This window comes from Inconstantimicrobium porci, from assembly GCF_009696465.1.
GTDB lineage: Bacteria > Bacillota > Clostridia > Clostridiales > Clostridiaceae > Inconstantimicrobium > Inconstantimicrobium porci.
Genome location: NZ_VULX01000014.1, coordinates 1 through 57671, shown reverse-complemented (window position 1 = coordinate 57671; position 57671 = coordinate 1). Strand labels below are relative to the sequence as shown.

The window sequence follows — 57671 nt, the reverse complement described above, 5'->3', positions numbered from 1 at the left end:
TCCAAATATGCATAAGCTTTATTTTTTATTTCTTATAACTTGATATTAAATTATGAATTTCTTAATCATATCATTAAGCTTCTGTGCAAGTTCTGCCTGACTTTGTGCAGTAATTGCAACCTGTTCAATTGCTTTAGATGTATCGTTTATATTTTCTTTTATAGAATTCACCTCTGCGCTTGACTTCTGAGCAGCCTCAGATCTACTTTGTAGCGCATCATTAACCTGTCCTATTGTTGCTGTAATTTCTTCTGACATAATACTTACAAACATTGACATTCTTTTAGCAAGTTCCATTATATTATTCAGTGGTTTCATAATTGCTCTTCCAACCATCAGACCACATACTATGACAAAAAACAAACATATAACTATATATGCAACTATAGATATAGAAAATATAGTTAAATTTATATTATAATTTTTCTATAAAATAAAAAAGATCGTCACCTTCGCAACAATCTCTTTAACTGTTTATTTTACTAAATTAAGTGCAAGTGTATTTACAGCAAATAAAATAGCTGATACTACTGTTAATTTTACAAGCATTGATTCTTTTGTTCTACTCTTATTCTTTGAATAAAATGTTTCTGTCTTTCCTTGAATAAGACCACTTAACGCATCTGCCTTTGAAGGCTGCATTAATATAAAAGTAACAATTAATATACCCAAAACTGCTTCAACAACTAATAAAGTTATTTTAAGACCTGACATTTAAGCCACCTCCTATATATTCTCAAACTAAATTATTATAATTTCATTTTAAAATCACACATATTATAATAACATAAATATTTTTATAATAAAAGGAAATTTGGATATAAAAAAAGGCCTTTCGGCCTTTTTTACTTTATATTGAAGAAAGCTTTTCTTCCTCTATACTCTGCAACATCTTCTAGTTCTTCTTCTATTCTTATAAGTTGATTGTATTTAGCCACTCTTTCTGATCTTGCTGGTGCGCCAGTCTTAATCTGTCCTGCATTAACGGCTACGACAAGATCTGCTATTGTAGTGTCTTCAGTTTCACCGCTTCTATGTGAAACAACTGCTGTATATCCTGCTCTGTTTGCCATTTCTATAGCATTAAGAGTTTCAGTAAGAGTTCCTATCTGGTTAAGTTTAATTAATATAGCATTAGCAACACCTTTATTAATTCCGTTTTCAAGTCTCTCTGTATTAGTAACAAATAAATCATCACCAACAAGCTGAACCTTGCTTCCAAGCTTTTGAGTTAAAAGTTTCCAACCATCCCAGTCTTCTTCTGCAAGACCATCTTCTATTGATATTATTGGATATTTTGTTACCCAGTTTTCGTATAAGTCAACAAGCTGTGCTGCATCAAGTGTTTTTCCTTCATGTTGAAGAACATATTTACCATCTTTATAGAATTCAGATGAAGCTGCATCAATTGCTATAAACATATCTTTTCCTGCTTCATATCCTGCTTTTTGTATTGCTTCGACAATTATCTGAAGAGCCTCCTCATTAGATCCTAAGTTCGGTGCAAAGCCACCTTCGTCTCCAACACCTGTAGCATAATTCTTTTCATTTAATAATTTCTTTAAAGTGTGATATACTTCTGCACACATCTGAAGTGCTGCGCTGAAGCTCTGTGCGCCTACAGGCATAATCATGAATTCCTGAAGATCCACTGAGTTATCAGCATGTTCTCCACCATTTAAGATATTCATCATTGGTACTGGAAGAACCTTCGCATTTACTCCACCTATATATTGATAAAGGGGAAGACCTAAATAATTTGCAGCAGCTTGTGCTACAGCTAATGAAACACCAAGTATTGCATTAGCACCAAGTTTTCCTTTATTAGGAGTTCCGTCAAGAGCTATTAATTCTTTATCTATCATAGTTTGGTCAAAAACATTCATCCCTATAAGTTCTGTTGATATTGTCTCATTAACGTTATTAACAGCCTTTTCAACAGACTTTCCCATATACTTAGATTTATCTCCATCTCTAAGTTCAACAGCTTCATACATTCCTGTAGAAGCTCCTGATGGCACTGCTGCCCTTCCACATGTTCCATCCTCAAGTACTACTTCCACCTCAACAGTTGGAAAACATCTTGAATCAAGAATCTGTCTTGCAACTACATCTACAATTTCTACATATTGTTTCATTTTTATTCCTCCCTAATTAAATCTTTACTGAATTAAGTTTCTGCATTATTGAACTTATTTATTCACATTTTTTACTCTATAGAAAGTTTCTTATCTTTTATAAATATAATGCATCAATGTATGTGTAACATTATTCCATACTATTACATATTATTTATTAAGTGCATAATATTGAAGTAAAGATAAGGAGGATGTCTCAATATGTCTTATAAATGTTCAAATGATAATAACGTAGAAAGTGTAATATCTGATTTAACAAATGGTGGCTGTAACTGCCCAGTATATAACTGTCCACCTAAACCTAATACTTGCTGCAATGGTAACGGCTTAAAAAATGTTCGTTTCAATCCTAACAATATTCAGCCTATATTAACTTATGCTGATACAGTATTTGATGTTAAGAATGGCGAATCTACATCTATCGGAGTTCCATTTAGAATTCCATTAGGTGGTCCTGGTGCAAGAGATTTTGATACAGTTATACACTATACTGCATGCGACCAATGCTGCAATATGTGTAATTTTGTTCCTGGCCCAGATGCAGAATTCAATGTATGCTCTGCTGAAGCAAGAATTTTAAGTGTAGAGCCTGCTAAACAGCTAAGCTCTAATGATATAAAAGTAAATTGTGACAGTCTATTTGCTGATCAGTCTTTAGACAAAGAATCTGCAAATTTCTATGAATTATATTTAGGTACTTTTGATCCATCAGTTGACAATGCTGTATGTCCAACAACTCAAGGAAGAAATGCTAGCATTTCAATTAAACCATATAAATTAAAATATATAATTCAGTATACAATCTGCGGTACAGTTACTGACGAAGGCCAGACTTATAAATTCTTTATCCAGACAAGAAATAAGAGACCTTTCGTAACTGAGGATTCTGTATTAAATTTCGTAAGACAGATATGTATTCCAAAACAGGCATCAATTTTTGCTCCTTATGTAAATCTACTATTTAACTATGAAGTTGAACTAGTAGACTGCGTAAGAATCAAAGAGGTTCGCAGAGGACCAAAACCTGGCTGCAATTATTTACAGATGGATGAAGAAAACGGTAACTATGGCGAATGTGGAGATGCTCATGAAAACTTTGGAGAAATCCACTATGAAAATGATGTTGATGATATAGACGACATCAATGCTCTAAATCTAGGAGGTCATGAAGAATTCGGTTTATCAGATGATGACTTAGAGGGCGGCAGAAGAAGACGTGAAGGAAGATTTGAAATTGTTGGTACAGCAATACTTGAGCCAACACTTCATGCTGAAGCTGTAAGGCCTGAAAAAGTTGTTACTATTGCAAATGTTATACCTGATCCTAACTATCCAACTACTATAGCACATTCAGGTAGAAACTGCAGAAAGCAGAAAATGAATTGTTGCTGCAGAAGATAATAACAAAAACTAATAGTATTCTAATATAATTCTCTAAGATAATAAAAGAGGAAGTATTCCTTTAGCACTGCTAAAGGATATACTTCCTCTTATTTAATATAAACAATGAAATTAATAATTATTTCATTAAGTTCTTTCCAGTCATTTCAGCTGGTACTTCAAGTCCCATAGCTGTAAGCATTGTTGGAGCTATATCAGAAAGTCTTCCGCCTTCTGCTAAAGCTTTACCCTCTGCATTTTTTGATACCCATACAAATGGTACTGGATCAGTTGTATGTGCTGTGAATGGATTTCCTGTTGAGAAATCAATCATTATTTCTGCATTTCCGTGGTCAGCAGTTACAAATAATGTACCTTCTTTTTCTAATATCTTTTCAGCTACTCTTCCAAGGCAAGTATCTACTGCTTCAACTGCCTTCTTAGCCGCATCGAATACTCCTGTATGTCCAACCATGTCTGGGTTAGCATAGTTAACGATAATCATATCATACTTGTCTTCATCTATCTTAGCAAGAAGCTTATCAGTTAATTCAAAAGCACTCATTTCTGGTTTTAAGTCATAAGTTGCAACCTTTGGAGACTGAACTATTTCTCTGTCTTCTCCTGCATTTGGCTTTTCTACTCCGCCATTGAAGAAGAATGTAACGTGAGCATATTTTTCAGTTTCTGCTATTCTAAGCTGGTTTAATCCCTTAGATGCAACATATTCACCTAATGTATTAGTGTAGCTTTCAGGTCTGTAAGCTATATCAATTCCAGTAAAGTCTTTGTTATACTGAGTCATACATACAAATGATATGTTTAATTTTTCTCTGCAAAATCCATCAAATGAATCTTGAGTCATTGCATTTGTAAGTTCTCTAGCTCTATCTGGTCTAAAGTTAAAGAATACAACTGAGTCGTTGTTCTTTACTGTTGCAGTTGGGTGACCATTTTCTAATATTACACATGGTAATACAAATTCATCAGTCTTGTTATCGTGATATGAGTTTTCTATAGCTTCTACTGCAGAAGTTGCAGTTTCACCCTTACCATTTACTATTGCATCATATGCAAGCTGAACTCTTTCCCATCTGTTATCTCTGTCCATTGCATAATATCTTCCTGATATTGTAGCAATCTTACCACATCCAATTTCCTTCATGTAGTTTTCTAGTTCTTCTATGAAAGATTTTCCTGATGATGGTGCAACGTCTCTACCATCCATGAAAGCATGAACGTAAACATTCTTAACGCCCTTCTTCTTAGCCATATCTAATAAACCTTTTAAGTGATCTATGTGAGAATGCACTCCACCATTTGATAATAATCCCATAAAGTGTACATCAGAGTTATTCTTTACTGCATTATCCATAGCATTGCATAATGCTTCATTTTCAAGAATAGTTCCTTCTTCAACTGCTTTAGTGATTCTAGTTAATTCCTGATATATTATTCTTCCTGCACCTATATTTAAATGACCAACTTCTGAGTTACCCATCTGTCCGTTTGGAAGACCAACATCCATTCCTGATGCCTGTATCTGAGTATGTGGATATTTAGCAATTAATTTATCAAAATTTGGTTTTGAAGCTGCTGCAACTGCATTTCCATCAGATGCATCTGCGATTCCAAATCCATCTAGTATCATTAACATTACTGGTTTCTTTGCCATGTATATACCTCCAAATATTTTATTCAATAATAAACAGCTCAAGAATGTGTGCTGTTTATTAAATATTATCTTATCAAATTTCTACTTTTTATTACAAATTCATTATACTATAATCGCACTTAAAGTGTCAAAGAACTATTATAATGATATTATTCCTCTTTTGTAAAAAACTTATTTATAAGCTTAGATACTTATTTTACTATTGTCGCTTATAGACTAATTGTTTGTCACAAATAAATAGGGAGCAATACAAATGATGTCTCACTTTGTACAGCTCCCTGTATTTTTTACTCTATATTTTAGTAGTTAACTATAGCAGCAAAATCAGATGCAACTAAGCTAGCTCCACCAACTAAAGCTCCATCGATGTCTGACATAGCCATCTGGTCTTTAATTGTGTTTGGTTTAACTGATCCACCGTACTGGATTCTAACCTTATCAGCAACTTCTTGTCCGTACATTCCAGCAACAACTTTTCTTATTGCAGAGATTGTTTCGTTTGCTTGTTCTTTAGTAGCTGTTTTACCAGTTCCGATAGCCCAGATTGGTTCGTAAGCTATTACAACTTTTTCAGCTTCTTCTTTAGTTAATCCAGCGATATCAACTTTGATCTGGCAAGCTATAAAGTCATCAGTAACTCCAGCTTCTCTTTGTTCTAAAGTTTCACCACAGCATACTATTGGAGTTATGTTGTGAGCAAATGCAGCTTTAACCTTCTTGTTTATAGCTTCATCTGTTTCGTTGAAGTAAGTTCTTCTTTCACTATGTCCTAATACAACATAGTCAACTCCGATTTCTTCAAGCATCTTTGGAGATATTTCTCCAGTGAAAGCTCCTTTTTCTTCGAAGTGCATGTTCTGAGCTCCAACTTTGATGTTAGTTCCTTCAACAGCCTTCTTTACAGCATCAAGACATACAAATGTTGGACATACAACTACATCACATTTAGCATCCTTAACTAATGGCTTTAATTCTTCTACTAATTTAACTGCTTCGCTAACAGTATTGTTCATTTTGTAGTTTCCAGCGATTATTGGTGTTCTCATAGTTTTTTCTCCTTCTATATAAATAATATTATTTATCGTTTAATGCAGCAATTCCTGGTAATTCTTTTCCTTCTAAGAATTCAAGTGATGCTCCACCACCAGTTGAGATATGAGTCATCTTATCTCCGAATCCTAAAGTATTAACAGCAGCAGCTGAATCTCCTCCACCGATTACTGTAGTCGCATCTTTAGCATCTGCTAAAACTTTAGCAACAGCTACAGTACCTTTGTTGAAGTTTTCAAATTCACAAACTCCCATAGGTCCGTTCCAGATAACTGTCTTAGCATCTCTAACAGCGTCAGCATATAACTTTTCAGTCTTAGGTCCGATATCAAGTCCCATGAATCCATCCTGAATATTCTGATCTTCTGTAACAACAGCTTCAACATCTTTAAATTCAGGTGCAACTCTATGGTCAACTGGTAATAAGAACTTAACGCCCTTCTTAGCAGCCTTTTCCATCATTTCTTTAGCATATTCCATCTTATCATCTTCGCATAGAGATGTTCCAATTGTATATCCCTGAGCTTTTAAGAATGTGTAAGCCATTCCTCCACCGATGATTAATGTATCAACTTTTTCTAGTAAGTTGTTTATAACGTTAATCTTATCTGAAACCTTTGATCCACCTAATATAGCAACGAAAGGTCTAACTGGATTATCAACAGCGTTTCCTAAGAATTTTAATTCCTTCTGGATTAAGTATCCACAAGCAGCAACTGGTAAGAATTCAGTAACTCCAACTGTTGAACAGTGAGCTCTGTGAGCAGTACCGAAAGCGTCGTTTACGAATACTTCAGCAAGTGAAGCTAATTCTTTAGAGAATTCAACACCGTTCTTAGTTTCTTCTTTTCTGTATCTTGTGTTCTGTAATAAAACAACGTCTCCGTCTTTCATTGCAGCAACAGCAGCCTTAGCATTTTCTCCAACAACGTTGTCATCAGCAGCAAATACTACTTCTTTTCCTAACATTTCGCTTAGCTTTGCAGCAACTGGTGCTAAAGATAATTCTGGCTTTGGTTCTCCCTTTGGTTTACCCATGTGTGAGCAAAGGATAACTTTAGCTCCGTTATCAACTAAGTATTTGATTGTTGGAAGCGCTCCGTTTAATCTGTTAACATCTGTTATAACGCCATCTTTTAGAGGAACATTAAAGTCACATCTAACTAATACTTTTTTTCCTTTAACTTCTATATCTTCAACTGTCTTTTTATTATAGCTCATTCTATTCACCTCATAATTTTTTCATAATTTTAAAATGAGCCCGGTCTTATAAGTATGCCTTAGAGACCGGACCCATTATAGGATCTTATAAGAATGCTTTGTTAAGCAATTAATCCTTATTGAATATCAAATTATGCTAATTCAGCAAAGTATTTGATTGTTCTAACCATCTGGCTAGTGTATGAGTTTTCGTTATCGTACCAAGAAACTACTTTAACCATAGTTGTGCCATCGCCCATATCCATAGTCTTAGTCTGAGTAGCATCGAATAATGAACCGTAAGTGATTCCTACGATATCAGAAGAAACTAATTCTTCTTCAGTGTATCCGAATGATGCAGACTGAGCAGCCTTCATAGCAGCGTTAACGTCAGCTTCAGTTACTTTTCCTTCAACGATAGCAACTAACTGAGTTAATGAACCAGTTGGAACTGGAACTCTCTGTGCGCATCCATCAAGGATTCCGTTTAATTCTGGGATAACTAATCCGATTGCTTTAGCAGCACCAGTTGAGTTTGGTACTATGTTAACAGCTGCAGCTCTAGCTCTTCTTAAATCACCTTTTCTCTGAGGTCCATCAAGAGTCATCTGATCTCCAGTGTAAGCGTGGATTGTAGTCATGTATCCCTTCTTAATCTTAGCTAATTTGTTTAATGTATCAGCCATTGGAGCTAAGCAGTTTGTAGTACAAGAAGCTGCTGATATAACAGTATCTTCCTTAGTTAATGTATTTTCGTTTACGCTGTAAACTATTGTAGGAAGGTCGTTTCCAGCTGGTGCTGATATAACAACTTTCTTAGCACCTGCAGCTATATGAGCTGATGCTTTTTCTTTTGAAGTGTAGAATCCAGTACATTCTAAAACTACGTCTACATCTAATTGTCCCCATGGAAGATCCTTTGCATCTTTTTCTGCATATATCTTTATAGTTTTTCCATCAACTGTTATTGAGTCTTCTCCAGCTGTTACTGTATCAGCTAAAGCATATCTTCCTTGAGCTGAATCATACTTTAATAAGTGAGCTAACATCTTAGGGCTAGTTAAGTCGTTGATTGCAACTACTTCATAACCTTCTGCTCCGAACATTTGTCTGAATGCAAGACGTCCAATACGTCCAAAACCATTAATTGCTACTTTTACCATTTTGTAATTCCTCCTAAAAAGACTAATTTATTATATAAAATATTATTTAAATATTTTTATATCATTATTTAACTGTTATTCTGCTTAATATGCTCAACAAGTCTTAATGCTGCACCTTCATCTGTAACTAGTACACCATTCTTATTGCCAAACTTTGTTGATAAAATTGCCTCAACTTTATTTTTACCAGCCGCAACTGCAATATGTAAGTTAAGATTATTTATATCATTAATATTTATTCCCAATGTTGGAGTTATCCACACCACATTGGAATCTTTATCAAAATAACATCCAAATGCTTCACCCACAGCACCTAATTCATTCAACTGCTGTAGTTGCTTTTGTGACAATCCTCTTTTCATGCCCATCTGCTGTGCTCTACCTATACCATAAATCAGTATATTAGCTTTATGAATACATTCGATAATCTCCTGTATCTCTTTCTGCTGCACAAGAGTTTCTAAAATCTCATCACTGAGATTTTCTGGTACATGAAGCATTTTATATGTACCATTTAGTTTTTCTGCAAGTTTTGCTGATAATGTATTTGCCTGTGTTTCCACTTTCTTACCCATACCGCCTCTTGCTGGTACCACTAGTACATCTTTTATGCTGTTTACTTTGGGGAAATTATCAATAACAGACTTTACTGTACTTCCACCTGTAACTGCTATAATATCGCCAGAATGAATATGTGACTTTGCAAAGTTTGCAGCAGCTTTTCCTATTTCTTTCATGATACTAGGATCTTCTTCTACATCACCAGACACTACGATTACATTCTTAAGATTAAGAAATTCTTTTATTATCTCTTCTACTTCAGACAATCCTTTAATTTCATGAATATATCCTTTAAGTTTCTCAAGAACTTCTCTTCCTTCGTCTGTAACGCTCATTCCCGGAGAACTTATTGCTATAAGTCCCTGATCATTCAGGAAGCTTATCTCTGTTCTGACAATTCTCTCACTGAGATTTAGATAACCAGCCAATGTTCTTCGACCTATTGGTTCATTATAATATATTGTTCGTAATACATTATATCTTTTTTCTAATAAGTCTACAAGTTCAGGAATTATTTTTTTCTGTAATTTTAACATTTCCTGCACTTTCAACACTCCTTTTGGTCATTTAACGTCCCGCTTGTTTTTTTTCTGTCCCACAAATATTATTATAAAACACTAATGATGATTTTTAAAGCCTTTTTAGTAACTTTTTTTATTTCTTTTTAAATTCTTCTTCTTCTGCTGGAAGATTCTATACCTAATTCCTCTCTGTACTTGGCAACCGTCCTCCTAGATATCTCAATATTGTAATCATTTAGCATGAAACAGATTACCTGATCTGATAACGGCTTCTTTTTGTTTTCCTTTTCAATAATACTTTTTATTTTATCTTTAACTGTATCAGTACTTATTTCTGTATTTCCTATATTTAATGAAGAAGTAAAAAGTTTTCTTATTAATATGATTCCATTAGGAGTATATATATATTTTCCCTTAACAGCTCTACTGATAGTTGAATCGCTTAAGCCAAGATCTTCAGCTACCTGTTTTATGCTCATAGGCTTCAGCTTTTCTTTACCATACTTAAAATATCTCTTCTGATTTTCAAGTATGTATTTTAGTATTCTAACTAAGGTTTCTTCTCTTTTGTCAATACCATTTAGTATATTGCGTGCCCTCTCGGTTTTTTTATCAATATATTCTTTAACCTCTTTCTCACATGCAAATTTCAGAAGCTTTCTATATTCCTTATTTATTTTTATCTTAGGAATTATTCCTTTTGTCATTTTTATCTTAAAGTCATCGTTTTCTTCATAGATTTCAGCTTCAGGTATTACATATTTTGTTTCTTCACCTGTATAAAAACCTCTTGACGGCTTAGGCTCAAGGTTTCTTATTATTTCACTACATCTCCTTGCCTTAGCAACACTTATACCTGCCTTTTTAGCTACAGCCCAATACCTGGCATATGCAATATCATCAAGACATTCTTCTACAACTATCTTCATTTCCTTCGTAAACATATTTTTTTCTTTAAGCTGTATAGCAAGACACTCTGTTAAGTTCCTGCTTCCAATACCGCACGGATCCATGGACTGAATTATATTAACTGCTGATTCTACATCTTCCCTACTACAGCACAGTTCTTCTGCGCCTTGAGCACTAGAGATTGGTAGATACCCACGTTCATCAATACATTCTATTAAATAGACGCATATTTTTCTCTGACTTTCGTCCAGTTTCATTTCTCCCAGCTGTTGCTGTAGATGGTTTCTCAGCGTCTTTTTTTCAGATATGAAGTAGAATGGTGTAATACATTCAGTTTCTTCTTTATAATCTTTGTCTTTAAAGCTATAAAGATTTTTTTCTACATACTCTTTTATCTTATAACTCTCATCATATCCAATAGTATACTCATCACCGCTGCAATCAAGTAGAGGATTTTCTGAAAGTTCCTTTTTTATAAACTCATAAAGATCAACTGAATTCATTTCAAGTATTTTAATGGACATTGACAATGATTGAGTCAGAATCAACTTTTGTTCCTGCGTCAAGTTCTGATTTAACTGCACTATATTACAACTCCTTTGCTCACAACTTCCTTCACTAATAACCATTTTTATTATAACATTAATCTAAAATCTACTTAAAACACTTTTTATTGTATTAACCTGTAAATCTTTTTGTTTTCAACGATTTACTGCATTAAAATTTCACCTTTTTAAATGCAATTTTCTAGACATTAAAAAAGAGTGGCTATACCACTCTATTTTCTCTTGATTTTCTACTTTTATAACAAACTCATTTTAATGACTGCAGATATTCTATAGCTGACAATGCTGCTATATTCCCTTCACCTGCTGCTTTAATATACTGATAGGGTTTTCCTACAGCATCACCTGCTGCAAAACACCCTTTTATGTTAGTTTGCATTAATCTGTCCACCGCAATATGATTTTCATTCATTTTCAGCCCTGGTACTAGCTGAATAGGAGATATTCTATCTCTAAGTATAAATACATAGTCAGTCTTAATAGACTCATTCTTCAATTGTACTTTTGCAGCTTTATATCCGCCCTCAATACTTATAACTTTATCTTTAATTACATGTATTTTAGAATTAACTTTCACATCTGCTTTATACACTGGAACATAAAATACTTCAGATGATATTCCAAGTAAAAATTCAGCTTCTGTTTCATATTTACTGCTGTACGATATTATTGTTGATACTTTATTTTTGCAAAGCTGCGCATCGCATGTAACACAGTAACTTACACCTCTTCCTAAGTGTTCCTTTTCTCCATCAATTGCTCCTTCAAAGCTTATTCCTGTTGCAAGAATTACTGTTTTAGCTTCATATGTTCCTTTATCAGATACTATTATGAAATAACTACCCATAGCAAATACAGTATTAACCTTCTCTTCTGTAACAACTATATTCATTAGCGATAGCTGTTTATCTATTTCATTTTTAAACTCTACACCGCTTTTCCCTGACAAACCTAAATAATTATTTATTTTTACTGCTTTAATAAGTTTATCACTGTAGTTCTTATTTCCAAATATAATGAATTTCTTCTTTCGAACACATGCATTAAGTGATGCAGACAGACCAGCAGGTCCGCTGCCCACTATTGCTATGTCGTATCTTTGTACCATAGTACCTCCTAAATAAATCATAAGTTATTTACAGCTGAGATTCTATATTTTTCTTTATTTCATCTTTTGGTAAAAAACCTATTATGGCTTTCTTATTTTCTCCATTCTTAAATACCATAGTTGTCGGGATTGACATAATTTTAAGTTCATCTGCAAGTTCAGGATTTTCATCAACATCAATTTTTATAAACTTTGCTTTTCCATCTAGTTCTTTTGATAATTCGTCCATTACAGAAGATAACATTCTGCATGGGCCACACCATGTTGCAAAAAAATCCACTACTACAATGCCTTTTTTTACTTCGCTCTTGAATTCTTTAACATCAACTGTTTTGACCATTGAACTGCCTCCTAATTATTTATTTTAAATATCAAAATCATAGAATTTTTTTCTTAATGTTCATTATATGCAGAGGCAATATCAAATGTTACTATTTATATTTTTTTATACAACTAGATATCAAGACGTTAAAAAAAGGTTTCTCACCAGAACTTCTGATGAAAAACCTTTTGTAATTTCTTATTTTTATTAACGAGAACCTTTTTCGTAAGGAACTCCATCTTCTTTTGGTGCTGCTGAACGTCCTACGAATAATATTAAAATTATTATTGTAAGTACATATGGAAGCATTGCAAGTATTTCTGAAGGTATTGCAAACTTTCCTCCACCAAGTACTACTGTAAGCGCTTGAGCAAACCCAAAAAGTAAACATGATCCGTATGCACCATGAGGTGTCCATTTACCAAATATAACTGCTGCCAATGCTATGAATCCCTGTCCACTTATTGCTGTTGGTGTGAACTGTGGAATAATAGCTAGTGTCATTGCTGCGCCACCAAATCCGGCTAATATTCCTGATATTATTACACATGTATAACGAGTCTTCTCAACACTTATTCCAAGTGTATCTGCAGCTGCAGGATGTTCTCCTACTGAACGTATACGAAGTCCCCATTTAGTTTTATAAAGAACAAACCACATTATAACTGTAGCAGCAAGTGCTAATATAACTGTTGCATCTACACTATTAAATATTTTAGGTATTTTATGTGATACAGGTTTTGTCATTGTTGCCTGCTCAAAAAGCAGTCTACATAAGAATAATGCAAGACCTGATCCTAAAAAGTTTATTGCGATACCTGATATTGTCTGGTCAGCTTTAAAGGTTATTGATGCTATAGCATGAAGTAAAGCTATAAGTCCACCAGCAATACCTGCTGCCATAAAACCTATCCATGCATTATTAGTAAAGTATCCTACTGAAGCACCTACGAATGCTCCCATAGTCATCATTCCTTCGATTCCGATATTTATAACTCCTGAACGTTCTGATATTACACCGCCAAGCGCTCCAAATATCAATGGTGCTGAATACATTAAAGTAATTCCTATTAATAATCCAATACTACTTAGCATTCTGTTCACCCCTCTTTTCAAGCTTATCAGCAAGTTTTGGAACAATTGCTGTTAGTGCTACAAAGAATACTATTGTTCCAATCATAATGTTGATTATTTCTGATGGTGCTCCAACTGTAAACTGAACTGATTGTCCACCATATAAAAGTCCTCCGAAAAGAAGTCCTGCAAATATACAGCCTATTGGTGAACTTCCTGCTATAAGCGCTACTGACATACCATTGAACCCAGCATTTTCAAATGCTGCAAGTGTTGAAATCTTATGTGGTTCTATTCCAGTTATAATAAGTGCACCTGCAAGACCTGATATAGCTCCTGCTATAACCATTGAAAGAATTATATTCTTATTAACATTTATACCTGCAAATTCTGCTGCATCTTTGTTAAATCCAACTGCTCTTAATTCATATCCCTTTGATGATTTATATAGTAATACCCATATTAATATTGCTACTATTATTGCAATAATTATACCTATATTAACATCTGTTTTAACAAACATTTCGTAAAGCCATGGCTGGCTTGAAAGAGCCTGCTGTCCCTCAGCTGTTTTCTTCCACTCTCCAAGTATTGTTGTAAAACCTGATGGATTTATGGCAACTGTACTTGTTGAATCTGGTTGATGGAATGCTTTCATATTTACTACAAAGTTACATAAATAAAGTGCAATCCAATTAAGCATTATACTTGTTATAACTTCATGTATTCCGAATTTTGCTTTAAGCAATCCTACTATTGCACCCCATAAAGCTCCAGCAATCACTCCAGCAAGGATTACTACTGGTATCTGTAAAACTGGTGGAAGATTTAATTTTATACCCACAATAACTGATGCTATTGTTCCTACTATATACTGTCCTTCTGCACCAATATTAAAAAGTCCAGTTTTAAATGCAAAGGCCACACTTACCGCTGTAAGTATTAATGGTGTAGCCTTAATTATTGTATTTGATATATATTTAGGCTTTGAAAACACACCTTTAAATAAAGCTGAAAAACATGCTATAGGACTATATCCTGTAAGCGCCAGTACAATTGATGCAACCATAAATCCGCAAAGTATTGCTATTACTGTTGCTGTAAAAGGCTTCTTAAGAATTTTGGCTAACTTTTTCATTCTTCTTACCTCCTGCCATTAACAAACCTACTGTATTTTCATCTACTTCGCCTTGTTTAAATGTGTTAACTATGTTTCCATCATAGATTACGGCTATTGTATCAGATACATTCATTACTTCATCAAGTTCAAGAGAAATTAAAAGTACTGCCTTACCTTTATCTCTTTCTTTAACAAGTGCCTTATGAACATATTCTATTGCTCCTACATCAAGTCCTCTCGTAGGCTGTACTGCTATAAGTAAATCAGGATCATTATAAACTTCCCTGGCAATTATAACCTTCTGCTGATTACCGCCTGATAAACCTCTAACTTTTTCATTCTCACAACCATCTGGCCTTATATCATACTGTTTAATCATTTCAGTAGTATGTTCTATAATTTTAGGCATATTAAGTATTCCTTTTTTGCAAAATGGTTCTTTCTTATAATTTTCGATAACCATATTTTCAGCAACTGTAAAATCTAATACGAGACCTCTCTTCTGTCTATCTTCATGTATTGTTGATATTTTATGTTTTATTACATTTTCAGGAGTTGTATTCTGTATTTCTACTCCATTTATCTTAATGGTACCGCTTTCTGACTTTGTAAGACAAGTTATAGCCTCAACTAACTCTTTTTGTCCATTTCCATCTATTCCTGCTATACCAACGATTTCGCCTCTATGAACTTTAAGTGATAAATTCTTTACTGCATCAAGTTTTCTTTCATCTTTAACATTTAAGTTATCAATCTCAAATACAACATCTTTCGGTTTAGCTGGTGTCTTATCTACAACCAACTTAACAGCATGTCCAACCATCTTTGTTGCAAGTTCTTCCTCTGTAATATCACTTACTTTAACAGTATCAATATATTGTCCTCTACGAATTATTGTACAAACATCTGATGATTTTTTTATTTCTTTTAACTTATGTGTAATAATAATTATTGTTTTTCCATCTGCAATAAGATTATGCATAATGTCTATAAGATCATTAATTTCCTGTGGTGTAAGCACAGCTGTAGGCTCATCAAGTATAAGAAGTTCAGCACCTCTATAAAGAGCCTTAAGTATTTCAACACGTTGTTGCATTCCAACAGAAATATCTTCAATTTTCGCGTCTGGATCCACTTCAAGTCCATACTTTTTAACTATATTAACTACTTCTTCACGTGCCTTTTTCATGTTTAAGACACCAAATTTATTAGCAATTTCACTGCCAAGGACGATATTCTGTGTTACTGTAAAGTTGTCAACAAGCATAAAATGCTGATGAACCATACCAATCCCGTTTTCTATAGCAACATTAGGATTCTTTATGTCTACTTTTTTACCATTAAGACTAATGTCTCCGCTGTCAGCTCTGTAAAGTCCGTATAGGACATTCATTAATGTACTCTTACCGGCACCATTTTCTCCTAGAAGCGCATGAATTGTACCTTTCTTAACATCTAAATTTATATTATCCAGTGCGCAAAATGAACCAAATGTTTTAGTGATCCCATGCATCTGAACTGCATACTCAGGACTAATATTCACAATAAATCCTCCTTATTAATTAGGGAAATACTCAAAAAATATTGAAGTATTTCCCTAAAATCAAACTTTATTTAATTAACAAATAAATTATTTAAGATCCTTAACAAATTTTTCGTATGAATCCTTGCTAGCTGGTGGTGTTATTTTTCCTGCTTTGATTTCATCCTGAATCTTCATAGTATCATCATATACTTTTTTATCTAGGTTGTCATTCTTTTCAGGAATTCCAACAGCACCTTCTTTTAATCCATAAGTGAATGTTTGTCCACCTATTTTCTTACCACTCATAGCATCTTTAGAAAGATTTTCAACTGCAACATTAACATTCTTTAATGCAGAAGTTAATACATTCTTTGGAGCTAAGTATGCCTGGTCTCTATCAACACCGATTGCAAACTTGTTAGCTTCTTTAGCAGCTTCAATAACTCCTACTCCAGTACCACCTGCAGCGTGGAATACTATATCACATCCCTTTGAGAACATTGAGTTTGCTATAGCTTTACCCTTTGCTGCATCATTGTAACTCTGAGCATACTGAGATTGAACTTCTATAGTCTTTCCTAATTCTTTAGCTGCATATTGTGCACCAGCTTTATATCCATATTCAAATTCATCTATAACAGCACTAGTCTGTCCACCTACAAATCCAACTTTTCCTGTCTTTGTAGTTTTACCAGCAATATATCCTACCATGAATGATGATTCTTCAGCTTTAAACATTACACCAGTAACATTACTTAGTGTATCCTTTCCATATGAATTATCTATAATAGCATAATTAACGTCAGGATTTTTCTTAGCCGCATTTGTTAAAGCATCAGCCATAGCATAACCTACACCCCATATTAACTTACATCCACTATCTGCTGCTTTATCAAGGTTAGTAGCATAATCAGATTCTTGTTTAGATTCTAAATAACTTACCTTTACATTTTTATCTTTAACATCTTTGCTTAACTGTTGTAGTCCTTCCCAAGATGACTGGTTAAATGACTGGTCATTAACTCCACCTGTATCAGTTACCATTGATACATTATAATTTTCTTTAGTTGCACTGTCGCCACTCTTTGCAGAATTGTTTGATGAACCACAGCCCATAAACATTGTTGTAGCAACCGCAATAGCTGAAATTGCAGCCATTAGTCTCTTCTTTTTCATTAAAGATTCCTCCTAAGCCCATTTTAAATTTTTATCACTGCTAAATAATAGCAGGTATAAACCTATATAATATTCGTAAACACATTTATTAGCATTTACAGCTTAATTTTATATAATTTTCTGAACAATTTCAATGTTTTTTTCTATTTTTTCGTTTTTTTTTGAAAAACATGCATTTTAAAGTCCAAAAATATATATTATTTAATTAAATATGTTATATCATTTTACTTTTAAAGAATACATTTTTTTAATTTCATTAAATTATACGTTTTATATTTTCTATTCACGGGTTATTGTTCGCATATTCAACTATTACCTGTAATATAATATGTATTTTGGGTTAGCTTTATGTCTATTTTAAAATAATATAAAAGGAATGTCCTTAAAATATATTTCAAAGACATTCCTTTTATATTATTTGTTATCGATAAAGAAAAGACCTGCCGCCTTAGGACCTGAATGTATTCCAACAGTACAGCCAACTTCTGTATCAATATATTCTATTTTGTTTTCGTTAAAATATTTCATAAGACCTTCACGTATATCCTTATTTTCAACATGAAACAGTACAATTGGTGTACCTTCCTTATGCCCATATTTCTCAAAATCTTCTATAATACGCTTAACAGCTTTTTTTGTTCCTCTAACCTTATCCTTAACAGCCATCATTCCATCTTTTACTTCAAGAATAAGTTTAATATTAAGTACACTTCCTATAACACCAACAGTTTTAGATATTCTTCCTCCTCTTACAAGGTTCTCTAAACTTTCAAATGCCAATGAACTCTGGATATGACCTTTTATTTCATCAAGTTTATCCTTGATTTCATTTATAGTAAGACCCTGTCTGCTAAGCTCCGCTGCCTGAATCACAAGTATTCCCAGTCCAGATGTTACAGTCTGAGAATCAACAACAACAATATTATCTGTTTCAAGCATATCTTTCGCTATACATGCTGACTGATATGTTCCGCTCATATTTGAAGATAGATGTATCGATACTATCTTATATCCTTCATCAAGAAATTTTTTATAGCACTCTGCAAATCTATTAGGAGTCACCTGTGCAGTTGTTGGAAGAACATTTTCTTCATTAATTCTTTTTATAAGCTGCTGAAGGTTAATATCCACACCATCTAAATAGCTTTCTTCTCCGAAGTTAATTAATAGAGGCAACACTTCCACATCATACTTTTCAAATATTTCCTTAGGTAAATCTGCTGTGCTATCTGTAATTATCTTTATTTTTTCCATGTTAATTACCCCCTATTTCATCCCTGGAAAACCAATTTGTCTAAGCGCTTCATATGCAACTATTGCAACAGTATTTGATAAATTAAGTGAACGCGTACTAGTTTCAAGCATTGGTGTTCTAATACCTTGGATATCATTATGAACATTGTCAGGAACACCACATGACTCTCTTCCAAACATTATAAAATCTCCCTGCTTAAATTTAACATCGCTATAAATTTCTTTTGCATGTGTTGATGCCAGAAACATCCTCTTATCCTTATTTATCTCCATAAATTCTTCATAACTTTCATATATCTCTAACTTTAAGTCTTTCCAATAATCAAGACCTGCTCTTTTTAAATGCTTCTCATCAAGACTAAATCCTAAAGGCTTAATAAGATGTAGTGTTGAATTTGTAAGCACACAAGTTCTTGCTATATTACCTGTATTCTGTGGTATCTCTGGTTGATATAAAACTATATTAAGATTCACTATAGTGTCCTCCAAATTACTAATTAATATTAATCATATTGTTTAATTATTATAATATTTAATATACACTACCTTTTACATTTAGTCAAAATAGCTTAAATCTAAAACAGGAAAAATTGCTTAACATAAAATTCAAATTCAATTTCATCTACTATTCTCCTCTTTATAGCGAGCAGAAGTAAATAGCCCTCTGAATTACCACAGCCCTCATAATCTGTCTTTATGCATACATTAGGTATTGTTATTATAAGTTTGTTAAGTATCTAATATAACTTTTAATATATCATCAACTACTTCTTCTTTCCCTGTAATTACTTTAGAAATATTTTTCTTAAGGCTTTCAATTTTTGTCATTTTCCCTTCCCCTAAATTGATAATATAACCCAATATAATGATTATATATTATTTTTTAAAATTTTACTATATATATCCATTATTTATTATTTTTTATAAACTTGTAAATAGTATACAACTATCTTTAAATTAAAAAAGCCGATACAAAATGTATAACACTCTTTTGTATCAGCTTTTTTCGTATAATTATATTTATTGTTTTGCTTCAGTATTGTTGTTTTGTGTGGGCTTTTGTTGCGCAGCCTCTGGCTCCTGCTTTTTCTTAGCTTCTTCTTCTGCCTTTTTCTTAGCTTCTTCTTCTGCCTTTTTCTTAGCCTCTTCTTCCTGCTTTGCCTTTTGTACAGCATCATTGTTTACCGTAGGCTGCACCGCTTTCTGAGTACCCACTCTCTTTACTCCATCTACTTTTGAATAAGTGTCTTTTGCTACAAATTCCTTAGCAATCTGGCTACCATTTTGATAAGTTATTCTGTAGGAATTTACCACTACACCATCTATAGCTTTCTCATCCCAAACTACCTGGCCTTCCTTTAATGTGGAATCCTTAACAGTTTTAGCTCCTGCTGGTATATTCTTAACTTTTTCTGCTACAAGATCATAAGTTTTTCCACCCATACCGGCCTTGTTGCCATAGACATTAAATATAACCTGATTTGATGTAGTATATCCTTGAATATATATAGGAAAATCATATGTATTCTTAAACTTGTAATCAAGATATCCCCATGAAACAGTAGCATCAAGTCCGTAATCTGAATATGTAGCTTTTAATGAATGATTATGTCTTTCTGTTGACTTTATTCCAGCACCCATAATCGCTCTATATAAAGTTGTAGATACCTGGCAGACGCCACCACCTACATCCTGTTCAACTTTATTATTAATATAGACAGCCCCATTTCTAAAGCCTCTCTCTACAGTTCTTTCACCAACAGTATCGTTATATGAAAAAGTATCTCCAGGCATTACTACTGTTCCATTTATAAAACCAGTTGCTATTTCAAGATTCTTGCTTCTATCAACATTTGATGGATCAAACTGTGTTGAAAATCCAGAAATCTTTCCATCTATTTTAGCAAGATCTGCTTTTTTTACCTTAGGTTCAGTAACCTTAGTAGGTATCTCTATAGTAACTGATGTATCTTTTTCAGAAGTAATACTATCTTTAATAAGTTTGTCAAGCTTGTCTATGTCAACTGCTATACCTGTCTTATCATCAGTAACTGATATGCTGCCACCATTTAAAGCTATTGTCGCATTCTTTACAGATACATTTAAATCTTTTGAAATTTTATTTTCAAATGATTTTATTGGCTCAGTATTATAATCAAACTTTAATGTTAAATCTTTTGCCACTCCCTTTTTGATAAGCTTATGTTTTTCAAACACGCCTTTGTCTTTTCCATATTTAAAAGCTTCTTCAACTGTATCATCAACATTGAACTTTGGACTCAAGTCTGAATACTTTAATTGGTACGATTTATCACCTTTTTTAGCTGTGATTACTTTTCTATTTATAGCTTCTTCATAAGATAGTAACTCTTCTTTTGCTTGCTCTTTAGTTTTTCCAGATAAATCTATTCCTGCCACCTTAACACCAGAATAAATTCTGTTTTCCCAATCAGCAACACTATGCTTAACTGATAATGTATATCCTACTCCACATGCAGCTGAAACGGCTAAAACCGAACATGCTATAACTGCATATCTCTGCATCTTTAAGTTTTTTTTAGATTTTTTCTTCATCGACTTTCTCTCCTCAAAATTCATCACCATTTATTATACTATATATATTTTCCTATATGTATATAAAATTAGTTTTTTTACTCTTTTTTTATTATAACTTTTATATTTTTACACTATGTTACATTTTAACTACAATCTATTTCATAAGTTCTAATATTTTACTCAATAGCTATTCGACTCAGAACAATAAATTAGACTTTCACACCTTGAATGCAATTTTCTAAACTATAAATAAGGAATCAGTATCAACGTGAACTGATTCCTTCCTAAAGCTTATTTTCTTAATTCTACTCTCAACTTTCTTAATAATAACGCTACTCATTATAGAATTAACTTACAGTGTAACTTTTGCTCTTGTCTTTGATACTTCGCCATCAAAATCAAATGCTTCAATTGTAACATTTATAGGTTTATTCTTTTGCAAAGTGAGTTTGCTATTTTTAATTACAAAACTTGTAGCATCTCTGTCAACAGTACCTACCCAGTAATTATTTACGAATATATTATATCCAAGAAGATCTTTGTCGCTATTCTTGTCCCATTTAACATAAATATTATTGTTATCCATTGTTGCCTGAAGACCTCTTACAACCCTTGGCTGAATAAGGAAATCTATACTATCAGGTCCCCAATTCAAATCTACAGCTGAAGAAATACCCCTTATTCGTCCTTTTTCTGTATACTGCCACATCTTCCATCGCTTCCATCCCCCTATATCAGGCGGAACAGCTGGATTTACAGGCACATCTCTATACATTGCAATCCATAGAGGCATATTACTTAGTGGATAACCTTTACCTGGCACATTAAAATTGTTATATAACTCAATAAAGAAAAGCCCTGTATAAAGCATCAATCTTCTTCTAGTCTTTGATTCAAATCTTTTTCTAAATCTGTCAACCCAGTTAATTAAAGCTGTAGTTGAGATTGATTTATCAGTAGGTGCTTCAACATCAACTACTGGGAAAAGTTCTCCATAATCCTTTACTCCAAATCCCTGCTGAAGTGCATCTATAAAGCCATCGCACTGCTGATCAGCTGTAGTCAGATCATATGATGGCACTGCATAATGATAAGCTCCGCATGGTATTCCATAATCCCTACATGATTTTGCGTATTGAATAAACTTTCTATCTATTCTAAACCTCCCTGTAGCTGATCCAGATGCTCTTAAGTATATAAAATCTACTGTATATGCAAGAACACTAAAATCTGCATTCTGTGTATATTCATTAATGTCCGGTCCGAACGTACTTTGTGGATTGTTATTCTGCATATTGTCCTCCAACATAAAAATACTCATATTAATATAATATAAATATGAATACTTTATGTTACAATCTGCTATTTAATTTTATTTAGTTCAATTATGAAAATAATCTTATCATTAATATACTCAGCCCATATCTTTCCTTTATGAAGTTCAACTATATGCTTACTTATCGCAAGCCCTAATCCACTTCCTGTTGCCTTTACTGAGTTTCTTGAATCATCAACCCTATAAAATCTATCAAAAAGCCTATCTATTTTTTCTTTAGGTATAAACTCACTTCTATTAGCAAAGGTTATCAGCACTTTTTTATCTTTATCTCTTATTCCTATCTCAAAATCACATGGTTTTGAAGCATACTTCACAGCATTTGAGAACATATTTTCAAACACTCTAAGCATTTTATCTACATCTATATTAACAAAGATATTCTTATCAATGTTTCTTACAACATTCAAGTTGTTTTCTACAAAAACAGGAATGTATTCTTCTATAAGCTGAGATATAAATTCATTTATATCTATCTTCTGTTTTTTCAGTGTTATCATATTATTACTTAATTTTGTATATTCAAAAAGATCTTCCATCAATACTTTTATTTTCTGTGACTTTACAAACGCAATATTAATATATTCCTCCATCTGATTCATATCTGTATATTTTCTTTCCTTAATAAGTCCAAGATACCCCATAACAGATGTAAGCGGAGTTCTTAAGTCATGAGATACATTAGTTATCAGATCATTTTTTGTTTTTTCTGCTCTTCTTTCCTGCTGCATCCTTCGCTCAATTTCTCTCGCCATGTTGTTTATATTCTTAGCAATCTTGCTTATTTCGTCGTTTCCAAGTTCATTTATTCTATAATTCAGATTACCATCTGCAATTGTACTCAGCCCTATCGATATATCATTTAAATATTTCATTTTGTCCCTTGTAAGCTTCAAAAATGACATGGCAAAAACGATGACAGCAATCATTACAGAAAACATGCTGATACCGCTGTTATAATATTCATCCTTATTTGTAACTTCCGCATCAGCAAAATAAAATACTATTGCAGGCTGGTTATTAAACTTTATGTTTGAAAATGATACAAGCTCCTCTTTAGAGAAATTTGCAAAATATCTTCTTGATATCTTATCTTCATCACAAGTCTTTTCAGATATCTTCATCATTTTGCTGATATCTATTTGGGGCTCTGGTATATTTCCATACTTATAAAGAACATTACCATCAAAATCAGTAACTGCAATTCTCCTGTTCCCAACAAGATCCATATTCATAATAATGCTATTCATATCATTGCTTTTTATCGAAGAAAACTTATTCTTTGTGTATGAACTGTATGAATTCTCAAACGATTTCTTCATATTTGCAATTGCAGTTCTATCTACTATCGTGACAGTTCTGTACTGGTTATGCCCAAATATTGTATTGGATATCATGAAGGTAACTCCTGCAAAAAACAGACATATACCAAACACAACAATTATTGCAAATCTAATATTTTTGTCCATATTTCTTTTTGTCATTTTCACAACAAGTCTTATTGGTGCCATTATACGTTTATTCCATAACCTTTTAACCAGCGACTGCTGTGCTATTTTATTTTTCAATTTTATATCCAACTCCCCAGACTGTCTTTATATATTTAGGCATTCTAGAATTCTCACCAAGTTTTTCACGTATCTTTCTTATATGAACCATAACTGTATTATCTGATTCCATAAAATCTTCTTTCCATACACTTTCATATATGTTTTCTATAGAAAAGACCTTCCCCCTGTTTTCTGCAAGCAGTAATAAAATATCAAATTCTGTAGGAGTAAGCTTCTTTTCCTCATCACCTACAAACACCTGATGATTTACAACATTTATTTTTAAGTCATCTATAGTAATAATCTCATCATTCTTAACTTCTGCAGCAGGAGTCATATTGTTTAATCTTGTGTATCTTCTAAGTTGTGACTTTACTCTTGCTATAAGTTCAAGCGGATTGAATGGCTTAGTCACATAATCATCTGCTCCTGTAGTAAGTCCTAGTATTTTATCCATATCCTCAACTTTAGCTGACAGCATTATAATTGGAGTATTAATTTTCTCCCTTACCTTCATACATACACCTATACCATCAATCTTTGGCATCATTATATCAAGAATTATAAGATCTATTTTTCTCTCTTCAATATATTTAAGCGCCTCTTCACCATCTTCAGCAAGGATAGTGTCATAGCCCTCTCCTTTAAGATATATATTAATAAGATCCCTTATCTCCTTTTCATCATCTGCAATAAGAATTGTAGCTTTATTTCCTTCAGACATTAACTTTTCCCCTTTATCTTTATTTTTACTTTTATGTCTACCATTATATTATAATATTAATCTTAACACTAACTGTAAGATTTCTGAATATTTTCTGAATAATTATCGCAATCAACTCTAGAAACTAAAAAACACTAAATTAATCACTTATATATTAATCTTCAAAACAGATTGTCTCCCAAAAAATGTATAATTGCAGATAATCCTTCGATACATATGTTTCTTAATTATGGTTTTAAAGAAGTAAGCCATAATACAGATCTAGTTCTAGTAAAAAAGAAGGAACCCAAGTTAGAATCTTGAGTTCCATGAAAAAGAGTCTTTCTAATTATCTGTCTCTTTTAATGATGTTTCTATGATGTTTTCAATAAACTGCTTAAATTCTATTCCTAATCCTTTTGCACTCTTAGGGAAAAGGCTGTTTGCAGTAAGTCCTGGTAAAGTATTTACCTCTAGTACATAAGGCACACCATTGCTTATTATCATATCAACTCTGGCATAAACTCCACATTTTATTCCTTTATATGTGGCAAGTGCAAGCTTCTTAACTTCTTTATATAAGTTTTCTTCTAGTTCAACGATAAATTCATCTGATCCGCCATCAGCATATTTTGCTGTGTAATCAAAGAATTCTGCATGAGGCTTTATTGCTAATACTGGATACATTTCTCCGTCAAATATAGGACATGTTATTTCATCTCCCTTGATGAATTGTTCAATCATAACTTCATTATCCCACTTAAGACCTTCACGTACTGCATTTTCAATTTCTGACTTATCCTTTAAAACAAAAGTTGCAACTGAAGATCCTCCATTGTTAGGCTTAACAACTATTGGAAGTCCAAATTCTTCAACCTTTTTATAATCTATTTCTTCTACAGAACGAACTGTAAACCAGTCTGCTGTTCTTATATCACAGGCTTTTAATACTTTCTTTGTCATATCTTTATCCATGCATATTCCACTACTTAATGGACTACATCCTGAATAAGGTATTTTCATTGTCTGAAGAACTGATTGAACTGTACCATCTTCTCCAAATTTACCATGTAGAGCCAGAAAAGCAAAATCAATTCCTTTTACTTTTTCAACAAGCTCCTCAGTCTTTTTTATATCTATTGCAACTACTTCGTATTTACTATCTTTTAATGCGTTTATAACAGCTTCTCCAGATTTAAGTGATATTTCTCTTTCTGAAGAAATTCCACCCATTATTACTCCAACTTTCATATTAAAATCCTCCTAAATGACTTTCTTTACATCTTCTACAATGATTTTAACAAATAAAATATTTATTTTTAAGTACCACAGTGTCACGATTTATAAACATACGTGGACTACATAAAACTAAACTGTTATTCATAAATATCTGAGAACTCGACATTGATAGTTTCTATATTACTATTTCCTCTTTGTATAATATTTATGTTGCTGCACTGATCCTTGTTAGCATCTATTGGCAGATTGATGATAAACTCACTACCTTCACCAACTTTACTCTTAAGTTCTATAGTACCTTTATGCAGTTCAACAAGCGATTTAACTAAGGACAATCCTATACCACTTCCTTCATTTTGTCTTGTAAGAGACTTGTCCACTTGTCTAAATCTTTCAAAGACTTCTTCTATCATATCGCCAGGTATTCCGACTCCATTATCTTTAACGCTTATTACTACATTATTTTTTTCCTCGTCTATTGAGATAGTAACAATAATTCTTCCTCCTCTTGGAGTGAATTTTATGGCATTTGATAAAAGGTTCAGGATAATTCTTTCAACTTTATCAGAATCACAGTAAACCATTTTTTCTTCCTCATAAGTATCAAATACAAGGCTCAGGCCCTTAGCTTCAGCATAAGGAACAACTGACTGGGTCATATTTTCTATAAGACTTACAATATCATACCTACTAATTGTAAGTTTTAAGAAACCTGAATCTATCTTTGTAATATCAATCAAATTGTTAATAAGCCTCAAAAGCCTGTAGCAATTCTGTTTTAACGGTTTATTATACTTTTTAAAGTAATCTTCTGTACTATTATTTTGAAGTTCAGTAATCTGCAAAATAGAGAAAATAACATTTATAGGTGTCCTTAATTCATGCGATATATTTGAGAAGAATTCAGTCTTAACCTTATCATATTCAATAGTATCCTGTAGTTTCTTTGACTCACATTCTTTCTCTTCTTCAGCCTTCTTCCTTCTTGTTATATCTCTTGCACTTAAAATTACTCCATTATTATAATCAGCACCATTTAACGGACTTATAACATATTCAACCCATATGCACTTCTGACTTAACGAATCCACTATCATCTCACACTGATTTGTAACAGTATCTCTATGCTTTACGCAAGAATTGATATCATCAATAACCTGCATTATATAGTTTTCACGTATATTATGTATCCATGATACACCTATATAATCCTGATACAGTCCACCGAACATTTTTGTATAAGAAGGTGAGCAGTATGTTATCTTGCCACTCTTATCAAGCTGACATATAAGATCTGATATATTATTAGTAATATTTCTAAACTTTCTTTCACTATTTACAAGATGTTTTGTAAGAAGTATATTATCAGTTTCATCTGACAACAGCATTACAAATGTATTTTCACCTGTAAACTCATTTTTTATCGGATAAACAGACATATCATAAAACTTTTTGCCTTTTACATCATTAACTATAGTCTTAACTGCTACGCCATGATTTTTAATAGCTTTATCAAAAATCTCCTTGTAAGAAGAACTGCCCTTAAAATCGAATTTCATTTCAGAATAATTTTTTTTATTATAAAAATTTAAAAGTCTTTTAAACGCAGGATTAAGATATTCAGGATTATTGTTTTCGTCAACTATAGCTATAAGGTTGCCTATAGATTCAATAATACTGTAATATTTCATAAGTTTATTCTGATAAATTCTCTCTTCCTCTATTTTCATATTAAGAACTTTTATCTTTATTATAAACTCGCAACATATACCAATTACTGGCACAGAATATGAAATTATATCATATATGTTACTAAGATACATAAAATTATCAACAAAAATCCTTCTATTCAGTCTAAAGATTTCAGCAATAATTGTAAAATAGTAGCTTATGCATATTGTATAAACATAAATACTTCCGCTTTTTCTATAATCTTTATACAAAAAATACAAGATAATAAAATTAAATAAGATAAGAATAAAACTTAAATAGAACGGAACACTAAGCTCATTATTCACATGGATTATTTCAAGCCAGTTATAATCAAGAAAATATAAAAATGCTCCAAAAAAAGCACATGAAATCATTATTTCTATTATTCTTTTTGTGGCTATCATCAAATTAGAATTTCTCCGTATATTTGAGCCTAGTATTATACAGGCAATTATTAGATTAGATATAAGGGTTTCTTCACTGAATCCTCTGTTCGCTGCGACTATGGCCAGAGAATTGCGTCTTGAAAAAGAATTTACAAGAGCTGTAAACCAAAGTCCACTTGAAATTGCAAACTTAACAGCAAGAGCTAAAATTAAAATATCTTTTTTGTATAAGTAATATGATACATTTGCAAGACACACAAGAGATGATAGTATTAGTAAAGAACTATACAAATATATAACATTGGTCTGTGTAGCTATACTTCCCAAACCTAACCTCCTACACACCAATAATGTTATTATTGTAAAAATAGCCAACATAAAATTTATTAAAGCTGTACCTTTTTTCATTAATTGCACTTCCCCATGAATCTAAAAATAATATATCTAATGCTCCTCTACTTATTATACCATTATTTTACCGATTTACCTATTTTTATTTCCTTACCTTTTTAAAATATTTGCAGTATTCTTTTATTCCGCAATTGTCACATTTAGGATTTTTGGCTGTACAGCATCTTCTGCCATGAAATATTAAGACATGGTGCATCAAAGTCCATTCAGATTTTTTAATTTTCTTCTGCAACTGCATTTCAACATCATATACATCATCTGAATTTGCCAGTCCTATTCGGTTTGAAACTCTAAATACATGCGTATCCACAGCTATTGAAGGTATACCAAAAGCATTTGAAAGTACAACATTAGCTGTTTTTCTGCCAGCACCAGGAAGAGATGTTATTCCCTCCATTGTCTCAGGAACTTCTCCACCAAAATCATTTCTAATTTTCTCTGCTAAAAGTACAAGATTTTTAGCTTTATTTCTGTACAGTCCTATTACTCTTATTTTATCTTCAAGCATTTCCTGTGTAAGATTTGCAAAACTTTCTGCGTCAGGGTAATCCTTAAATAATTCCTTAGTAACTTCATTAACCTTTTTATCAGTAGTCTGAGCTGACAAAACTGTTGCTACAAGCAGCTGGAATGGAGTTTCATAGTTAAGCTCACATTTTGCATCAGGATACATTTCCTTTAATTTTTCAATAATTATTTTATTCTTCTTTTGCATAATTTTCTTCCTTTATTTATTTATTCATAGACTCCCCTGTAAGATTCCGGAAGCATAACTGCAATTTTTTTCATAAGCATCTCAATACATCTATCGTCATATTCATGCTTTGTTTCTTCCTTTACCTTTTTAGGCATATCTATTGCTTCACCTATATTTACAGTAACTTTTCCTATCTGCCACTTTTCGTCTCCCATATTTCCGTTCTTACTTATTGGAAGGACTTTTTCACTTCCACAGATTGATATAGGTACAACATTAGCCTTTGTAAGTCTTACAGGTAAAAGTACACCCTTTTTACCTTCATTCATTGATGCAGTTCTACTTCTTGTACCTTCCGGGAAAATGAGCATATTATTACCATTTTTAATCGTACTTATCATTTGATTTATTGCTTCCTTATCAGGTGTATTAGGATTTATATTTATTGTTTTTACTACTTCCATACCAAAGTTAGTTACAGGGTCCTTTGTAAGCTTTATTCCTGCAACAAAATATGGTTTCTTTTCCTTAAGTACTTTATTTAGAATAAGTGCATCAGAATTGCTCAAATGATTACATACAAAAATAATGGGTCCTTTTATATTATTAAGTTTTTCAAGTCCATTTATTTCAAGGTCAACGTATTTTTTTATATACCACTCTATTGCTTCACTAACTATCTTTGTCCTTAATGTCTTTGGTAATAATGATAATAACTTTACCTTAAAAGGTGACATCATAGCTAAAACACTCCCCTTATATATTTTTTATTAAGATATAACAACTATTTGATAAATGAAATTTGAGATATAATGTTAAATTTATAATTTCGAATTGAACTTCCTAATAGGAGTTCACGCCAAGGCATAAGCGAACATACCAAATCAGAGATTTGGAATGCCTGCTTGGTCGAGACGTAAGCGAACATACCAAATCAGAGATTTGGAATGCCTGCTTGGTCGAGACGTAAGCGAACATGCCAAATCAAAGATTTGGAATGCCTGCTTGGTCGAGACGTAAGCGAACATACCAAATCAGAGATTTGGAATGCCTGCTTAAATAAGAGGAGCTTTGCTCCTCTTTAAAACTCTGTAATTATACAATTTAAGAAGTTTGGAGGTACCCTCCATAAAATATAAAAATCCATTTACGGATTTCATCCTGAATTATACATTATACAATATACATTCTACATTATTTAGTAAATTCTCATTTATCAAAAAGTTTATACTATTATGTATTACTATCAATTCTATATCATCATTTATCCTATATATAATTATAGAACACAAAAAAAAATCACACAACGGTGATTTTTTTCTTATAAATTTATATTGTCATATTGTTATAGATTTTATTCTTTTTCCCTCTATAATCCTCTATTTCGATAATTTCAGCACTAGGTTTTTGAATAATCTTTGCTGGTATGCCAACAGCAGTAGCCCCAGCTGGAATATCCTTAAGGACTACTGAATTAGCACCAATATTAGAATTGTCACCAATTTTAATATTGCCTAGAACCTTTGCTCCACATCCTATTAAAACATTATTTCCTACAGTAGGATGTCTCTTGCCTTTTTCTTTACCTGTTCCTCCAAGTGTAACACCATGATAAATTGTAACATTATCTCCAATTTCGGCTGTTTCTCCAATTACTACTCCCATACCATGATCAATAAATAGTCCTTTTCCTATTTTTGCACCAGGATGAATTTCTATACCAGTAAAATGTCTTGAAAGCTGAGATGTTAATCTTGCTATAAAAAACATTTTATGCTTATAAAACCAATGTGCTATTCTATGACTTATAAGTGCATGAACACTGGGATAAAGAATTAATACTTCAAGTTTGTTTCTTGCTGCTGGATCATTATCAAGCACTCTTTGCAAATCATAATTAAGATTTTTAAACACCCGAAAACACTTCCTTTGTAAATAAATTAGTATCTAGTCATATAAACCCATAGAGATATACTTTTCTCCTCCATCTGGTGCTATAGCCAATACTTTCTTGCCTTTTCCAATTTCTTTAGCTGCCTTTAATGCTGCCTTTAATGCTGCACCAGCTGATATCCCTATAAGTACTCCTTCATTTGAAGCAACTTCTCTTGCTCCTTCAAATGCTTCATCATCTGTTATCTGTATAACCTTGTCTACAACATTCTTATCATATATCTCTGGAATAAATCCAGCACCTATACCCTGTATTTTATGAGCACCTGGAGCGCCTCCTGAAATAACTGGTGAATTCGCTGGCTCTACAGCTATTATAGTTATATCTTTCTTCATTTCCTTAAGCTTCTTACCTACTCCTGATACAGTTCCACCAGTTCCAACACCTGCAACAAACACATCAAGATCAGGTATATCCTTTAAGATTTCTGCTGCTGTTGTTTCATAATGCTTTTGTGGATTTGCTGGGTTTGTAAACTGCTGAGGCATAAAGTATCCTTTTTCTTTTACAAGTTCTTCAGCTTTTGCTATTGCACCCTTCATTCCTTTCGAACCTTCAGTTAATACAAGTTCAGCTCCATAAGCTTTAACAAGACTTCTTCTTTCCTTACTCATTGATTCAGGCATAACTATTACAACTTTATAACCTTTTAATTTTCCTATCATTGCAATACCTATTCCCATATTTCCTGAAGTAGGTTCAACTAAAGTATCTCCAGGCTTAATCTTTCCATCCTTTTCTGCTCTTTCAATCATACCAAGTGCTGCTCTGTCTTTAATACTTCCTGCAGGGTTGTACTTTTCTAACTTTAAAAATACGTCTCCTCTTTCTCCTGCATCTATATTACTAATTTTTAATACTGGCGTACTTCCTATCAAGTCTAAAACATTGTTAAATACCATAATAAATTCCTCCTTATATTTTATTATTACATTTTTTATTTGTTCCCATTAATAACGACATACAAGCAATCCATTCGATACATATTGTGTAACTACTAACGATGATCATTGATCATCAATGATTGATCATTCTTCAACCTGCCATTACAGCAAACAAAATCGACTAAAATTCATTATTAAATAGAATAGAATATATAAAAAAGCTCCGTCTCTATAATTTAGAGACGAAGCTTAAACTCCGCGGTTCCACTCTACTTGAATATGTCCACCTTATCAAACACAATAATGTTCTATTACTATAACGGGTAATCCCGGGATACCATACTACAATTTCCGGCTCCTGCTCAAAAAGGGCACTTCACATAAATTATTGATAAAAGCTCTCAGCAACACTTTCTCTCTGTAATCATCCTTTATGATACTTTCCTTTATCACTGCATTTGAATTCTTACTAATACGATATGAATTACTATATTTATAGTATATTACTTGGTAATTTATTGTCAACACTTTTTAATTATTTATTTTATTCTATTTTTCTTTTTCCAAATAGGATATAATGTTTCATCAACAATATCATGTATAAGCACTGATCCAACAAGCTTTTTTTCATCATCTACTACTGGTATAGCAAGCAAATCATATTTATCAAGCAGCTCAACTGCCTCACTTATATCTTCTTTATAATTTATTGTCTTAAATTTTGTATTAGCAAATTCGCTCAGTTTCCTCATATTATCTTCTGCACCACTGTGAAGAATTATATTCTTATAACCAACATATCCTTTTATCTTATTATCATCATCTGTAATGTAAATTGTATTCATTACTTCCTCATCAGGATCCATGTCTTTTAAAAGCTCTATTGTTTCTTTTATTGTAATATCAAGACTTATAGAAATATAATCTGTATTCATTATCGAACCTACAGTTTCATCTTCATATTCAAGTAGTTCTTTTACTTCTTCTGCATCCTCATTCTGCATATTAACAAGCAGCTTCTCTCTTTCTTCTTCATTAAGGTCATCAAGCATATCTGCTATTTCATCGTTAGGCATACTTTCAAGAACTTCAACTACCTTTGTATCACTAAGTTCTTTTATTATTTCACCCTTCATTTCCTGATTAACCTCTTCAAGAGTATCTGCTATAAGATCTTCATCAAGATTTTCGAATATTTCTTTTCTCTGCGTAACATCAAGATCTTCGATAATATCAGCAAGATCTGCAGGATGCATTTGTGAAAGTTTATCAAATCTTTTTGAGATATGATACTTATCCTGTGACGAATCTATAACTTCTATTTCATCACAGCGTAATATTTTACAATTTATATTTTTACCAATGTGAAATAATACTCTATCCATTATATTGGTAAAAGTAATCCCCTCATATTTAGGTATATCTTTGCATTCAACTTTTCTTATTCTTATCTCTCCTGCTATCTCTTCCATAAATAACTCATTTACTTTAACAACAGTTTTTGTAGTAAGGTCAACAACCTTTTTGTTAAGCAAATCTCTGTTAAGTAAATAACTGTATGTTCTCGGAAGAATCTCTCTGCTTCCTTTTGTAACTATCTTTATTCTACCATTATCTTTCTGATAAAAACTTATATTTCTAAATTCATAATCAAGTATCAGACTTCCTTTTTTTATCTGATACCCAATAACTCTAAGAGTCCCACTTTCAGATGTAGTATAGATATCTTTAATTTCGCCTAAAGATCCACCAAATTCATCAAGCACACTTTTATTTAAGATATCGTTAAAACCGAAAGAACTTAATTTAATCATTATTCTTACTCCTCCATTATGAGAAAAAGAGAAACAATAATAATTAAATATTAACCTTACTGTCTCTTTTTCTATTTTTTCAATCTAATATAAGGCCCCGAATCCACTTGTATATCACTCTCCCTTTTTTATGTGAATTAAACCTTAATTCTGCTTAACGCAAAATTCTACACTATATTTTATCATTAATAGTATATACATATCTACTCAAAATATATTTTTCTTATTATTTTTATGAACATATTTTATCCATTTTTTCAACTTGTCCACAACTTTAGCATAATGGTTGTTATTTAAATTTACTCTTTCTTATGTTACTATATGTAAAGATAACTAAATGTCTTACATGATTATTTCTTATTATTTTAATTTTGACATTTCAGTCAACATACTCTTTATAAGAAGGAGAAAATATATGAACTTAGCAAAAGATTTTCTTCCTATATGTAAGGAAGATTTAAAAAAGCGAAATATAGAACAACTTGATTTCATTATTGTGTCTGGCGATGCCTATGTAGATCATCCATCATTCGGTACTGCAATAATTGGAAGAACGCTTGAGGCAAACGGATATACTGTTGGTATAATTGCACAACCTGACTGGCATAATGCCGAAGACTTCAAGAAGTTAGGTAGACCAAAGTATGCTTTCCTTGTAAACTCAGGTAATATAGATTCAATGGTAAACCACTATACTGCTGCCAAAAGAAGAAGACATGATGATCTTTATTCTCCAGGTGGAAAATCAGGTTACAGACCAGACAGAGCCGTAATTGTCTACTGTAATAGAGTCCGTGAAGCATATAAAGATATTCCTATAGTAATCGGTGGAATCGAAGCAAGTCTTAGAAGATTTGCGCATTATGATTACTGGGATAACAAAGTTAGAAGAAGTATCCTCGTTGACTCTAAGGCAGATCTCTTATCTTATGGTATGGGCGAAAAGACAATAGTTCAGATTGCCGATATGATGAAATATGGTATGTCAATCGACAAAATGACTGATATTAGAGGAACATGCTATTTAACAAAGGATATTTCAAAATTACAAAACTATGTGGAAGTTCCTTCATTTGAAGACGTCTCTACTGATAAGATGAAATATGCAGAAAGTTTCAGAAAAGAAGCTCTTGAACAAGATTCTATAGTTGGAAAAGGCATAATACAAAAACATGGTGACTGGTATCTCGTTGAAAATCCTCAGCAGGTTCCTTTAACTGAAGAGGAAATGGACTTTACATATAATCTTCCTTACAAAAGAACATATCACCCAATATATGAACCTCTAGGCGGAATACCTGCCATCAAGGAAGTTAAGTTCTCAATCACAAGCCATAGAGGTTGCTTTGGATCATGTTCCTTCTGCGCTTTAACTTTCCACCAGGGAAGAGTAATTCAAAACAGAAGCGGTGATTCAATAGTAGATGAAGCAAAGCTTCTTACTACACTTAGCGACTTTAAAGGATATATACATGATATAGGTGGTCCTACTGCTAACTTCAGACATAGAGCATGTAAAAAGCAGGAACAGTTTGGCACATGCAAAACTAAACAGTGTATGTTCCCAAAACCATGTAAAAACTTAATTGTAGATCATTCTGAATATCTTTCAGTTTTAAAAAGAGTACGCAACATTCCTACAATAAAGAAGGTCTTCGTCAGAAGTGGAATTAGATATGATTACCTGATTGAAGATAAAAATCAGGAATTCATGCGTGAACTTTGCAAATATCATATAAGTGGTCAGCTTAAGGTTGCTCCTGAACATGTAAGTGATAAAGTTCTTACTCAGATGGGTAAGCCAAGCAGAGCTGTATATGACAGATTTGTTAAAAAGTATTATGAAACAAATAAAAAGGTTGGAATGAACCAGTTCCTAGTTCCATACTTAATGAGCTCACATCCAGGAAGTGACCTTGATGCTGCCATTGAACTTGCTTTATATATAAGAGATATGAAGTATATGCCAGAGCAGGTTCAGGACTTCTACCCTACACCTGGAAGTCTTTCAACTACAATGTACTATACAGGAATCAACCCAATGACTGGCGAACATGTTTATGTTCCAAAAACACAGGAAGAAAAAGATATGCAGAGAGCACTTCTGCAGTTTAAAGTTCCTAAGAACTATAACCTTGTAAAGAAAGCACTTTTATTAGCACATAGAGAAGATCTTATTGGTAAAGGACCAAACTGTCTAATAGATTGGAATCCTCCAAAAGAAAGCAGATACAGTGACAAAGGAAAAGCCCCTCATGGTAAGTTCAAACATATAAGCGCTGGTACAGGTTCAAAAAGTAACAGAAGAGCTAAACCAGAAAATGATAAACGCAGCTCATCACACAGCAAAAAGAGCAGATTAAAAAATAGCAGAAGAAAAACAAGTTAGTCTAATTTAAAATTGTATGAAAGAATCAGTAGGCGCTGCTTACTGATTCTTTATTTTATGGAGGTTCTACCGCCAAACAACCATAGTCTTTGACCTGTGACCTATAACTTATTAAAGTTGTCATTTATAAGAATTATTATACCAGTATTACTTTTATCCCTTTATCTTTAATCTTCTTAATTTCTAATTTATCAGCATCTTTATTTGTAATAAGAATACTGATTTTTTCAATTTCGTCTACTACTGAAAAGCCAGTCCTTCCAATTTTATAAGATGGTACCAATACAACACTACTTATGGAGTTTTCGATTACAGTCTTATGTAAAGCCGCTGTATTTATTGATGTATTACTCAGTCCATATTCACTGCTTACACCATATCCTGTTAAAAATCCCTTATCAAACCTCATTGCCTCTAACTGTCTTAGAGTCATCATATCATCGCAGACACCTCTGCATCTCATTTTTCCACCTAAAACATATACATCAATATTATCATGATATGACAGTTCATCTGCAATACGTACAGAATTAGTTACTACAGAGTAGCGAAAAACATGTGGATTTTATCTCTCTTTTCAGTCCATCTATAATTGTTTCTCCATTCTCAATTTCACCGCCAGGATACTCCCATCCTTTTCTTGGGTTCTTGACAAGCAGTATTTTATTTGCTTCGTTAAAAATAATTCCACCTGCTGCTACAATATGGGTTGGTAGTTCCATATTATCATCTCCAAAACTTATAATTTATTTTTCTTTTATACAATTACTATATCTATTCCTTGATTCCTTATTTTTTCAACTTCATCTTCAACAGCTTCACAATCAGTAATTATTCTGCTGATGTCTTTTATATCTGCTATCTTTGATAAAGACTCAACGCCGAACTTTGTATTTGGTATAAGCCATATAGTTTCTCTTGCAGAATTCATTACAGCAGTCTGCAGTGATGCTGCTTCAAATGAAGTATTGCTCAAACCGAACTGTGATGAAATGCATGGCCCAGCAATAAATGCTAAATCAATTTTGATGTTTTGCAAAAACTGAAGTGTTAAAGAGTCACGCATATTGCCGTGGCCCCTCACTTTTCCCGGCATAATATACACATCAACATTTTCAAATTTTCTAAGCTCATCTGCAGTTATTATGGAATTTGTTATTACAGTGTATTTAATATTCAGTGGCAGATGCTTAATCATCAGATAATCAATGCTTGTCCCGCCAATATAAATCGTTTCTCTTTCTTTAATATAATAACATGCTTTTTCTGCAATAGCATCGTAATAAGGATTGATATCTTTAATATCTCTTCCAAAAACTACCTGAGGATACTTTAAACATAATTCAAACATTCCTTGTGTCTTAGCCAATATCCTTCTGCTGTTTTTATTTAAATTAACTAGTACCAGTCTTTCAGTACTATTATCAGACTCCTGACATATAAGAAATCCTTTTTCTATATCCACATCAAAATTTATTATCTCTACATTTTTACCTTCTGATAATTTATTAGTGTATATACTTTGTTCATTTTTATTTTCTATATCATACATATATACTCTGAATTATTTATTTATATCCTTTAATTTCAAATATCTGACATTGTCATTATCTTTCCAGAACAATATATCTCCGCTGATCATTTTTACATCCTCGTTATTAGGATCGTTCACAAACCAGCCGTTAGCTGTCTCATACAGTTTCTTATCCTTTATAGAGTATATAGAAAGCTTGTCATCATTCCATATTACATATTCATCTTTTATTATAGTATTACATGGAATTTTCCCACACTGAAGAACAAAATCATCTTTTTTCTTTTCGATATTGTATGCATGAATCTTGTCTTTAATCTGGAATGCCACATTAGGATAATGTATTGAAGTACTGATTTTCTCTGAAGATTTTGCAAGCAGTGTCTTCTTTTTATTCTTAATGTCTAACAGTGTAAGCAGATTAAAAGTAACATTCTTTTTATCACTACTTCTTGCCCCAATAATCATATATCCATTCTTTAGATCAATATCAAATGAATACATACCTATTAAATCCTTCTCACTAAAATTAATCTTATAAATTGTACTTACTTTATGACTATATATTCCGTACTCAAATCAAAGCCTTCAATAACATCTGATTTTTTTGTTTTTCTGTCGGCTATCTTAAGCTCAACGTTATTTCTTCTGTAAACAACTTTATCATCTGATATTCCTATAATATCTTTGGTATCTCTTACGTCATCGCCTAATGATAAAGTCTTTATCTTATCACTAGGAACTTCATCACCCTTTAGTCTCTTCTCCTGCTTTACAGCTTTGTTTATATCTGCTTTTTTAGGTGTTTGTTTAGTGAACATAAACCCATAATAAGCAATTCCTGCTATGCATATCACTATTATAGCAGAAATAAGAACAATAAAACTCTTCTTTCTATCTCCCATAATGCCTCTCACCCCTGATATACCAATTACTTATCTAAATTCATATAATGCAGAAACATCTCCACCAAATTTAACAACCTCATCTTTAGTTTTATTCTTTTCATCTTTCAGATAAATTGACCGGCTATCGTTATAGACATAGTTGCTGCCATCTATGATTTTACACAAACTTCTTTCATCTTTTATATCAATAACCTTTCCTGTCTTAAGCTTGTCCTCCAGATCATTTAAATAAAAAAAGAGTTGCAAGACATATTACGAAGCCTCGTCGTTCCCTACGGTTTCTCCAAGTCGTTTCTTTATATGTCTTGCAACCCTTATATTACTAAAGGATGAAATTTCATTATATAATTTTTTATTAAAATCATTTTTACAAGTTGTAGAATACCTCAAAAGATTTCATTGTATAATAATGATCTTTAACTCCACAAAGTTCTCTTATAGAATGCATTGCAAGTAATGCTGTTCCCATGTCAACAGAACGTATTGGCAAATGAGTTGATGATATAGGTCCAATAGTTGAACCACCTGCCATATCTGATCTATTAACAAATTTCTGCACTGGAACCTTTGCAACTCTGCATATTTCTTCATATACTGCACTTGAATCAGCATCTGAAGTGTAACTCTGAGAGGCTGCTATCTTTATTACTGGTCCACCATTTACTACTGGTCTTACAACTGGATCCTGTTTTGAACCATAGTTAGGATGTACCGCATGTGCAACATCTGATGAAATAATGAATGACTTTTTAAGTGCTCTAAGGTAATCTTCTTTATTTCCTCCAAGAACAAGTACAATTCGCTCAAGAAGGAAAGCTAAAAAGTCAGAATCAGCTCCTTGCTTAGTTCTAGAACCAACTTCTTCATTATCAAAACATACAAGTACATTTGTAGCATCAACTTTTCTTGAATTAAGAAGAGCTTTAAGTCCAGCATGTACAAGCTCAAGGTCATCTATTCTTGAAGAAGATATAAATTCATCATTTAATCCTATGATTGAGCCTTTTTCAAATTCATAAAGGTATAAATCAAAATCAAGTACATCTTTTTCATTAACATTAAGTTCTTTAGCTATAACTTTTACAAGGAAGTTATCCTTTTCGAATTTTTCGTTAATCATGCTTAATAAAGGAAGTGTATCAGTCTGTGGATTGATTTTCACTCCATTATTAATATCTCTGTTCATGTGTATAGCTAAATTAGGTATTATCATTATTGGCTTCTTAATATTTAATAATCTTGTTTCAGGTCTTAATGGATTCTTTCCCCTTAGCATAACTCTTCCTGCAAGTGATAAAGGCCTGTCAAACCATGTATTTAATATTGGCCCGCCGTAGACTTCAGTATTAAGCTTTAAATACTTTCCTTCTGGAGTCATTTCAGGAATTGGCTTGATCTTGAATGTTGGAGAATCTGTATGTGCTCCGATAATCTTAAAACCTGCTTCTTGAGGATCTTTCTTACCAACAACAAATGCAGCTATAGCAGAATCATTAGTTGTCACATAATACTTTCCGCCATTTTTAATATCCCACTTATCTCCTGCATCAAGTTCATTAAATCCTTCTTTTTTAAGTATATTTTTTATATTACTTACTGCATGAAAAGCAGTAGGTGAATCATATAAAAAATCAATAAGCTCCCTAGCTAGTTCTTTTTCCATTTAACTTCCTCTTTCCACAATAATTTTTCTTACTTAAATTATCTGTATGTAATCTGTTTTAACGTATCCATCCTTGATAGATCCGTTGACTTTAGCTTCTATGTAGTACCATCCGTTAGTAGTATTCTTTATCGTTACTTCTGATCCTGGAAGAAGATAAGCAACTACTGAATAATTCGTTCCTGCACCTTTTCTCACGTTCAAGTTTGTTGATACATTTACAACCTTACCCTTTGATTCCTTCGAAACACTGCTACTTGATGAAGTAGCACCTGAATTAGTAGATGGTATTATGTTTATATATTGTTTTGCAGCATATCCTTCTTTACCATCCTTCAATCTTATTTTATACCAGCTTCCTTGTTCTGACAATATTGTAACTTCTGTATTGTTCGTAACATATGCTACTACAGAATAATTAGTACCTGCACCTTTTCTTACATTTAAGTTTGTTGATACATTAACTACTTTTCCCTTTTTAACAGAGGATGTTGCTGAATTATTATTAGTGTTATTAGAGTTACTTCCATTATTATTTGCTGAAGAACCTGAACCTGATGAAGTGTTTCCACCAGTAGCACTTCCTGTACTGCTTATTATACTTATGTAGCTTTTGCTTACAAAGCCAGTTTTATTAGTATTAAACGTTATATTATACCATCCATTCTGCTCATAATTAACCGTAACTTCCTGTCCATTTTTCAGCTGTGCTACTACTGAACCGCTTGTTGATGCAGAGCTTCTAACATTAAGGCTTGTTGATATATTTACAACTTTACCTTTCTTAGCTGATGTTGTTGTATTATTTGAACTGCTGCCGCTGTTTGTACTTCCACTATTAGTACTTCCACTGCTACCGGAAGATGAATTTGAGCCTGATGAAATACTGCCGCTTGTATTACTTCCTGAACTGCTTGTTATGCTTATGTAGTTTTTGCTTACAAAGCCAGTTTTCTTTGTATCAAACGTTATGTTGTACCAGCCGTTTTCTTCGTAATTAACTGTAACTTCTTGTCCATTCTTTAGATATGAAATTACTGAACCATTACTTGATGCTGAATTTCTTACATTAAGGCTTGTTGATACATTTACAACTTTACCCTTCTTGACTGATGTTATTGTATTATTTGAGTCACTTGTACTGTTATTGCTTCCTCCACTGCTTGTACCATTATTTGAAGATGAGCTGTTTACTGTAATATAATTCTTGCTTGCGTAACCAAACTTTGTTTCACCATAGCTTGAGTATGCAACTTTGTACCAGCCATTTTCTTCTCCATATATGTTAACTGTACTGTCCTTCTTTAGACTTCCTACAACTGCTGATGATCCATTTGCAGACTCTCTTACATTTAAAGTTGAATTTACATTAACAACTTTTCCTGTATATAATATCTTTTCATCTGATATACTGCCAGCTGAACTACTGCCACCTGAAATAACATTTTTAAAATATGTCCATAACCCCGGATTATCCTGTATCATCATTTTAGGGCATATTTTTCTTGAAACATCATAATGTCTGACTACTCTTTCTGCAGGAATATTATATTTCTGCATAAGATACTTTGTAAGAGCTATACCATTTTCAAGTGTCTTATTAAAATCATTATCAGCATTAACACAAAGCTCAATTCCTATTGTATTAGAGTTATTTATAAGTGGATTATTTCCATCTCCAACGTGCCATCCTCTCCAGTTGTCCTCAAGACACTGAATAATATTAGCCTGGTCTACTGTGTAATGTGCTGATGCCTTTGCATCTACATGATTGGCAAAATAATTTCTATTTGCCATCGCATTTGCTCCAACTCTTCTATTATCTGTATCATGAATAACTATATATTTCGGTACAATAATTACTCCTTTAGAATAATTTCTGTTTATTAGCTGTTTATTAATTGTAATACCATTTAGTGTCGGCATTATCGTTTTAGCTTGATGATCTTTTATGTCTTCTACTGCACTAATTGAATTATTATTATTTGTATCGGCAAGTACAGTTTTAGCTGCTGTTACGTTCATAGCAACTGTGGATGTAGCTATTATAGCTGTTATCTTCTTTTTATCCACTTGGTCTCACCTATCTTCCTTATTTAATTTTATATTATGATTATATCATCTACTTTTCTTTATCGGAATACAATTAGTACTAATAAAGGATTTTTTGCATTTTTTCCTCTGTATTTTATTTTGTATATGTATGATATAATTATTAAAAACACTTAATGAAAGGACCGTTAATAGATGTTTGCAAATTATATAATTAGACGTATTACAAATGATAGTAATGACATTAAGAGTGAAAAAGTCAGAGTTAAGGTCGGATATATTTCAGGAATAGTAGGAATAATTATTAACTCACTTTTATTTGCAGTCAAGCTATTCGTAGGAATGATATCAGGTAGTGTGGCTATAATGGCAGATTCCTTTAACAATCTTTCTGATGCCAGTTCCTGTATTATTACAATAATAGGCTTTAAACTTTCAAGTATGCCTGCTGACAAGGAACATCCATTCGGACATGGACGACTTGAGTATATCTCGGCGCTTATCGTTGCTTTTATGGTAATGGTTGTAGGCCTTCAATTTGTGAAAACTTCTTTTGAAAGGATTTTTAATCCTTCTGAAATTACTTTTGAAATGATTCCATTTATATTACTGCTTATTTCTATTTTATTTAAAGTTTTTCTAGCTATGTTTAATGGTAGCTTAGGAAAGAAAATAGAATCAAGTGCGTTAAAAGCATCTGCATTTGACTCAATAGGTGATGTAATAACAACTTCTGTAGTTGCCTTATCATTCCTTGCATCAAAATTCACTAAGATACCTATAGACGGTTACATAGGTCTTATAGTTTCTCTTATAATTTTATATTCATCATTTAGTCTTATAAAAGAAACTTTAAATCCACTTATAGGTGAAGCTCCCGATGAAAAACTTGTTGCCGGTATAAATGAAGGTGTTATGGCATTTGATCATATAATAGGTGTTCACGATCTTATGATTCATAATTATGGTCCTGGTAAAATTATGGCATCAATTCATGCAGAAGTTCCTGCAAACCTTGATTTGATAACAGTTCATGAAGTAATTGATGATGCTGAGAAGAAACTTTCTAGCAAATTCAATATAATTCTTGTTATCCACATGGATCCAGTTTCATTAGATAATAAAGAAATTAATGAAACAAGAGCAGAACTTGAAAAAATTATCAAATACAATCCTCTAATTGAATCTATGCATGATTTTAGAATGGTCGGAAAAGGTGAACATAAAAATTTGATATTTGATGTGGTTGTTTATAACGATAAAGTTAAGAAAATATCTTCTGAAAAGGAGATTATTGATCAGTTGACTGAAGCAATAAAAGATATACACCCATCCTATAACTGCGTAATAACAATAGATAAAAAATATGCATAATAGATTAGAGATATGAGATTAGATTGAATAGAACAGGATGAAATTAGTTCTCTTCGATCACTAATTTCTAAATCTTAATGGAGGCAAATTCTCCAAACCATCTAAATAGTGATACTTACTCTATTTAAAAGACCATACCAAATATTTGACTGGTATGGTCTTTTGCTTCTTGGCTTTGAAACTTCATAAGAGTTCCATCCCTCATTGATGAATGCCCTTGTTCCTTGTGTCTAAGCTTTTATCATGAATAGCCCTTTTCACTTTTATAATACTTTTGATAAAAAATCTTTTGTTCTTGCATTCTTTGGATTAGAAAATATATCTGCTGGTTTTCCTTCTTCAAGTATTTTTCCATCATCCATAAACAGGATTCTGTCCCCAACTTCTCTTGCGAATCCCATTTCATGTGTAACAACGACCATTGTCATCCCCTCTTTAGCAAGGTCCTTCATTACGTTTAATACTTCTCCAACCATCTCTGGATCAAGTGCTGATGTTGGTTCATCAAACAGCATTACATCTGGCTCCATAGCAAGAGCTCTGGCTATTGCTATTCTCTGTTTCTGTCCCCCTGATAAAGAAGATGGATAAACATTAGCTTTCTCACTAAGTCCAACTTTTTCCAAAAGGCTATATGCCTTCTTTTCAGCCTCTGCTCTGGTAAGACCTTTTACCTTAATTGGAGCAAGCGTTATATTTTCGATAACTGTTTTATGCGGAAACAGATTAAACCCCTGAAAGACCATCCCCATGTTCTCTCTTATCTTATTAATATCTGAATTTTTATCTGTTATATCTTTTTCTTCAAATACTACTGTTCCCTCTGAAGGTTCTTCAAGCCTGTTGAGGCATCTTAAAAAAGTGCTCTTTCCTGAACCTGAAGGTCCTATTATTACAACAACTTCACCTTTCTCAACATTTTCCGATATGCCCTTTAGCACCTCATGACCATTAAACTCTTTATGAAGATTATTGATGTGAATCACTCTTTTTCAGCCTCCTTTCAAGCTTTGCAAGACCTCTTGATAAAGAAAATGTAATTACAAAGTAAATAGCAGCTGCCACATATAATGGTGGAAGTCCATTATATAAAGTTCCGCCAACTGTCTGTGCATTAAACATCAATTCACCAACACCTATTATTGATACAATTGCTGATTCCTTAATTACTGCAATAAACTCATTTCCTAAAGCAGGAAGTATATTTTTTAAAGCCTGTGGAATTATTATTTCCCTCATAGCCATACTTTTTTTCATTCCAAGACTTCTTGCTGCTTCCATCTGTCCAGTATCCACTGCCCCAATTCCTGCTCTTATTATTTCTGCAACATATGCTCCAGAATTTAATGAAAGTGCTATTATTCCAGTAACAAGGTCAGGAAGATTAAGACCTATATTAGAAAGTCCTAAATATACTATCCATATCTGAACAAGTGAAGGTGTACCTCTTACAAATTCTATATAAGCACCTGCTATAAACCTTAATATTTTGTTTTCTGACAATTTCATAAGGCTTAATAACAAACCTAACACTGTCCCAAATATAACTGCAAAAAAAGCTATTACAATTGTTATCCCTGCACCTTTAAGAAAGAATGGATAATAGTCTTTCATAAATTCAAAGCTCACTGCTCTCTCCCCTTTATTAGATAGTTTTAATTATTCAGCCTGACTTACTGCATCATTAAAGAACTGCTCTAGTTTTCCTTCACTCTTTAATTTTGCTATAGTTTTATTTATTGATGATTGAAGATCTGTTTCACCTTTCTTCATAGCTACTGCAAATGCTTTAGTAGAAGTATCCTTCATTACAACGTCTGCTAATTCAAGATTAGGATTTGCCTTAACTGTAAGCATTGCAACTGGCTTGTCTAATAATACTGCATCAACTTTACCACCCTGTAAAGTAAGCACACAGTCAGTAACCTTACCAAGAGACTTAAGTTCTTTAGGCTTTAATGTTTTTGACTGATTTTCCTGAACACTTGCTTTCTGAACAGCTAATGTTTTACCTTCAACATCTTTTTCTGATTTATACTTACCAGCCTCACCTTTCTTTACAACAAGCTGGCTTGAAGAATCATAATAACCATCTGAAAATAAAACATTTTTTTCTCTTTTAGGTGTTGGATTCATTCCTGATACTACTATGTCAAGTTTACCTGCCTGAAGTGCTGGTAAAAGGCCACTAAAATCCATACTTTTAATTTCATATTCAACACCCATATCTTTTGCTACTGCTTTAATTATTTCAGCATCCATACCAATGATATTGCCTTGTTTATCCTTAAACTCAAATGGTGCAAAATCTGGACTTAATCCTACTACAATCTTTTTCTTTGATTTTATATTACTTAGTCCCATATTTTCTTTTTTGGCTCCGCAGCCCATAACCCCAATTGTCATAGCTGCAATCAATGTTCCTACAATTATTTTTTTTATAATACCCTTCTTCATATAATTATCCCCCCTGCTAAAAATTACTTATTGTCTTCCATATGTATTATTATACATCTTTTATGCATATTTGCAATACTTTTTTGAATATTTATTAGTTTTTTATGCATACGTGCCCTTAAATATGCATATAAAAAAAGAAACACACATTAAAAAATGTATGTTTCTGATAAATATTTTTTGTTCTTATTTTATTTTCACATTTGTCAGTGCATGAAGAGCTCTTGTTGATATTACATACTTTATAAGATCTTCTTTCTTCTCTTCTTTGTCTGAATCAATCATTACTACAGCATCGAATTCAAGTCCCTTTGCGTAATATGAAGGGATGATAACTATTCCGCCTCTGTATATTACATATTCATTATCGAATTTAAATAAATGAATTCTGTCATTGACTATCTTATTTATTCTTTCCAGTTCATCAACATCCTTAGTAATAACTGCAATGCTTTCAAAGCCTTCTTCTCTGAATTCATTAATACTATCAACTACTGCATCTCTTATTTCTTCATCACTTTCAGCCTTAATTGTAACAACAGGCTTACCATTTCTTACAATCGGAACTATCTTTTCCTCATTAAGATACTGATTTGCGTACTGCATTATTTCATAAGTAGATCTGTAGCTCTTGCTTAATTCATAATGCTCAATGTCCTTTTCATTCCAAACATTGCATAAATCAAGCATTGGAGCTTTCTCTGTAAACTTAACAATTCTCTGATTAGAGTCTCCAACTATAGTGAAGTGCTTACAATCTGTAAGTTCTCTTATAACAATAAACTGAAGGCTGCTGTAATCCTGAGCTTCATCAATTATTATATGTCTGAACTGATTTTTAGCTTTTTTGCCGTCAAGCTTAATCATTAAGTATAATATTGGAGCTAAATCAAATACTGAAAGCCTTTCCTTCTTGATAAATTTCTTATAAAGTTCTACAATACTTTCATTATCAAGGAAAGAGGCCACTCTCTTCTTAGCATCCATAGATTCTCTTACAATTTCTCTTATTCTGATATTTCTTCTAAAGTCCATATCTGATTCAACAAGTGCTAACTGTTCCTCTGATAAAGAAGCTTTAGTATCAGCAAGTTCTTTATCAAACTTATACACAAGCTCATTTCTCTTGTCTTTTATCTTAGACTCAATTATTCTCTTCATCTTCTGAGTTCTTCTGAATAAAGGCATATATGCATAATAATTGGTATAAAGCTCATTTATTTCATCTATATCAACTATAACCTCGTCAAAGTATTTTACTTGTTCAAATGTAAAGTGATTTTTTTCAAGATAAGCTATAAAATCATCAAGTTCCTTAATAAATTCACTGCTGTATTTCTTCTTGGCATCCTCAATGAATTCCTTATCTCCACCAATTACTCTTTCAAGGAACTCATTGTATTCTATAATAGATTCTTTTAAACCTATTTCCTCTATAGCGTAATTAGTGAAAGTCTCCTGCATAACACCTGTTTCACCCAATGTTGGAAGCACCTGCGAAATGTATTCCATAAAGATTGAATTCGGTCCTAAAATAAGCACCTTGCCTTCTAGCTCTTTTCTATAATTGTAAAGAAGATAAGCAACTCTATGTAGAGCTATAGTTGTCTTACCGCTACCTGCAACACCATTGACTACTATAGTCTTGCTTCTAGAAGCTCTGATTATCTTATCCTGCTCTTCCTGGATAGTCATTACTATATCCTGAAGTTTTTCATTAGAATTTGAGCTTAATACCATCTGTAGTATTTCATCCTTGACATCTATTGCAGAATCAAATATTCCTTTAAGCTGTCCTTTCTTAACGATAAGCTGTCTTCTTCCTAATATATCAACATCGACTTTTCCATCTGGAGCCGTATACTGTGCTTTACCAAGTCCTCCATGATAAAACAGTGAAGCAATCGGCGCTCTCCAGTCTACAATTTCAGGTTCATAGCTTCCTTCTTCTGTAAGTCCGAATCTTCCTATATAGATATTATCAAGTTCACCTGATAATTCATCTTCGAAATTAATTCTTCCAAAGTAAGGAGATTCCTTTAAGATTGTAAGTTCCTTAAGCTTTCTATCAATTGTACTATAAGCTTCTTCTTTTACATAAAGTTCGTGATCAAAATATTCAGCCACTTTATCTTCATCATCTTTATATTCTTCAAGAATCTTTTCTCTATATTTTCTTATATAATCTGAAATATACTGTCTTCTTGCTATAAAACTTAAAGTTTCATTATTAATAACATTAAGAGTATTTTTTAATTTTATATTTTCAGCTAAAAACTCAGCTTGTTTTTCCTGACTCATTTCTTTATTTTCCACAAAAGTTCCTACCTTTCATCTCTGTTCCGAAAAAATAACTCAACCTAGACAATACATCAAGCTTTATTTTCTATTTGCAAAAAATACTAACTACCAAAAATGGGCAGCACTACGTCCACCCATTTTTTGTATTAGTTTTTATAAGTTATCTTTATTATCTTCATCATTTATTACTGAATCAATATTGTTTCCAGTTAACTCATTGTTTTTTTCTGAAGTTTCTTTTTCCCAATCAGATAAAGCATTTTCTCTAGAATTATCTGCTGGTGATTCTAAAGCTTCATTCTTTTCAGCATCACGTTCTTCGATTTCTCTTGCCTTTTCAAGTTCAGCTTCTAAAATTCTTTTTTCTTCCTGTTCTCTTTCCTTCTTTTTCTTATCTGCCTCTTCTTCAAGCTTCTTCTTTTCAGCATCACGCTTTTCTTTCTCTATCTTTTTTTCAGGATATTTCTTATAGATTATATCCATAAATTCATCACCTAAGATTGTTTCTTTTTCAAGAAGCACATTAGCAATTTCAGTAAGTAAATCTCTGTTATCCTCTAATATCTTCTTAGCTGTCTCATGACATGCCTTAACAATTTTTAATACTTCTTTATCTATTTCTGTTGCTGTTTCAGCTGAACAGTTCATAACAGGTCTTCCATCAAGATATCTATTTTCAGCAGACTCAAGGCCCATCATATCAAACCTCTCTGTCATACCATATATTGTAACCATTCTTCTTGCTGATTTACTTGCTCTTTCAATATCATTAGATGCTCCAGTAGAAACCATATTAAATTCTACTTCTTCGGCAGATCTTCCACCAAGCATAACAGCAATTTCATCAAGCATTTCTTCTCTGCTTACAAGATACTTATCTTCTTCTGGAAGCTGCATTGTGTATCCAAGTGCTCCCATAGTTCTAGGTACAATTGTAATCTTATGAACTGGATCTGTATTCTTAAGCATTGCTGCTACAAGAGCGTGACCTACTTCATGATAAGCTACACAGTTCTTTTCCTTTGGTGACATTATTCTGTCTTTCTTTTCCTTACCAGCAATTACAACTTCAATAGCTTCTTCCAAGTCTTCCTGTATAACAAATCTTCTTCTCTGCTTAACTGCTCTGATAGCCGCTTCATTAACAATGTTTGCAAGATCTGCACCGACAGCACCAGGTGTTCCCTTAGCTACTGCTTCCAAATCTACTTCATCATCCATCTTTACGTCTTTAGCATGAACTTTTAAAATAGCAATTCTACCCTTTAAGTCTGGTCTGTCAACGATAACTCTTCTATCAAATCTACCTGGTCTTAAAAGTGCCTGATCAAGTACTTCAGGTCTGTTTGTAGCTGCTAATATTACTACTCCCTTTGAAGCATCAAAACCATCCATTTCAGAAAGCAACTGATTTAATGTCTGTTCTCTTTCATCATTTCCCTGGATAGAGCCTTCTCTGCTCTTACCAATCGCATCTATTTCATCAATAAATACAATACATGGAGCTTTTTCTCCTGCCTGCTTGAATAAGTCTCTTACTCTTGCGGCTCCCATACCAACGAACATCTCAACAAAATCAGAACCTGACATTGAGAAAAATGGTACTTTTGCTTCACCTGCAACAGCTTTTGCAAGTAATGTTTTACCTGTTCCTGGAGGTCCTACAAGCAATGCACCTTTAGGAAGTTTAGCTCCAATATCTTTATATGACTGAGGATTATGCAAGAAATCAACTATTTCTTTTAATGATTCCTTAGCTTCTTCCTGACCAGCTACATCATCAAAACTCACTCCTGTTTCGGCCTCTGCATATAATTTAGCATTGTTCTTGCCAAATGACATAACACCTCCGCCCATCTTTTTATCCATTTTACCAAACATTAGTTTACCAAAAATAATTACTGATAATAATGGAAGTATCCAGTAAACTAATATTTCTGTAAATGATATTGTTTCAGGTGCTGTTCCTGAATATTTGAATGGATGCTCTTTTCTTATAGTTTCAAGTTCCTGTACAAGATTAGGATTAGATACTCTCCAAACATATAATGTCATTCCATTGTATCCAGCATTACTCTTTGGCTTTATTTCAATTTTACTTGATCCAATTGAAATTTCCTCTACCTTTCCTTCTTTAAGAAGATTGATAAATTCGCTATACGGTATATCTTTTGTAGTTAGCGTTGCTTTTGTAAAGTTAAACATCATTATTAATCCGATACCAATTACTGCATAAAGGATAATATATTTTAATTTCTTATTGTCCTTGAACATTACTGCACCTCTCTTTTGTTGAAATTAAATCTATTTTGCTAATTCATACATTGCATTGCCATAGATTTTAGCACATGCAACAAGATCTTCTATTTCTATATATTCATTAGCCTGATGGTCTAAATCAGGCTTTCCTGGAAATATTGGTCCAAATGCAACTATGTTATCCATACATTTTGCATATGTTCCTCCTCCAATAGCAAGAAGTTCTGCTTCTTTTCCTGTTTCTTCTGTATAAACTTTTTGTAGTGTTTTAATAAGTTCTGAATTCTTATCAATATGAAGCGGCTTTTGATGTGCTATTACATCTATTTTATATCCATTTTCATTAGCCATCTTCTTTAACGGCTCTAACACATCCTCATCTGTCTTTGTAACAGGATATCTTAAATTGCTTGTTGATACTATTTTCTTTCCATCGTATTTAATGATTCCAAGGTTGTAACTTAATGCACCAGATTCATCATCATTCATTGCAACTCCCATACCTTTTCCTGTAGTATCAAAACCTATATTTTCACTCATTGTTTCTATATATCTTGCTAAAGTTCTTTCTCCACCAAATGCATGAAGTACCTTACATATTGCAACTATTGCATTCTTTCCTTTTTCAGGTGTACTTCCATGAGCAGAAATTCCATAAGCCTTAATATGAATAGTATGATCTTTTTCAGCATTCACTACTACTTCTATCTGAGTCTTACGTTTAACTTCATCAACTATATCAATAAGATGGTTTATATCTTTATATTTTATAATTGCTTCGCAATAATCAGGTACCATATTAGCCTTGTTTCCGCCATTGATTGAAAGCACTTCAACATCTCCATTACCAAGTACAGGATGTATAGTTGGTGTTTTCATTTCAAATGTAAGTATCCCTTTTTCTGCAAAAATTATAGGGAATTCAGCATCTGGTGTAAAACCGGCACATGGCATTGGTTCATTCTTTAAATAATGTGCTATATCAATGTCACTTCCGTTTTCCTCATCTATACCAAATATTATTCTTATCCTTTTTGATAATTTAATACCACTATCTTTAATAGCTTTTAATCCATATAATGAAGCCATCATAGGTCCTTTATCATCAAGAGCTCCTCTTGCATAAATTTTGCCGTCATGTATTTCTGCACCATATGGTGGATAAAACCATCCATCTCCCTCTGGTACAACATCAAGATGTCCTAGTACTGCAACGTATTCATCACCCTCACCATATTCAACATAACCTACAATACCATCTAAGTTTACAGTCTTAAATCCCATATCCTTAGCTATGTTAAGAGTTGTCTCAAGAACCTTTTCTGCTCCAGACCCAAACTTCTTGTTTCCTTCATTATACTTTACAACACTATTAATTCTTAATATCTTTTGTGTATCCTTGACTAATTCTTCTTTTAATTCATCTATTCTTTCTATTAACAACTAAATTCCCCCAATCGTTACTCAATTATTGTACGCTTCCAATTCTATCGAATGGAAATACTCTAATTCTTACCTTTCCTTTTATATCACTTTTATCGATATAAGGATTCTTCCAGTACCTGGCGTCATCAGATATTTCTCTATCATCACCAAGCATTAGATATTTTCCATTTGGGATCTTAAAATGTCCTTCTGTGGGACTTGGATACTTAACATAACTCTCATTAAGTTTCTTACCATTAATGTATACTATCCCCTTATCATCAATATCTACATTTTCTCCCGGAAGTCCAACAACCCTTTTTACAAACAAATCATCGTATTCTCTTGAATAAAATGTAATGATATCTCCACGTTTGATAGACTTATAATCATATATTACAGTAGACATAAGTCTATCTTTTTTTAGCAGTGTTGGAGTCATAGACCCTGATTTCACTTCAATTTGAAAGATAAGAAAATGATTAACTAGCAGTACAACTATAACTGCTACAGCTATAGGCATAATCCAGTCAAAAAAGAAATTATTTTCAACCTTCTCATCCATCCAAAACATCTCCCCTTCCCTTATAAAATAAGAATGCCATCTTACTTCTTATCACTTAATAGTTCCAATTCTATCCAAAGGCAGTATCGTAAATCTGACTTTACCTTTTATATCACTCTTATCTATATAAGGGTTATTCCAATACCTTGCATCCTCAGATATTTCTCTGTTATCACCAAGCATTAGATACTTCCCTTCTGGAATCTTAAAATGTCCTTCTTTGGGACTTGGATGTTTAACATAATCTTCTTTTAATTCTTTGCCATTTATATAGACCTTTCCAGTATCATCAATATCTACTGTTTCACCTGGCAGGCCGACAACTCGTTTTACAAACCACTGAGAATTATACTCTCTCGATACAAATACAAGTACATCTCCTCTTTTGATAGAGTCATAATTATATATCCTTGAAACTAAAAGTCTGTCATTCTTTTCAATTGTAGGTATCATTGATCCTGTAGGAACTTTTATCTGAAAAATCAAAAACCTGTTTATTAGTAATACTATTAAAAAAGCTATTCCAACAGGCATAATCCAGTCAAAGAAAAAATTACTTTTTCCCAGTGACTTCTGGTTCATGTTAATCCCACATCCCTTCTACAAGATTCTTTACTTCGTCTTTCCTTTTATTTGTCAATTCCTCATCAACCTTATAAAAGCCGTCAGAATATACTAAAACATCTCCATCTTTTATATTACCATTAATCTGTGTCAATTTTATGTCTATCATCTTTTGATTTTCCATTTCACAGACTACGTAACCATCTTCAATTCTATCAACTATAAGAGTTTCTTTCTTCATATTGAATTCCCCTTTAATAGAAAATGTACTTTATTATTCTAACCTAATCATTATATCATACTTAATTAATATTGAATAACTAAAAATAAATAATAATTTATGAACTTACTACATTATCTCGTTCTGAATTATCTCTTCGTAAGTCTCTCTCCTGCATATTAATTTTGACTGACCGTTTTCTACCATTACAACAGCCGGTCTTGGATTTTTATTATAGTTGCTACTCATTGAATACCCATAGGCGCCTGTTGTAGTTATAGCAATCAAGTCGCCACTTTTTATTGATGGAAGTTCAATTGAATCAACTAATATATCTCCTGATTCACAGCACTTTCCTGCAAGTGTTACTACTTCATTATCATCTGAAATAACATTATTGGCAACAGCGCATTCATACTTTGCTTTATATAGTGATGGTCTTATGTTATCAGACATTCCACCATCTACAGATACATACTTTCTTATGTTTGGAATATCCTTTATTGATCCAGCTGTATATAATGTAGTTCCAGCATTCCCTACTATACTTCTTCCAGGTTCTATTGTCAGTACTGGAATATTCATATCATTTTCTCTACAGAAATCATCAACTGTCTTCAGAATTACAGTGGTATACTCTTCAATAGACTTTGGTGTATCTCCCTCTGTATAATAGATACCAAACCCTCCGCCTAAATCAAGCTCCTTAATCTCATATCCTGTATGATCCTTTATTTTCTTTATAAGTGTCAGCATTATCTTTGCTGCATCCATATATGGTTCTGTATCAAATATCTGAGACCCTATATGACAATGAAGTCCTGCAAGTTCAATATTACTCATATCTTCTGCCTTATTAATTATATCTAACAGAACTTCCTTTTCAGGAGTAAAACCAAACTTAGAGTCTATCTGTCCAGTTTTTATATAATCATGAGTATGTGCCTCTATACCTGGTGCAACTCTTAGATATATTCTTTGTTTTACATTATACCTTTTTGCTATCTCATTTAAATTTTCTATTTCGTAAAAATTATCAACTACAAATGTACCAACCCCATACTTTACTCCCATTTCGATTTCATCAAGTGTTTTGTTATTTCCATGAAATAATACCCTATTCATTGGGAATTCAGCTTTATGTGCTGTAAATAATTCTCCTGCTGATACAACATCTAGATACATACTGCATTCTTCTATAATCCTGCACATATATAATGTTAAAAATGCCTTTCCTGCATATGCTACCCTATTCCTTCCTTCATTACATCTGAATGAATCACAATATCTTCTACAGTTACTTCTTATAAGAGCCTCATCCATAATGTAAAGAGGAGTCCCAAATCTATCTGCAAGCTCTGTTGTCTTTACCTTTCCTATTGTCAGTTCATTATTTTCCACTTTCATATTTCCTAATAATTTCATCTTATAGCCCCTTCCTAAGACACTTTGGTAAAACAAAACGCCACAGTTATAAACTGTGACGTGCAAAGCTAATTAATAGAAAGTTTTCTTTATTCTTATACATTAAAGCAAACTTCTTACCTTGTAGCTCTCCACTCATTTTAGTGACAGTCATACATATATTTTATGCATGCCCAGAATAAATTGTTTCCATTAATTAATTCTTCGGCCATAATTCCTTTCAGTGTTTATCACTGCTTTTGGAAAACTCAAAACACTTATTAATAATTACGGCACCTCTACCTTGGTCTTATACAATTCAATTTTTGTTAATTATACCACATTACATTTTATTTAACAACATTATTTAGCTATTATGTCTATATTTTTCCATTAAACTGCTAAATATATCTCCTGTAGTTGGCGGAGTATATGTTATAGCATTCGCACCCGCTCTTATTGTTTCCAGTATGCTCTCATCTGTAGGACCACCTGTAGCTATGATTGGGAATGTAGGGAACATATCTCTTATCTTCTTTACAATCTTAGCTGTATTTCTTCCTCCAGAAACATTAATTATAGTCGCCCCAGCTTCTATTCTTCCTTCAATATCCTCATTTTCTGAAACTACAGTAACTATTATTGGTATATCAATAGTATCTCTTAAAGCACTTACTATCTCATTTGATGTAGGTGCATTCACTACAACTCCTACAGCCCCTTTAAATTCAGCATCAAGAGCAAGATTTAGAACTCTTTTCCCTTGAGTTATTCCTCCGCCAACACCGCAGAATACAGGAACATCTGCTGCCATTACTAGTGACTGGGTTATTATAGGCTGTGGAGTAAATGGATATACTGCAATTACAGCGTCTGCATTAGTATTTTTGATTATAGCTACATCTGTAGTAAATACAAGAGATTTTATTCTCTTACCAAATATCTTTATTCCACTTGCATCTCTTATAACAGCTGGAACTTCAATAAGGTGATTTCTTAAATTGCTTCTTACTTCCGGAACATATTTAGGATGCTTCACATTATTATTCATTCAATATTCCCCCCTAACCATTTTTTTACGCACATTAAATTATATACTTTTTCTTAATTTTTTTCTCATCCTTTTTATAACTTTTCTGTTAATATTGTTTTACAATATGATACTTATCTTATTTTTTAGTGTAATTGAGTTTTCATCTACCTCACATGAATAAGCCATTACTTCTACCCCATGTTCTGCTGCATATTTCAACGCTTTACTAAATTCCGGGTCTTTTTCATTATTGGGTGTAAAGTATTTTACATTATCCATCTGTATTAAAAAAAGAACACCTGCACCATTATTATTGTTCTTTGCATCTACAAGTTCCATGATATGCTTTCTTCCTCTTTCAGTTGGTGCATCAGGAAACATTACTACTCCACTTTCCTCCAATGTTGCTCCCTTTACTTCTAAAAAATATTGTTTTCCTTTATCATCAGTAAGTCTGAAATCAAATCTACTGTTTCCATATGTTTTTTCACGTTCTATTACATTATATGATCTAAGATTTTCAATTTTTTTATTTTTCAATGCTTCATCAATAACTTTATTAGGAACCTGTGAATCTATATTTATAAGCTTATCATTTTTATATGCAGCTATTAAATCATATTTTGTTTTTCTATTTTCACCTGGTTCATATCTTAAAATCACTGTACATCCTTCTACAAGAATTTCTTTGCATCGTCCTGTATTGGGCACATGTACCATAACTTCATCTTCACCAATTTTTACGTATGCCTGAAATCTATTAGGTCGTTTTATAAATTGTGCTTTAATTATTTCCTTTGTGAAAATCATTTTAACACCTCTTTTATCTTTATTTAGTATAACATTATTTTTTCTATCAGGAAATCTTATTATATTCGAATATTAAAAAAGCTGCCTTATATCAAGACAGCTTAATCTACTTGTTTTCGCACATATAGAAACTCGATATACGATATATCATATACCGAGTTACCTAAAGTTATGGTGACTTCTAGGGGAATCGAACCCCTGTTACCACCGTGAAAGGGTGGTGTCTTAACCGCTTGACCAAGAAGCCATACTAACCTGGCTACCACTTACTCTCCCACACGGTCTCCCATGCAGTACCATCAGCTGTAATTGGCTTAACCATCCTGTTCGGAATGGGAAGGGGTGTAACCCAAAAACACATTATAACCAGATGCATGTTGAGTCAAAATCTTCGATTTTGCCACGAAACAGCACTCATTCGAACGTACGTGAGAATGAGTTTCCTTTTCGCTAGCTTAACTTCTGATTTTTAACAACAATTTCTTTGAAAGAATGTTCTTTCAAAATTGCATATAAGTGACAGCCCAAATCTTCGATTTGACTGCTGGAACTTACTCCTCAGCTTGCTGAGTGAGTTTCCTTTTTAAAACTACATTTCTTATTGGTCAAGCCCTCGATCTATTAGTATCAGTCAGCTAAATATGTTACCACACTTACACCTCTGACCTATCAACCTTGTGTTCTTCAAGGGATCTTACTAGCTTACGCTATGGGAAATCTAATCTTGA

The 57671-nt window shown here is 32.7% G+C and carries 51 protein-coding genes, 1 tRNA gene, 2 rRNA genes, 1 riboswitch and 1 other annotated feature; of the genes, 3 read left to right on the top strand and 51 right to left on the bottom strand.

Annotated features, from left to right (window positions below; genetic code table 11):
* Nucleotides 1-45: 45 nt before the first annotated feature.
* The 3 genes from FYJ33_RS10190 to eno all read right to left on the bottom strand — a co-directional run bounded on the left by FYJ33_RS10190 (nucleotide 46) and on the right by eno (nucleotide 2138).
* Nucleotides 46-318: a methyl-accepting chemotaxis domain-containing protein gene (locus FYJ33_RS10190; RefSeq protein WP_154531629.1), complete on the bottom strand. Its 273-nt coding sequence runs from the start codon at nucleotides 316-318 to the stop codon at nucleotides 46-48.
* Between the two features lie 156 nt (nucleotides 319-474).
* Entirely contained in the window at nucleotides 475-714 is a 240-nt protein-coding gene (secG, locus tag FYJ33_RS10185) for a preprotein translocase subunit SecG (RefSeq protein ID WP_154531628.1), read from the bottom strand.
* A 131-nt stretch (nucleotides 715-845) separates the two neighbouring features.
* Nucleotides 846-2138 (bottom strand): phosphopyruvate hydratase, encoded by a 1293-nt coding sequence (gene eno / locus FYJ33_RS10180; RefSeq protein ID WP_154531627.1) that lies wholly within the window; start codon nucleotides 2136-2138, stop codon nucleotides 846-848.
* A gap of 201 nt (nucleotides 2139-2339) precedes the next feature.
* Here eno and FYJ33_RS10175 point away from each other — a divergent pair, with 201 nt between their 5' ends.
* Nucleotides 2340-3539 (top strand): hypothetical protein, encoded by a 1200-nt coding sequence (locus FYJ33_RS10175; protein ID WP_154531626.1) that lies wholly within the window; start codon nucleotides 2340-2342, stop codon nucleotides 3537-3539.
* Nucleotides 3540-3657: 118 nt separating this feature from the next.
* Here the strand turns inward: FYJ33_RS10175 and gpmI are convergent, their stop codons facing one another.
* The 25 genes from gpmI to FYJ33_RS10050 all read right to left on the bottom strand — a co-directional run bounded on the left by gpmI (nucleotide 3658) and on the right by FYJ33_RS10050 (nucleotide 33985).
* Nucleotides 3658-5193 (bottom strand): 2,3-bisphosphoglycerate-independent phosphoglycerate mutase, encoded by a 1536-nt coding sequence (gene gpmI, locus FYJ33_RS10170; protein ID WP_154531625.1) that lies wholly within the window; start codon nucleotides 5191-5193, stop codon nucleotides 3658-3660.
* Between the two features lie 299 nt (nucleotides 5194-5492).
* On the bottom strand, nucleotides 5493-6239 hold the full coding sequence (gene tpiA, locus FYJ33_RS10165) for a triose-phosphate isomerase (protein ID WP_154531624.1): 747 nt from the start codon (nucleotides 6237-6239) through the stop codon (nucleotides 5493-5495).
* A gap of 28 nt (nucleotides 6240-6267) precedes the next feature.
* Nucleotides 6268-7464 (bottom strand): phosphoglycerate kinase, encoded by a 1197-nt coding sequence (locus FYJ33_RS10160; RefSeq protein ID WP_154531623.1) that lies wholly within the window; start codon nucleotides 7462-7464, stop codon nucleotides 6268-6270.
* Nucleotides 7465-7595: 131 nt separating this feature from the next.
* Nucleotides 7596-8606: a type I glyceraldehyde-3-phosphate dehydrogenase gene (gene gap, locus FYJ33_RS10155; RefSeq protein WP_154531622.1), complete on the bottom strand. Its 1011-nt coding sequence runs from the start codon at nucleotides 8604-8606 to the stop codon at nucleotides 7596-7598.
* 68 nt (nucleotides 8607-8674) lie between these two features.
* Complete coding sequence (locus FYJ33_RS10150; RefSeq protein WP_277643689.1) at nucleotides 8675-9712, bottom strand: sugar-binding transcriptional regulator; 1038 nt, start codon at nucleotides 9710-9712, stop codon at nucleotides 8675-8677.
* A gap of 119 nt (nucleotides 9713-9831) precedes the next feature.
* The gene (gene rpoN, locus FYJ33_RS10145; RefSeq protein ID WP_206046669.1) at nucleotides 9832-11181 is read right to left on the bottom strand and encodes an RNA polymerase factor sigma-54; all 1350 of its coding nucleotides are present in this window, start codon (nucleotides 11179-11181) and stop codon (nucleotides 9832-9834) included.
* Nucleotides 11182-11410: 229 nt separating this feature from the next.
* A complete protein-coding gene (locus FYJ33_RS10140; protein ID WP_154531620.1) occupies nucleotides 11411-12271 on the bottom strand; it encodes an NAD(P)/FAD-dependent oxidoreductase in 861 nt (286 codons plus the stop codon).
* A 28-nt stretch (nucleotides 12272-12299) separates the two neighbouring features.
* Nucleotides 12300-12611: a thioredoxin gene (gene trxA, locus FYJ33_RS10135; RefSeq protein WP_154531619.1), complete on the bottom strand. Its 312-nt coding sequence runs from the start codon at nucleotides 12609-12611 to the stop codon at nucleotides 12300-12302.
* 189 nt (nucleotides 12612-12800) lie between these two features.
* Nucleotides 12801-13688: an ABC transporter permease gene (locus FYJ33_RS10130; RefSeq protein WP_154531618.1), complete on the bottom strand. Its 888-nt coding sequence runs from the start codon at nucleotides 13686-13688 to the stop codon at nucleotides 12801-12803.
* Entirely contained in the window at nucleotides 13678-14805 is a 1128-nt protein-coding gene (locus tag FYJ33_RS10125; RefSeq protein WP_154531617.1) for an ABC transporter permease, read from the bottom strand. The genes FYJ33_RS10130 and FYJ33_RS10125 overlap by 11 nt, the downstream gene beginning before the upstream one ends.
* Entirely contained in the window at nucleotides 14780-16330 is a 1551-nt protein-coding gene (locus FYJ33_RS10120) for an ABC transporter ATP-binding protein (protein WP_277643686.1), read from the bottom strand. Before FYJ33_RS10120 ends, FYJ33_RS10125 begins: the two co-directional genes overlap by 26 nt.
* A gap of 87 nt (nucleotides 16331-16417) precedes the next feature.
* Nucleotides 16418-17488 carry a BMP family lipoprotein gene (locus tag FYJ33_RS10115; RefSeq protein ID WP_154531616.1) on the bottom strand — a complete coding sequence of 357 codons (1071 nt, stop codon included), beginning with the start codon at nucleotides 17486-17488 and terminating at the stop codon, nucleotides 16418-16420.
* Nucleotides 17489-17902: 414 nt separating this feature from the next.
* Nucleotides 17903-18742: a DegV family protein gene (locus tag FYJ33_RS10110; RefSeq protein ID WP_154531615.1), complete on the bottom strand. Its 840-nt coding sequence runs from the start codon at nucleotides 18740-18742 to the stop codon at nucleotides 17903-17905.
* Between the two features lie 12 nt (nucleotides 18743-18754).
* Entirely contained in the window at nucleotides 18755-19216 is a 462-nt protein-coding gene (locus FYJ33_RS10105) for a tRNA (cytidine(34)-2'-O)-methyltransferase (RefSeq protein ID WP_277643683.1), read from the bottom strand.
* 546 nt (nucleotides 19217-19762) lie between these two features.
* Nucleotides 19763-21316 (bottom strand): VanW family protein, encoded by a 1554-nt coding sequence (locus FYJ33_RS10100; RefSeq protein WP_206046668.1) that lies wholly within the window; start codon nucleotides 21314-21316, stop codon nucleotides 19763-19765.
* Nucleotides 21317-21650: 334 nt separating this feature from the next.
* Nucleotides 21651-22592, bottom strand: coding sequence for a glycoside hydrolase family 25 protein (locus FYJ33_RS10095; protein ID WP_154531612.1), 942 nt, complete (start codon nucleotides 22590-22592; stop codon nucleotides 21651-21653).
* 68 nt (nucleotides 22593-22660) lie between these two features.
* The gene (locus FYJ33_RS10090; RefSeq protein WP_154531611.1) at nucleotides 22661-24202 is read right to left on the bottom strand and encodes a HAMP domain-containing sensor histidine kinase; all 1542 of its coding nucleotides are present in this window, start codon (nucleotides 24200-24202) and stop codon (nucleotides 22661-22663) included.
* Nucleotides 24192-24908: a response regulator transcription factor gene (locus FYJ33_RS10085; RefSeq protein ID WP_154531610.1), complete on the bottom strand. Its 717-nt coding sequence runs from the start codon at nucleotides 24906-24908 to the stop codon at nucleotides 24192-24194. Before FYJ33_RS10085 ends, FYJ33_RS10090 begins: the two co-directional genes overlap by 11 nt.
* Before the next feature lie 324 nt (nucleotides 24909-25232).
* Nucleotides 25233-26138: a D-alanine--D-alanine ligase gene (locus tag FYJ33_RS10080; protein ID WP_154531609.1), complete on the bottom strand. Its 906-nt coding sequence runs from the start codon at nucleotides 26136-26138 to the stop codon at nucleotides 25233-25235.
* A 125-nt stretch (nucleotides 26139-26263) separates the two neighbouring features.
* On the bottom strand, nucleotides 26264-28552 hold the full coding sequence (locus tag FYJ33_RS10075) for a PAS domain-containing sensor histidine kinase (protein WP_206046667.1): 2289 nt from the start codon (nucleotides 28550-28552) through the stop codon (nucleotides 26264-26266).
* A 166-nt stretch (nucleotides 28553-28718) separates the two neighbouring features.
* Nucleotides 28719-29351, bottom strand: coding sequence for an endonuclease III (gene nth, locus FYJ33_RS10070; protein WP_154531607.1), 633 nt, complete (start codon nucleotides 29349-29351; stop codon nucleotides 28719-28721).
* 20 nt (nucleotides 29352-29371) lie between these two features.
* Complete coding sequence (locus tag FYJ33_RS10065; RefSeq protein ID WP_154531606.1) at nucleotides 29372-30073, bottom strand: lysophospholipid acyltransferase family protein; 702 nt, start codon at nucleotides 30071-30073, stop codon at nucleotides 29372-29374.
* Between the two features lie 589 nt (nucleotides 30074-30662).
* Entirely contained in the window at nucleotides 30663-31247 is a 585-nt protein-coding gene (epsC, locus tag FYJ33_RS10060; RefSeq protein ID WP_277644293.1) for a serine O-acetyltransferase EpsC, read from the bottom strand.
* Between the two features lie 33 nt (nucleotides 31248-31280).
* The gene (gene cysK / locus FYJ33_RS10055) at nucleotides 31281-32189 is read right to left on the bottom strand and encodes a cysteine synthase A (protein ID WP_154531605.1); all 909 of its coding nucleotides are present in this window, start codon (nucleotides 32187-32189) and stop codon (nucleotides 31281-31283) included.
* Between the two features lie 217 nt (nucleotides 32190-32406).
* Nucleotides 32407-32633: a binding site (T-box leader), on the bottom strand.
* Between the two features lie 77 nt (nucleotides 32634-32710).
* Nucleotides 32711-33985: a magnesium transporter MgtE N-terminal domain-containing protein gene (locus FYJ33_RS10050; RefSeq protein WP_154531604.1), complete on the bottom strand. Its 1275-nt coding sequence runs from the start codon at nucleotides 33983-33985 to the stop codon at nucleotides 32711-32713.
* Nucleotides 33986-34400: 415 nt separating this feature from the next.
* On the opposite strand from FYJ33_RS10050, the gene FYJ33_RS10045 reads away from it, so the two are divergent.
* The gene (locus FYJ33_RS10045; RefSeq protein WP_154531603.1) at nucleotides 34401-36374 is read left to right on the top strand and encodes a YgiQ family radical SAM protein; all 1974 of its coding nucleotides are present in this window, start codon (nucleotides 34401-34403) and stop codon (nucleotides 36372-36374) included.
* 136 nt (nucleotides 36375-36510) lie between these two features.
* On the opposite strand, the gene FYJ33_RS10040 is transcribed toward FYJ33_RS10045, so the two are convergent.
* From FYJ33_RS10040 to FYJ33_RS10005, 8 genes are all read right to left on the bottom strand, one after another.
* Nucleotides 36511-36864, bottom strand: a complete 354-nt coding sequence (locus FYJ33_RS10040; RefSeq protein WP_328598684.1) for a DeoR/GlpR family DNA-binding transcription regulator — start codon at nucleotides 36862-36864, stop codon at nucleotides 36511-36513.
* A 40-nt stretch (nucleotides 36865-36904) separates the two neighbouring features.
* A complete protein-coding gene (locus tag FYJ33_RS10035; protein WP_154531601.1) occupies nucleotides 36905-37096 on the bottom strand; it encodes an NUDIX hydrolase in 192 nt (63 codons plus the stop codon).
* Between the two features lie 35 nt (nucleotides 37097-37131).
* Nucleotides 37132-37926, bottom strand: a complete 795-nt coding sequence (locus FYJ33_RS10030; protein WP_154531600.1) for a DeoR/GlpR family DNA-binding transcription regulator — start codon at nucleotides 37924-37926, stop codon at nucleotides 37132-37134.
* A gap of 12 nt (nucleotides 37927-37938) precedes the next feature.
* Entirely contained in the window at nucleotides 37939-38412 is a 474-nt protein-coding gene (locus FYJ33_RS10025; RefSeq protein WP_154531599.1) for a hypothetical protein, read from the bottom strand.
* A gap of 44 nt (nucleotides 38413-38456) precedes the next feature.
* Nucleotides 38457-38813: a hypothetical protein gene (locus FYJ33_RS10020; RefSeq protein WP_154531598.1), complete on the bottom strand. Its 357-nt coding sequence runs from the start codon at nucleotides 38811-38813 to the stop codon at nucleotides 38457-38459.
* 30 nt (nucleotides 38814-38843) lie between these two features.
* On the bottom strand, nucleotides 38844-39062 hold the full coding sequence (locus FYJ33_RS10015) for a hypothetical protein (RefSeq protein WP_154531597.1): 219 nt from the start codon (nucleotides 39060-39062) through the stop codon (nucleotides 38844-38846).
* Between the two features lie 121 nt (nucleotides 39063-39183).
* Nucleotides 39184-40479: a M18 family aminopeptidase gene (locus FYJ33_RS10010; RefSeq protein ID WP_154531596.1), complete on the bottom strand. Its 1296-nt coding sequence runs from the start codon at nucleotides 40477-40479 to the stop codon at nucleotides 39184-39186.
* Nucleotides 40480-40512: 33 nt separating this feature from the next.
* On the bottom strand, nucleotides 40513-42552 hold the full coding sequence (locus FYJ33_RS10005; RefSeq protein ID WP_154531595.1) for an SH3 domain-containing protein: 2040 nt from the start codon (nucleotides 42550-42552) through the stop codon (nucleotides 40513-40515).
* 174 nt (nucleotides 42553-42726) lie between these two features.
* Here FYJ33_RS10005 and FYJ33_RS10000 point away from each other — a divergent pair, with 174 nt between their 5' ends.
* Nucleotides 42727-43905 (top strand): cation diffusion facilitator family transporter, encoded by a 1179-nt coding sequence (locus FYJ33_RS10000; protein WP_154531594.1) that lies wholly within the window; start codon nucleotides 42727-42729, stop codon nucleotides 43903-43905.
* Between the two features lie 263 nt (nucleotides 43906-44168).
* Here the strand turns inward: FYJ33_RS10000 and FYJ33_RS09995 are convergent, their stop codons facing one another.
* The 15 genes from FYJ33_RS09995 to FYJ33_RS09925 all read right to left on the bottom strand — a co-directional run.
* On the bottom strand, nucleotides 44169-44891 hold the full coding sequence (locus FYJ33_RS09995) for an amino acid ABC transporter ATP-binding protein (protein ID WP_277643287.1): 723 nt from the start codon (nucleotides 44889-44891) through the stop codon (nucleotides 44169-44171).
* Nucleotides 44875-45534 (bottom strand): amino acid ABC transporter permease, encoded by a 660-nt coding sequence (locus FYJ33_RS09990; RefSeq protein ID WP_277643286.1) that lies wholly within the window; start codon nucleotides 45532-45534, stop codon nucleotides 44875-44877. Before FYJ33_RS09990 ends, FYJ33_RS09995 begins: the two co-directional genes overlap by 17 nt.
* 30 nt (nucleotides 45535-45564) lie before the next feature.
* Entirely contained in the window at nucleotides 45565-46362 is a 798-nt protein-coding gene (locus FYJ33_RS09985) for a transporter substrate-binding domain-containing protein (protein WP_154531593.1), read from the bottom strand.
* Nucleotides 46363-46548: 186 nt separating this feature from the next.
* Complete coding sequence (locus FYJ33_RS09980) at nucleotides 46549-48663, bottom strand: HelD family protein (RefSeq protein WP_154531637.1); 2115 nt, start codon at nucleotides 48661-48663, stop codon at nucleotides 46549-46551.
* Nucleotides 48664-48816: 153 nt separating this feature from the next.
* The gene (gene ftsH / locus FYJ33_RS09975; RefSeq protein ID WP_154531592.1) at nucleotides 48817-50937 is read right to left on the bottom strand and encodes an ATP-dependent zinc metalloprotease FtsH; all 2121 of its coding nucleotides are present in this window, start codon (nucleotides 50935-50937) and stop codon (nucleotides 48817-48819) included.
* A gap of 30 nt (nucleotides 50938-50967) precedes the next feature.
* Nucleotides 50968-52365, bottom strand: a complete 1398-nt coding sequence (gene pepV, locus FYJ33_RS09970) for a dipeptidase PepV (RefSeq protein WP_154531591.1) — start codon at nucleotides 52363-52365, stop codon at nucleotides 50968-50970.
* Nucleotides 52366-52390: 25 nt separating this feature from the next.
* Nucleotides 52391-52912: a signal peptidase I gene (lepB, locus tag FYJ33_RS09965; RefSeq protein WP_154531590.1), complete on the bottom strand. Its 522-nt coding sequence runs from the start codon at nucleotides 52910-52912 to the stop codon at nucleotides 52391-52393.
* Between the two features lie 51 nt (nucleotides 52913-52963).
* Nucleotides 52964-53494, bottom strand: a complete 531-nt coding sequence (gene lepB / locus FYJ33_RS09960) for a signal peptidase I (protein ID WP_154531589.1) — start codon at nucleotides 53492-53494, stop codon at nucleotides 52964-52966.
* A gap of 1 nt (nucleotide 53495) precedes the next feature.
* Complete coding sequence (locus FYJ33_RS09955) at nucleotides 53496-53717, bottom strand: DUF3006 domain-containing protein (RefSeq protein WP_154531588.1); 222 nt, start codon at nucleotides 53715-53717, stop codon at nucleotides 53496-53498.
* A gap of 108 nt (nucleotides 53718-53825) precedes the next feature.
* Nucleotides 53826-55121, bottom strand: a complete 1296-nt coding sequence (lysA, locus tag FYJ33_RS09950; protein ID WP_154531587.1) for a diaminopimelate decarboxylase — start codon at nucleotides 55119-55121, stop codon at nucleotides 53826-53828.
* 116 nt (nucleotides 55122-55237) lie between these two features.
* A riboswitch (Lysine riboswitch) is annotated at nucleotides 55238-55410 on the bottom strand.
* Between the two features lie 57 nt (nucleotides 55411-55467).
* The gene (locus FYJ33_RS09945; RefSeq protein ID WP_154531586.1) at nucleotides 55468-56151 is read right to left on the bottom strand and encodes a beta/alpha barrel domain-containing protein; all 684 of its coding nucleotides are present in this window, start codon (nucleotides 56149-56151) and stop codon (nucleotides 55468-55470) included.
* Nucleotides 56152-56250: 99 nt separating this feature from the next.
* Nucleotides 56251-56943: a DNA/RNA nuclease SfsA gene (gene sfsA, locus FYJ33_RS09940; RefSeq protein ID WP_154531585.1), complete on the bottom strand. Its 693-nt coding sequence runs from the start codon at nucleotides 56941-56943 to the stop codon at nucleotides 56251-56253.
* A gap of 172 nt (nucleotides 56944-57115) precedes the next feature.
* A tRNA-Glu gene (locus FYJ33_RS09935) sits at nucleotides 57116-57190 on the bottom strand.
* Between the two features lie 6 nt (nucleotides 57191-57196).
* A 5S ribosomal RNA gene (rrf, locus tag FYJ33_RS09930) occupies nucleotides 57197-57314 on the bottom strand.
* Nucleotides 57315-57544: 230 nt separating this feature from the next.
* Nucleotides 57545-57671 (bottom strand): 23S ribosomal RNA (locus FYJ33_RS09925); the annotation flags it as partial.

Coding starts and splice junctions, on each gene's coding strand:
- FYJ33_RS10000 (WP_154531594.1), top strand. CDS start 42,727: ATGTTTGCAAATTATATAATTAGACGTATTACAAATGATAGTAATGAC.
- FYJ33_RS10130 (WP_154531618.1), bottom strand. CDS start 13,688: ATGCTAAGTAGTATTGGATTATTAATAGGAATTACTTTAATGTATTCA.
- FYJ33_RS10110 (WP_154531615.1), bottom strand. CDS start 18,742: ATGGAAAAAATAAAGATAATTACAGATAGCACAGCAGATTTACCTAAG.
- sfsA (WP_154531585.1), bottom strand. CDS start 56,943: ATGATTTTCACAAAGGAAATAATTAAAGCACAATTTATAAAACGACCT.
- FYJ33_RS10030 (WP_154531600.1), bottom strand. CDS start 37,926: ATGTATGATATAGAAAATAAAAATGAACAAAGTATATACACTAATAAA.
- FYJ33_RS10160 (WP_154531623.1), bottom strand. CDS start 7,464: ATGAGCTATAATAAAAAGACAGTTGAAGATATAGAAGTTAAAGGAAAA.
- lepB (WP_154531590.1), bottom strand. CDS start 52,912: ATGGATGAGAAGGTTGAAAATAATTTCTTTTTTGACTGGATTATGCCT.
- trxA (WP_154531619.1), bottom strand. CDS start 12,611: ATGGTCAAAACAGTTGATGTTAAAGAATTCAAGAGCGAAGTAAAAAAA.
- FYJ33_RS10095 (WP_154531612.1), bottom strand. CDS start 22,592: ATGCAGAATAACAATCCACAAAGTACGTTCGGACCGGACATTAATGAA.
- FYJ33_RS10115 (WP_154531616.1), bottom strand. CDS start 17,488: ATGAAAAAGAAGAGACTAATGGCTGCAATTTCAGCTATTGCGGTTGCT.
- FYJ33_RS10045 (WP_154531603.1), top strand. CDS start 34,401: ATGAACTTAGCAAAAGATTTTCTTCCTATATGTAAGGAAGATTTAAAA.
- FYJ33_RS09945 (WP_154531586.1), bottom strand. CDS start 56,151: ATGAATAATAATGTGAAGCATCCTAAATATGTTCCGGAAGTAAGAAGC.
- FYJ33_RS10050 (WP_154531604.1), bottom strand. CDS start 33,985: ATGATTAAATTAAGTTCTTTCGGTTTTAACGATATCTTAAATAAAAGT.
- FYJ33_RS10065 (WP_154531606.1), bottom strand. CDS start 30,073: ATGATGTCACCTTTTAAGGTAAAGTTATTATCATTATTACCAAAGACA.
- FYJ33_RS09980 (WP_154531637.1), bottom strand. CDS start 48,663: ATGAGTCAGGAAAAACAAGCTGAGTTTTTAGCTGAAAATATAAAATTA.
- secG (WP_154531628.1), bottom strand. CDS start 714: ATGTCAGGTCTTAAAATAACTTTATTAGTTGTTGAAGCAGTTTTGGGT.
- FYJ33_RS10010 (WP_154531596.1), bottom strand. CDS start 40,479: ATGGAAAAAGAACTAGCTAGGGAGCTTATTGATTTTTTATATGATTCA.
- FYJ33_RS10125 (WP_154531617.1), bottom strand. CDS start 14,805: ATGAAAAAGTTAGCCAAAATTCTTAAGAAGCCTTTTACAGCAACAGTA.
- FYJ33_RS10085 (WP_154531610.1), bottom strand. CDS start 24,908: ATGTCTGAAGGAAATAAAGCTACAATTCTTATTGCAGATGATGAAAAG.
- FYJ33_RS10080 (WP_154531609.1), bottom strand. CDS start 26,138: ATGAAAGTTGGAGTAATAATGGGTGGAATTTCTTCAGAAAGAGAAATA.
- FYJ33_RS10175 (WP_154531626.1), top strand. CDS start 2,340: ATGTCTTATAAATGTTCAAATGATAATAACGTAGAAAGTGTAATATCT.
- FYJ33_RS10025 (WP_154531599.1), bottom strand. CDS start 38,412: ATGTATTCATTTGATATTGATCTAAAGAATGGATATATGATTATTGGG.
- FYJ33_RS10035 (WP_154531601.1), bottom strand. CDS start 37,096: ATGGAACTACCAACCCATATTGTAGCAGCAGGTGGAATTATTTTTAAC.
- nth (WP_154531607.1), bottom strand. CDS start 29,351: ATGCAAAAGAAGAATAAAATAATTATTGAAAAATTAAAGGAAATGTAT.
- FYJ33_RS09985 (WP_154531593.1), bottom strand. CDS start 46,362: ATGAAGAAGGGTATTATAAAAAAAATAATTGTAGGAACATTGATTGCA.
- FYJ33_RS09955 (WP_154531588.1), bottom strand. CDS start 53,717: ATGAAGAAAGAAACTCTTATAGTTGATAGAATTGAAGATGGTTACGTA.
- FYJ33_RS10100 (WP_206046668.1), bottom strand. CDS start 21,316: ATGAAGAAAAAATCTAAAAAAAACTTAAAGATGCAGAGATATGCAGTT.
- cysK (WP_154531605.1), bottom strand. CDS start 32,189: ATGGTATTTAACAATGTTTTAGACTTGATAGGAAGTACGCCAGTATTA.
- FYJ33_RS10020 (WP_154531598.1), bottom strand. CDS start 38,813: ATGGGAGATAGAAAGAAGAGTTTTATTGTTCTTATTTCTGCTATAATA.
- lepB (WP_154531589.1), bottom strand. CDS start 53,494: ATGAACCAGAAGTCACTGGGAAAAAGTAATTTTTTCTTTGACTGGATT.
- gpmI (WP_154531625.1), bottom strand. CDS start 5,193: ATGGCAAAGAAACCAGTAATGTTAATGATACTAGATGGATTTGGAATC.
- tpiA (WP_154531624.1), bottom strand. CDS start 6,239: ATGAGAACACCAATAATCGCTGGAAACTACAAAATGAACAATACTGTT.
- FYJ33_RS10140 (WP_154531620.1), bottom strand. CDS start 12,271: ATGGTACAAAGATACGACATAGCAATAGTGGGCAGCGGACCTGCTGGT.
- eno (WP_154531627.1), bottom strand. CDS start 2,138: ATGAAACAATATGTAGAAATTGTAGATGTAGTTGCAAGACAGATTCTT.
- ftsH (WP_154531592.1), bottom strand. CDS start 50,937: ATGTTCAAGGACAATAAGAAATTAAAATATATTATCCTTTATGCAGTA.
- FYJ33_RS10190 (WP_154531629.1), bottom strand. CDS start 318: ATGAAACCACTGAATAATATAATGGAACTTGCTAAAAGAATGTCAATG.
- lysA (WP_154531587.1), bottom strand. CDS start 55,121: ATGAAATTATTAGGAAATATGAAAGTGGAAAATAATGAACTGACAATA.
- gap (WP_154531622.1), bottom strand. CDS start 8,606: ATGGTAAAAGTAGCAATTAATGGTTTTGGACGTATTGGACGTCTTGCA.